Raw genomic sequence first — 57,671 nt, 5'->3', positions numbered from 1 at the left:
GCGACCGCAAAGCACTGCCAAAGCCTGTGACAGAAGAAGCCTCAGAAATATGCACCTTGGCTCCCCGCACTGAAATAGAAAAACAGCTGCATCAGCACTATATCTCGCTACTCCCAGTTGAGCAGTTGGGCGTCACAGCACGTTTTGTGGATAGCGGTGGCAATTCAGTGATTGGCATGCAGTTGGTATCGAGGCTCAACCAAGCTTTCAATATTAAATTGACCATTGGCGACATCTTTGAACATGCCTGTATTGCAGAGCTTGCCGAGTGTATAGAAGCGCTGAAACAAGCCCATGATGCCATGGTATTGGAAGCGCAAACTCCAAATGTAGAAAAAGTCAGTGATATTGTGAGCGATCGTGATTTGAGCGCTGCACTACGTGATAAATCCATGACGGAGATGGACTTGTAATGATGGATAACTTTGCAATAAAACAGTGGTTAGATGAGCTTGACCGTCAACAGATTTATGTTTATTTACAGCAGGATAAATTAAAACTTAGAACACCGCTTGGGCAGGTGCCTGAGGCTATTATGGAGAAGATAAAGGCGCACAAAACTGCGCTTATCACCTACCTTCAGGGGCAACAAAAGCAATCTACTGCGCTATCTGCTGCGCAGCAAAGAATGTGGTTTATTGATAAGTATGAAGGAGGCACCGAGGCATACAATATGGCTGGGCTCGTTAAATTATCGCAGCCATTTTTAGTCACGGACATTGAACAAGCCTTGAACCGCTTGGTAGCTAAGCACGATATTTTAAGAGCAAGATTTACCACGGTTGAAGGGAGGGTGGTTCAGCAAATTGAACCTGCAGAGGCGATGAAAATTACGGTGATGAGCGTTAATGAGGACGCGCTGCCCAATCAGCTGCCTGAGTCGATTAAACAGGCGGTGCGCTATCAGTTTGATCTTGCCAGCGAGTCGTTACTACAAGTGACGGCATTAGTGCGCAACTCTCACACCGCTTGTCGCTGGTTACTAATAAATATGCACCATATTATTAGTGATGGTTGGAGCGTGACTGTGTTTATTAACGCGCTGCTACGTGAGCTAACCGAGGAGCCTCTTGACTCTCCAGTATTACAGTATGGGGATTATGTGCACTGGGAGCAGCAATTAAGACAATCCCCAGACTATCAACAACAATTGGCTTATTGGACTGAGCAGTTAGAGGCATTTACACCGTTTGAATTACCCACCAGCTATCCCAGGAAAAAAGAGAAGCAGTACCAAGGTGGCACAGTTCGTTGTTCGTTTAACGCAGAACAAATACAACGATTAGATAAAGCTTGCCACAGCGATGGCGTAACACATTTTAGCGCCTTGCTGGGCGTGTTTTACATCTTGCTTTATCGCTACAGTGAGCAAACCGATATTACCTTAGGGGTGCCGGTTGCAAATCGTCAGCAAAGCGAGTTTGAAACTATGCTTGGCTGCTTTATTAATACCTTGCCATTGCGAATGCAGATAAACGGTGAACACTCCATAAGTGAGGCGATTAAGGCACTACAAGGTCAAGTATTGCAAGGGCTTAGTAATCAAAACGTTGCCGTGGAAGACATCATTGAAGCGCTAGAGCTACCCAAATCCGCAGCGCATTCCGCCTTGTTCCAAATATTGTTTAACTACAATGGTGTGGCCAGTAATAAGGTGTCGGTAAACAGCCAATTAGAAGCCGAGTTAATTGCTCTTGATAATGGCACTGCGAAATTTGACTTAACCCTATCTGTTGATGATACAGATGATGCCTTTGTGTGTGACTTTGTTTATGCAACAGGCCTTTATGACCATGCGCTTATCCAGCAATTTGCCGATGATTATTTGGCACTCGTCCAGTGCTACTGTGCTAAAGAAACGCTGCCGATTGATGACTTGGTGCTCAAATCAACGAGCGTATCGGCAAAGGCGGCGGATATCAATCACAACATCAGCCAGCCGGCGCTTGTGCCTCAAGCAATCAGAGATATAGCGCAAATTCAAGGTGAGGCGATTGCAGTGGTTATGCCAAATACCAATGGCGAAGCATCACGCACCCTGACGTATCAGCAGCTACAAGATCAAAGCCTACAAATTGCCAACAACTTAGATGCTCCAGCGTCAATCATTGCGCTAATAACTACGGGTGATATGAGTGACATTGTCACTATGCTTGGCGTAATGCAAAGTGGCCGCGCGTATCTACCTATTGATGGCAATATGCCCACTGCAAGAGCGCTACAAATGCTAGGGCAAGCTGAGTGTAATACGGTGGTGGTAAGTGTCGAAACGCCTCTTTGCCAAGCGCTACATGAAGCTGACATCCAGGTTATTAAATATAGTGAGCTGAACCAAAACAAAGGAGCGCCGCAGCAAACTTATTCACCAAGTTTTGATGATAGCGCGTATGTGCTGTTTACTTCTGGCTCTACTGGTGTGCCCAAAGGGGTTGAGATCAGCCATGGCGCGCTGAGCCACTATTGCAGCAGTATTGCGGCGAGATTGAGTTACAACCAAGATACGCGAGCGGGCGTGGTCACAGGACTTGCCACTGACTTATGCTTAACGGCTGTGTATCCGGTGCTTACTCATGGCGGCACTGTGGTGTTGACTCTTGCAAGCCAAGCGCCAGAGCCTGCCCAAATCGCAGCCAAGTTAGTGGCTGAGCAAGTTAACTTAATAAAATTAACCCCTTCTTTTGCCACCGTGCTGTTGCCTCAGTTTACGGAGCAAAAGCCCGCTATTTCACAGTGGGTGTTAGGTGGAGAAGTGTTAGGTGAGCAGCTTGTTGATAGCATTCGCGCGCTGACGCCCGCGGCGCGTATTTTCAACCATTATGGTCCGACGGAGGCTTGTGTTGGGGTGATTTGTCATGAAGTGACTGACAGCAAGCTAACCGGCCACAGTTACCCAATCGGTACGCCTTTGACACATGTTGCTACCTGCGTACTCAACAAACAGGGGAAGCTAACACCCGCAGGTATGCCCGGTGAGCTCTATATTGGCGGGCCGAGCCTCGCCAAAGGGTATATAAATGCGCCTTTAGAGACCGCAGCTCAGTTTACAAGTAGCTTGCAACATAGTGTCCAATGCGCGCGTTTTTATCGCAGTGGTGATAGCGTTAGGCTGAATGCGAGCGGCGAGCTTGAATTTCTCGGTAGAATTGACAAACAAGCGAAAATTCGCGGTTACCGCGTTGACCTTAATGAAATAGAAGCTGCACTGGTGGCGCTTGATGAGGTATCGCAGGCTGCAGTCGTGGTGCGCAAGCTCGGCAAACAAGATGCCTTGGTTGCTTTTGTGGTAAGTATTGATGGCAGCCAGTGCGCCGCAACTAATCTGCGCGAGGCTATCCGCCAAGGCTTGAAGCGTCGCTTGCCTGAGCCGATGATCCCAAGCTGGATAGAGCTTTGCCAGCACTTACCCACCCTGAGTAATGGCAAGATAGACCGCCAACAATTACAGTCTTTGGCATTAACTTCTCAAAGCCAAAGTAGTGAAGTAACAAGTGCGTTGCAGCGACAGTTAATCGCGCTCTATCAAACCTTAACAGGCGCACCAGAAGTGGGGCTGCACGATAGCTTTTTCAGCATCGGTGGTCACTCTTTATTGGCAATGCAATTGCTCAATGAGCTAAGAGCTCAGTTCTCAGTGGAGGTGAGCTTAAAGCAAGTATTTGCCAATCCTAGCGTATTTGAGCTAAGTGAGATGTTGGCTAACTCTCAGTCTCAAGCTTCATTACCAAGTCTACAACCTGCACCATCACAGCCCAATTATCCTTTGTCATTTGCACAGCGGCGCTTATGGTTTGTTGATCAACTGCAAGGACACAGCAACCAGTATAATCTACAGGGCATATTCCAATTAAAAGGCAAGCTGAATGCTGAGGCCTTAGAGCAAGCCTTTATGACTGTGATTAAGCAACATCCGGTCTTGGCGTTTAATTACCATCAAAATGCGCAAGGAGAGCCATATCAAAGCGTTAATCTTGATGCTCGATTTGCCTTGGCTAAGCACGACTGGACTGATAAATCCGCTGAGCAACAAGCGCATGCGTTAGAGCAGGCTATCGCAGAAGATTACGCAACCAGCTTCGATTTAAGCCGTGATTTGATGCTACGCGCCAGTCTTTATCAGCAGCAAACCACGCAGGCTACCCTTGTGATCACCTTACATCATACCGCAGCCGATGGTTGGTCTATTGCTTGTTTGAGCGAAGCGTTAGAACAGGCATACAAAGCCGCGCTCAGTGGCGACACCCCAACATTGCAAGAGGTGCATTATGTTGATTATGTAATGTGGCAACAGCAGCTGGAGCAGAGTTCGCTATGGCAACAGGAGCTCGATTATTGGCGTATGCAATTACAAGGTCTGCCCAAGGGGCATGAACTACCGCTTGATTACCGCAGAGAAGCAACAACTTCTGCGCGCGGCGCGTTAGTGATTGAGCCCATACCTGCAGCGCTGGTCAGTGCGCTTCGAGCGTATCAAACTCGCTCAGGGCAAACCTTATTTGTGTTACTGCAAACGCTATTTTCCTTGTGGTTAAGCCGCTTTTCTCAACAGCGCGACGTGGTTGTCGGGACGCCGGTATCAGGGCGTCACCTTAAAGCATTTGAAAGTATGATTGGTAACTTTATCAATACCTTAGTGCTAAGGAGCACGTGGAGTGAAGACACCTGCTTTACCCAAGCGCTACAGCAAACTCAAGGCTTACTAAACGACGCGTTGCAACACCAACATATTCCCTTCGATGTGTTAGTGGATGAGCTAGACATTGAACGCTCAAGCACTCAACATCCGCTGCATCAAATCGTGTTTCGGGTAAATAATCAGGTAAATGAAAACCTTACGCTAGAACAATTGGAAGTGACGCCTTGCCAAAGTAAAGTACGCGGTGCCAAACTAGATTTGGAAGTTGCTGTGATAGATGAGGGGGATGTACTCAGCGTTGAATGGCTTTATGACCGCAATTTATGGCAAGAAGCGAGTGTGGTTAGTTTCCATCAGCAGTTTTGTTATGTGTTATCGCAATGTCTTGCAGAGCCAAATGTCCCGCTGTCAGCATTGTCATTGTGGCCCGCTGAGCAGCAGTTAGCGCTATTAAAACAGCAGCAAAGTGTTGCAGTAGAAGTGACAGAGCAACAGCCATGGGTGACTCAGTTTAGCCAGGCGGCTCTTCAGGTTCCACTACAGACTGCGGTGCGCATGGGGGAGTTCTCTTGTAGTTATCTCACCTTAGAAAAATGCGCGAATCAACTTGCTAATAGCTTATTAGAAATGGCATTTGCTGAGCAAAGTCGCATTGCTATTTTACTGCCGTCTTCCAGTTACATGGTGGCTGCGGTGCTGGCAATATTAAAAGCGCGCCATACCTATGTGCCCATTCATCATGACATGCCAACCGATACCTTAGCCTACATCATGAATGATGCAGGCATCGTATTGACGCTGGCACTAAGTGAAGATGCCGAGCGCTTGATTGAAGCCGGTAGTGACTTTTTGTTGCTTGATGATTTGTTTGAAGCCGAGGGGAATTTTGCGTTTTACGATACCAGTTTGCTGGTAGATGAAGACGCAGCAGCATTTAACGAGGCCGAGCTTGCTTATGTTATTTATACCTCAGGTTCAACCGGGCAGCCAAAAGGGGTGCCCATTAGTCATGGCAACCTCAATAATTATCTACGTTTTGCGTCTCAGCGCTACCTGCCACAATCCGGCGGTATAACCAAAGCTGTACTTAGTACACCGCTGGCGTTTGATGCGACGGTGACCGCCTTAGTGCCTATTTTAATGCGAGGCGGAGAGCTTGAGCTGCTCCCCACGGGCGCTGAATTGTTGCCTGCATTACATGAACAGATTTTTGCCGCGACGGAAGCTAAATTATTCAAGTTAACACCAGCTCACTTACGCGCGGTATTCGCATTAAGTGACGCACAAACTTATAGCAATATTGCTCACCGATTTGTGGTTGGCGGTGAAGGGTTGAGCGCAGCTTTGGTTGATAAGCTGATGGATAAGCTCCCTAATGCTCAGTGGATAAACGAATATGGCCCAACTGAGGCAACAGTCGGCTGTAGTATCTATGCTGTAAGCCTTGAGTCGCGCCACTTGTTAGCGGGTCATGAGGAAGTGCCGATTGGTCATGCTATCGATAATATGACCCTTGCGGTAGTCGATGAGTTTGGTCAGCTGGCTTTACCTAATATGCCTGGAGAGCTTTGGCTTGCGGGAGATGGGGTGTGTGAAGGCTATATTAATCTCGCGAGTGTGACGCAAACACGCTTTGTTGAGCAAGCAGTGCCTACGTCTGGTACTTCAAGCATGCGTTGGTATCGCAGTGGCGACAAGGCAAAGTGGCAGGCGAATGCGCGCGGTGAGGCAGACTATCTTTGTTATTTGGGGCGGTTAGATGAGCAAGTCAAACTGCGCGGCTACCGTATTTCTCTTGTGGCAATCGCTCATCAAATCGACGCGTTGACACAAGTAAAAAGCTGCGCTGTGAGTGTTGATGAAGCGCAAGAAAGCCTAGTGGCTCATGTGGTCTTACATGACGAGGCTAAGCTCACACTTGTGCAGTTGCGCCAAGCTTTATCGCAGTCGCTGCCCAGTTACATGTTACCCGCTGCACTGGATATCGTTGCTGATATTCCGCTGACTGCAAACGCAAAAGTAGACAAGCAAGCATTACAGCTTGCCTATCAGGCACAGGCGAAAAGCCATGAGGTCACCGAGGTAATTGATGGATCTAAGCTCACGGACATACAGCGTTATTTACTTGAGTTATATCGCGAGCTTCTGCCGAGCCAAGTACAGAGTATTAACGACAGCTTCTTTGACTTAGGCGGGCATTCGCTGCTGGCCATTAAAGTGATAAGCCGAGTGCGCAGTGAGCAGCGGCGAGATATCACCTTACCACAACTTTTTGATGCACCGAGTATTGCAGCATTTGCTGAAGCGATAACGACAAGTTCGATGATTGCGCACAGCAATACCATTGAGCCGGTATCAAGGGCCCAAGCGTTACCTTTGTCTTTTGCTCAGCAGCGTTTGTGGTTGATCGACCAGTTACATGAGCAAAGTGTGCAATACCATATGCCAGCGAGCTATTGGTGTGAAGGTGCCTTAGATATTGACGCTTTAACACAAGCGTTAAGCGCGATTGTTGCACGTCATGAAGTACTCCGTACGGTCATCGTTCCTGCAAGTGGTGATCACGGTGCTGTGCAGCAAGTTCGTGATCAAGTAGCCTGTCCTGTGGAATTAGTCGATTTGTCTGGGCTGAATAACGCAGAGCAACAGCAGCGTTGGCAAACATTGCAGCAACAATCGCTCAGCAAGCATTTTGATTTATGCCAAGACACTATGCTGCGCGTGATCTGTGTACAGTTTAGTCACAACCAATTTGGACTTTTGTTTAACATGCACCACATTGCCAGCGATGGTTGGTCAATGGCGCTGCTGGCGAAAGAATTTGTGGCGTTTTATCGGCACTTTAGTGAAACGCCAGCGCATTCGTTGCCAGAGCAATACGCTAAGCCGCTAGCGGTGCAGTATGCAGACTTTGCCTACTGGCAGCAAAAACAGCAAGATAGCTATCAGGCGGATCTTGCCTATTGGCAAACTCAGTTGCAGCAATGTCCTGTTGTTCATGAATTACCGCTGGACTTTGAGCGACCACAAGTTCAGTCCCTTGATGGTGAGTGTATTCGTCATACTCTTACGACGTCGCAAGTTGAGGCGATAAAAGCGCATTGCCAAGCACAAGGAGTAACCTTGTATATGTGGTTGCAAAGTGCCTTTTCGCTGTTGATGCTTCGTCTTAGTCAAACGCAGGATATTGTTATTGGCTCGCCCATTGCCGGACGTGAGGTAAAAGAGTTAGAGGGATTACTGGGCTGCTTTGTGAATACTTTAGCTATTCGCACTCGCAAAGTGGGGTCGCCTTCATTTAACGATTGGCTAAGTGAACAAAAGCAGGTGATTTTAGCGGCGTTTGCCCATCAGAGTTTACCCTTTGAACAACTTGTTGATGCCATTAATCCTCCGCGCAGCTTAGCGCATTCACCCGTGTTACAAATACTCTTTGCACTACAAAATAACGAACAAAGTGACTTCGAGCTACCTCATCTTAAAATCGAGCAACAGCTTGATCTCAAGCCTGCAATGAAGTTCGACTTAGAAGTCAATGCACAAGAATTTGGCAGTGAGATTGCAGTGCAGTGGAATTATGCCAAAGCCTTGTTTAAGCACAGTAGCGTACAGGCGATGAGTGATGCTTTTGTGACGTTAATTGGCGCGGCGCTGAAAAGCCCTGAGCAAAGCGTAAATACCTTACCATTAGTTGATAGCAAAACACTCAGCGAGCTAGGGCTTACCGCGCAAGCACAGCCGCAATCTCCTTGGTTTATCAGCGATAAAATACAACATTTTGCTCAGCACCACGCGAACCATAATGCTGTACGAGATATGACAGGCAAGCGGTTAAGTTTTGGCGAATTGGAGCTACAAAGTAACAAGCTAGCGCGTTACTTGGTTGAGCAAGGCGTAACAGCAAAGTCGCAGGTCGCAATAAGCTTAGCGCCAAGTTGTGAGCAAGTTGTGGCACTGTTGGCAATCTTAAAAGTTGGGGCTGTGTATGTGCCGCTTGACCCCAATGCACCGAGTCAGCGTCAGCACTATATATTGCGTGACAGTAAAGCGACTTGCCTTATCACCACCTCAGCGCTACTTCCAAACAGCACAGATCTCAGCTGCCATGTGATGCTAATAGACACCGAGCAGGATTGGCAGAACATGCCTGTAGAGGCGCTTGCGCCATTAAGTGATATTGATGCGCCAGCTTATATGATTTATACCTCAGGCACCACAGGGCAACCCAAAGGCGTGATGATAAGCCATCGAAACTTGCACCTTTATCTTGAGCACGTGAGCCGTAGTTATGTCAAAAGCGATTTACATGAGAGTGTTGTCAGCACACCTTTAGCATTTGATGCGACAGTAACGAGCTTATGGGGCGCGCTGGTTAATGGTCTTGGCGTTGTATTGTTAAGCGATGGCGGGCAGTTAATCACAGAGCTAAGTGAATGTTTAGCGCGCGAAGAAGCGCTGTTGTTTAAGTTGACACCAGCCCATTTGCAAGGCGTGCTGGCACGATTACAACCAAGCAATGCAGCGCACCACATTGTGGTGGGGGGAGAAGCCCTATCTAGCAGCGTGGTGGCTCAAGTTGGAGCACTGGTGCCACAGGCTCATTTTTACAACGAATATGGTCCAACAGAAGCAACGGTTGGGTGCTGTGTGTATCGCTGTAGTGGCCAAGATGCGGTTGCGCTTGCACAGCAATCACAGCGCTTTGTGCCAATTGGTAACGCCATTCAAGGCACTGATTTGGTGGTATTGGATCAGCATCAACAGCCTGTGCCTATGGGCATGCCCGGTGAGCTATACATCGCAGGCGATAATGTGGCTCAGGCGTATTTTGGATTGCCTGAACTCAGCGCCAGTAAATTTGTATCATTGTCTTTGATGAATAACTCGCAGCGTTATTATCAGACGGGGGATCAAGTGCGCTGGCTGCTAGATGAACAGGGCTGCTCTTGCGTGCTGCAGTTTATTGGTCGTCGAGACAATCAAGTTAAGCTGCGTGGTTATCGCATTGAGCTTGATGAGATCGCAGCTCAGCTTGAGCAACTAGATGTAGTGCAACAAGCACATGTGTTACTTAACGAAAGTAAAGATAACTTACTGGCCTGTGTGGTGCTAACTACGTCATCGCACAGTGATGCCATCTGTGAGCTTGAACAAGCGCTACAGACTCAGGTTTTAACCTCGTTAGCAGAGGTCCTACCAAGTTACATGTTGCCTTACAAGCTGTATGCACTGGCTGCTATGCCGCTTACCAATAATGGCAAAGTAGACGCAGGAGCGCTTGCACAGCTGGTGCAATCGCAACAGGCGCAAGCGCTTACAGCACCTTTAGCTCCTATGACCGAGCTACAAACGCTACTGGCAGAAGTTTTTGCTCAAGTGCTCAATACTCAAGTCCGAGATATTAACAGTAACTTCTTTGAATTAGGGGGGCACTCTTTATCAGCAAGCCAAGCGGTTGCCTTAATTGAACAAGCGCTTGAGGTGCCCATTACCTTAAAAGTATTGTTCGAGCGGCCAAGTGTTCGTGCACTTGCAACTTGGTGTGAGATCCATCGTGCAGCCAGAGCAGCAGACGAAAACGGTCAGTCTGAGGAGATGTTTTTGTGATGAATGAACAGCAAAGACAGATAGAGGCATTGATCGCAGAAGCATTAGCAGCTGGCGTGACCTTGTATGAAAAAAACGGTGGCTTAGCATTTAAGCAAACCGCTGGGTTTCCTCCCCAGTTAAAACAGCAAGTAGTTGAATATAAATCAGAGATCATAGCTTACTTTCAGCAGCAAAGCCGTGATATGGCGAAATCTTCACCGCACATTATCACGCAGCCAAATGCGGGGAAGGACTTACCGCTAAGCTTTGCACAAGAGGGGCTTTGGTTTATAGAGCAGTTGCAAGGCAGCAAGCAGTATTATATGCCCGCCGAGTTTTTGTTACGCGGCGAGCTTAATATTCCCGCAATGCGCAGCGCTGTGCAAGATGTGGTGCAGCGCCACGAAATACTGCGCGCTAGGTTTGTAAAAAATGAACAAGATGGCCAACCCCAGCTGCAAATAACGGATGATATTAGTGCGCCGTTCGAGTGGCTTGATGCCAGTGTAGCTGCTGAGGAAACAAGGCAAGCCTACATTGCTTCGCGCATCGCAGCACATCAAAACAAGCCTTTTGACTTGGCTCATGATTGTTTGCTTCGCGTGCTGGTGGTGAGTGATGGCGATGAACATCACCTTGCATTTAATATGCACCATATCGTCTCTGATGGGGCGTCAATGGCGTTACTTGCACAAGAAATCGAAGCTGGCTATTGCAAACACATAGGCACATCTTATACGCCGCTTGCAACTATGCAGGTGCAATATAGTGATTTTAGCCAGTGGCAGCGAGCACAGCTAACGCCAGATCGCATCGAGGCACCATTGGCGCAACTAAAACAGCAATTTAGCGAATTAGCGCCGTTGCAGTCATTGCCTTGCGATTTTGTCCGTCCTGCGGTGCAGTCGTTAACAGGGAAAGTATATCGCCAAGCGCTTGATACGTCGTTATTTGCGGCGATTTCGACACAGGCGAAGTCGCTCCAACTGACCCCCTTTATGTGGCTGCTCAATACCTTTATGTTGTTTATCGCAAGGCTTACGCAATCGCAGCAGGTAGTTGTAGGCACGCCAGAGCTTGGTCGCCATCACCCCGAATTAACACCGTTAATTGGCTTGTTCGTTAATACCTTAGTGATGCAAGCAAAGCTTGAAAGTGATATGCCATTTAGCCAATGGTTGCAGCAACAAAAAGACCTCAACTTAGCGGCGTTTGAATACCGCGATATTCCTTTTGATAAAGTGGTTGAAGCCGTTGGCGCTCCACGAGATTTAAGCCACCACCCGCTAGTACAAATATTATTTACACTGGAAACCCGTGATGAGCGCGCTTTTACGCTTCCTGGGTTATCAGTTCAAGAAGTGCAAAAAAAGCAGGCGGACAGCATCCCTGTAAAATGCGACATAGAACTCAATGCCATAGTTGATAAGCAGGCCCTTTATTTACATTGGAAGTTTGATAGCCATCTTTACACAGAAGAGACCATCAAACATTGGGCGGATTGCTTTCATACGCTACTTCAAGCGTGTGTTACAGCGCCTCATACCGCCGTTGGTGAACTTGCGTTACTGAACCAAAAACAGCAACAAGCTTTAATAACGGGCGCGCAATGCCATGGGGCAACTTGGCCTAAGCAAGACACTATCACCAGCTTATTCACGCGCTATGCCGAGCGCTTTGCCACACGCACAGCTGTGCAAGATAGCACGACTGTGCTGAGTTATCGTGAGCTCAATACTCGAGTCGATGCGCTGGCGATAATGCTGTTACAACAAGGGGTCACGCCACGAACCATGTTGGTGGTGAGTGTATCACGTAGCATTGAGATGATAGTGACCTTGCTGGCAGTGCTTAGAGTGGGTGCCGCCTACGTGCCAGTAGATCCCGACTACCCGCAAGAACGCATTGAATATATTTTGGAAGACGTGCAAAGCCCATGGCTGCTTTGTGATAACGCCACGCAGGCACAGTTTAGTCAGCTTTCATACCAGCTAATTAATGTGTCACAGGCAGAGCATCAGGTCAGCCGCGAAGCCCTCAAGCAGCTTGATGTTATTCAGATTGAGCCGCAAGATTTGGCTTATATGATCTATACCTCTGGCACCACAGGGCGACCAAAAGGCGTACAAATTGAGCACCGTCATGTGGTGCGGTTACTCCATGTTGAGCCCAACTTATTCGATTTTAATGAGCAAGACATTTGGACCTTATTTCATTCCTTCTGCTTTGATTTCTCTGTGTGGGAAATGTATGGCGCGTTACTCTTTGGTGGTCGCCTTGTGGTTGTGGATAAAGTGACTGCGCAAGACACCCAAGCTTTTGCTCAGCTATTGGTTGATGCCCAGGTTACGGTCTTAAATCAAACACCAAGTGCGTTTTACGCGCTACAAGCCACGCTACTCAACGACAGTCACTTGGCGAGTGAATGTGTAGTGCGGTACGTAATTTTTGGTGGTGAAGCGCTACAGCCGAGTAAGCTACAACCTTGGGCACAGCAGTTATCAAATTGCCAGTTAATCAATATGTATGGCATTACCGAAACCACGGTACATGTTACGTTTAAAGCGCTGGAGCCTGCGGATCTGACGCTTGGCACCAGTAATATAGGTCATGCTATTCCGACCACCAGCTGCTATGTACTTGATGACAAGCAAAGGCTCTTGCCGCAAGGTGCCGTGGGCGAGTTGTACGTAGGTGGCGAGGGGGTTTGTCGGGGGTATTGGCAACGTGACGAGTTAAACGCGACACGCTTTATTCAAAACCCATTTAGTGCAGCACCCGATCAGCGGCTATATCGTTCGGGCGATCTCGTGCGCTTAATGGTTAGTGGTGAGCTGAGCTACGTTGGCCGAATTGACGACCAAGTAAAAGTTCGGGGTTATCGTATTGAATTAGGCGAAATTGAAAACCAGTTGCGCCACCATCCCGAAGTGGCTGAGGTCACTGTGCTGTTAAATCGGCAAGACCCAGAAAATGTCTGGATTTGCGCCTTTGTGGTGTTACACAAACAGGTCGAGTTCGATGACATCACGTTAGTTATGCAGCAGTTTTTAAAACAAAATTTACCCGACCATATGTTGCCTGCCAAAGTGCAAGCGGTGGCAGCTATGCCACTGACCAGCAATGGCAAAGTCGATAAAAAAGCACTACTGCAGCAACTTGATACAAGCTTTAACGAAAACACTTATGAAGCACCGATTGGCGAGCTTGAAACCCAACTTGCAAGCTATTTTTCTGAGATCTTGCAGTGCGAATCAGTTGGTCGCTATGACGACTTTTTTAGACTCGGCGGGCACTCACTACTTGCTGCAAAACTGGCAAATCATATTCGCAAAACGCTGCAAATTGAGTTACCGCTGCAAACGATTTTTACGCACCCTACGGTGCAAGGTTTAGCGACAGCACTTGAAAAGCAAGACACGCAGCTAAGTACAATTGTTGTGGTAGATAAAACCAATGGTGTGGTGCTGTCCTTTGCTCAGCAGCGTTTGTGGACATTAGATCAAATGCAGCAGGGCAGCCAGCAATATCAAATTCAAGCGTTATTGGCGTTTTCAGGAAAGCTTGATCTGAGCGCATTCGAGCAAAGTTGGCAAAAGGTGCTGTCACGGCATCAGGTATTGCACTCGACTATTACCAACACCAACGGTCAGCCTAAACAGTATCTTGTGGCTTTGCCTGAGCAGTTTGTTACGCTTATTGACGTCTCCACGCAATCACCGCTGTGGCAAAACTTGCTTTGGCAGCGCGCAGTACGAGACGACCAAGCGCAGGGTTTTGACTTTAGTAAAGATCTAATGATCCGTGTAACACTAGTTCGCTTTTCATCAGGCTACCATCGTCTTATTGTCAACATGCACCACATTGCTAGTGATGCTGGCTCCATTGAAGTATTAATGCGAGAGCTTACGCAATTTTATGCCCATTACGCCCAAGGCTGTGAACTTGCCCGTAACTTGATTGCGCCACCTGAGGTGCAATACGCGGATTATGCTCATTGGCATCGAGCACAGTGCCAAGGCGCGCAGCAAAGTGCAGACATGAAATTTTGGTCAGCGCACCTTGATGGTGCGCCACCACTGCATCAATTACCGCTCGATACGCCGCGTGTGCAGGCCATGAACAATAGCGCGCAAGCATTTGATCAGCAGCTAAGCGCAGAGACATGGCAACAGCTACAACAGCATTGCCAGCGCTTGGCAATAACCCCATTTATTTGGTTGCATAGCGCGTATGCGGTGATGCTCGCCAAGTTTAGCAAAGTGGATGATATTGTGATTGGTGCGCCATTTTCAGGGCGGCATCACCCACAAGTGGAGCAGTTGATTGGCTTTTTTGTTAATGCCTTACCGATTCGCGTGAAGCTCGATTGGCAGCAGAGTTTCAGCCAACTACTCGATATACAAAAAGAGCAGATTGAACAAGTACATCAACATCAATCTTTGCCCTTTGAGCAGCTCATTGATCATCTTGGTGTTAGCCGAGAGCTGAGTCACCAGAGTGTTTTCCAGTTGAGTTTTGCATTTAATCCCGAGCCACAGCACACACCAGAGTTTGTGGGGCTCAGCACGGAAGTTTTAACGTCAGAAAACGCGCGTGCCAAGTTTGATCTAGAGCTCAGTGCCACATTAAGTGGGCAAGGGTTGCGATTGCACTGGCTATACAACAGTGGGCTATTTGAAAAAGAAATGGTGGCTAGCATTGCAGAGTGTTTTAACCTTGTAATTGCGCAGTTACTCGCGCAACCTGATTGCGCTCTTGCGGGTATAAAACTTTGCAAGGAGCAGCCGCTAGCGGATTATGCGATTTCAGGCAAGTCAGCGCCGGAACACTTAGAGCAGTCAGTGCTTGAGCAAATTGAGCGAAATATGGCAGAGCCTGCACAAGCTGAGCGGCTCGCAGTAATTGACACAAACTCAAAGCAAACCTTGAGTTATGGTGAGCTTAATGAAAGAACCAAGGCATTGGCGGCGCTGTTATTAAGCGAAGGGCTGCAATCAGAGCAGCCTGTACTTGTTGCGATGACGGGTAGCGCAGATCTCATTGTGGCGATGTTGGCTGTGTTAAAAGCGGGTGGATGTTATGTACCTGTGGACCCTCATTACCCTCAAGCGCGAGTGAATTACATTGCCAAAGACAGCGGTGCCGCGCTGGTTTTAACAAAGTGTGAGTTTGCCGCTCGCTTTGAGTCAGCAGAGTTAGATGATAACCACATTGACGCTGACTACCGCTCCCCACATGTCATTTGTGTTGATGACGCCGACGTGCGAGCGCGTCTTGCTGCAATATCAATACCTCAGCAGTTTCCAGAAGTTAACGTGGAGCAGTTGGCTTATGTGATTTATACCTCTGGCACGACAGGTAACCCCAAAGGCGTAATGATAGCTCACCAAGGATTGGCGAATTTATGTGCTTGGCACCAGCGAGCCTTTGCGGTGGATACTCATAGTGTTGCAAGTCAAACCGCCAACCCCGCCTTTGACGCGGCAACGTGGGAGGTTTGGCCTTATTTATGTGCCGGAGCGAGTCTAGTGTGTGTAACAAAAGCGGTGCTACAGTCACCGGCCGAATTAACTACCTGCTTCAACACACATCAAGTCACACATAGTTTTATTGCAACGCCAATTGCCCAAGCGCTGCTCACCGAGCCTTTGTTTAACCCGCAAAGCTTGCGCTATTTATTGGTTGGTGGCGATAAGCTCGGTGCGCTACAAGCAAAAGAATACGAATTTACCCTAGTCAATAACTATGGACCTACCGAAGCCTCTGTAGTCGCGACCTCAGGCGTGGTTGAGTTTGACGAACAGGTGCCAGATATCGGCTTACCTGTCGACAATAGCCAGCTATTTATTTTAGATCCACAATTGCGCGCTGTGCCTCAGGGGATGATTGGGGAGTTATATATTACCGGAGCGGGACTTGCTAGAGGGTATTTACATCAACCACAGCTTAGCGCTGAGCGTTTTATTGAGCTACAAGTCTCTCCATCGCAAACGGTACGAGCCTATAAAACGGGAGATTTAGTACGCCAGCTTAGCAACGGCCGTATCGCCTATATGGGTCGTAATGATGGACAAGTAAAGCTGCGAGGTTATCGTATTGAACTGGCCGAAATTGAACAGCAAATTGGGCTGCTATCGGGCGTACAAGAATGCGCGGTTCAGATAACCACAAGTGCGTCAGGGCAGCCACAGTTGCAGGCATTTGTGGTGGCAAATATTGAGCCTAAGGAGCTTCAAACCCAGCTAAAGGAAAGGCTACCAAGTTATATGGTGCCAGAGCACTTTGTTATGCTCGAAAAGCTCCCTTTGACGCCGCATGGCAAGGTTGACCATCGTGCCTTGGCAACACTTGGTAAAACGCAACAGACTATCACAGTAACCGAGCAGAGCGCGTTGGTTCCACAGGCTAACAGCGTCGTTGCTCAGTTATTGGCGATTTATCGGCAGGTATTAAATACGCCGTCCATGACAGCTGAAGACGACTATTTTGCGTTGGGCGGCGACTCTATTTTGAGTATTCAAATCGCAAGTAAAGCCAAAGTACTCAAGTTACCAGTGAGTGCGACTGATGTGTTTACCTACCCCAGTGTTTCGGCGCTTGCTGCAAGACTTGCCCAGCAAGATATTCTGGTGCCGACGGACAGAGAAAGACTGCCATTGGTTGGTCAGCTCGATAAATTACCAATTCAGTATTGGTTTTTTGCTCAGCAATTTGCCAAACCCAGTCATTGGGATCAAAGCGTGTTGGTGAGTGTGGATAAATCCGTCACACCTGCGCAGCTTATGGAGGTTGTAAAATATCTGCTTACCCAGCACGACGCGCTACGCTTGGTGGTTGCGGATGAAAACACCCTATTTGTACGTGATAGCATTGATATTCAAAAGGTATTTACGGCGCATACACTTGAGCGTGAGGTATGGCAAGCTGAGCTGAGCGAGTTCAGTGAACAAGTGCAGCAAGGTTTTGCGTTTACTAGCACGCCACTGTTTAAAGCGGTGCTATTTGTTACACCTAACAGTGAGGCCAATAATCGCTTGCTGTTTAGTGCACATCACTTGCTAGTGGATGGCGTCTCTTGGCGGGTGTTACTTGAAGATGTGAGCCAGTTACTACAGCAGCAAATAAACAATGTGCCGGTTGAGCTTCCAGCCGCAAGCGCAAATTTGGCTGAACTTGCCGTTTTTTATCGTGAACTTGCATCTAATGAGCGCGACTTGCGCAAATGGCAGAAGGTGGCTGCGCTGGCTGAAAGTTCACACTTATTGAGCCTAAAAGATACAAGCGCGACTCCAACGATAGCTAAAGCTCGCCACACGTTATCAGCATCGCACACCCGTGCATTATTGGGATCTGCCAACACCAGTTATGGTACGACGGCGCAAGCACTGCTGCTCAGTGCACTTGCCTGGTGTGCGCAAAAGCGTGGTGCAGGCAGTGAAGTGATCATGCTAGAAGGGCATGGTCGCGAGTTGCTGACCGAGGCACTGGATAGCAGCCGAACCATTGGCTGGTTAACGGCGCTCTATCCAATGCCGTTATTTAGTAATGGCAGCCGCTTGCATGATGTCATTTGTAGTATCAAGGCAGAGCTTGAAAGGAGCGCTAAAGTTGCCAGTAGTTATGGTGCTGCGCGGTATTTACACCCAGAGCCAAACGTTCGCTCATCGCTTGAGATTGATACCCGAGACTTACTGTTTTTTAACTATTTAGGCCAGCTAGATACAGTTATTGAGCAGCAAGGCTTGTTGGGAGATGCTAATGAGTCGACAGGCACTTTGGTTGCAGAGTCAAATCTCAGTTACTTTGGAGCGCAGCTAACCGCGGCGGTCGTGGATGGTCAATTGGCGTTAACGCTGGAGTTTGACAGCCAGCGCTTAGCATCTGAAGCAGCAGAGCAATTAAGTAAAGAGATACTCGAAAGTCTAATTCAGGTCATCGAGCATTGCCAATCCCAGCCTCAACGTCATTACACAGTCAGTGACTTTGCACTTCTCAGCGGCATTTCTGAACGGCAGTTACAGCGCATATTTGGGCAGGTTGAAGGGGAAGTTGAGGATATTTACCCCCTAACGGGTTTACAGCAAGGCATGTGGTTCCACAGTCAAACGGCACGTGAGGCGCACACTCAAAGCACGCAGCCTTATATCGAGCAAGCCAGCTTATTGCTACAAGGTTGTGTGGATATCGAGGCGTTGAGTTACGCTTGGCAGCAATTAATTAAACAGCACAGCATATTACGCTCGGCCTTTATAGATGTTGCTGGCGAGCCGCTGCAAGTGGTTTATAAACATGCCGAACTACCGCTGAATCTGGTGCAGAGTGTCGCTATTGCAGATGCGCAATCGCATGTGGTGAAATCACAGGCCGAAGTGGAGCTTGCCGAGCCGCTTAAGCTCTCGCAAGCGCCTTGTATGCGGTTAAGCTTAATCGCTTTTGATGATGGCAATGTTGGAGTGGTGTGGACGTATCATCATCTTATTATGGATGGCTGGTCATTACCGATATTATTTGCTGAATTAGTGGCATTTTATCAAGCTCGTTGCCAAGGTGAGTTACGCCCCATTGTAGTAGATAATTTCCGCGATCATATCGAATATTTGCATACACATGTTGAGTGTGATGAAGCGTTTTGGCGGGAGTATTTGGGTGGAGTTACCACGCCCACATTACTCAGCGAAAAGGTACTTCACACTGAAAATAAAGCGGCTGGTGTTAAAGAACTCAGTGTGACTTTACCGCAACCGCTGCAAGATGCCGTGACTCGCTTTACAAGCGAGCAAGGACTTACCGTCAATCAGTTTATCCAAGGGCTCTGGGCGTATTGGGTAGCAAGTTGCTGCAACGAACCGTATGCCTTATTTGGTCAAACTATAGCGGGCAGACCTACAGCGCTTAGTAGAATGGCGCAGCGCGTTGGCTTGTATATTAATACGCAAGCGGTTTATGTAGAGATAGATCAAAATGCGCGTGTGAAAGATTACCTACAAGCGGTGAAGTCGCAGCTTACGGCATTGGCGCAGCACCCGCATACACCACTGACACAAGCTCATCAGTGGTCGGGTATTGACAACGATAGTCCACTATTTGATTGCTTGTATGTTTTTGAAAATTATCCGCAAGATCCGTTACAAAATAGCGCTGAGCTGCCATTCACGGCAATCACTTTGAGTGAAGTTGACGAAACACACTATCCATTGACTTTCGTGGTCGGCGTAGGGGGGGGGGTATCGCTCACGCTGAGCTATCAGCAGCAGTGTTTTGATGAGGTGTTTATCGAGCAAAGCCTTGCGGCGATGCAGCAGCTGATGTTAGCGGCGACACAACAGCCTGAGCAAACATTCGGGAAATTGTCTTGGCAGCCTCAACACGCGCAGTACAGCAAGGCACTGTCTCTGCCTACTTTTGCACTGACGCAAGCGGTGCCATATCAAACGCCAAGTTTACCTATTCAGCAATTATTTGCACAAATCGCTGCTGAATTTCCTGAGCATATTGCTATTCGTGAATATAGTAGCGTCTCTGAGGAGGCTCGCTGTTATCACTATTCACAGCTGGATAAAGACGCCAATCAGCTCGCCCATTACCTTGCATCACGATTAGAGCTAAGTACAGCCCCCGTTATTATTGGCCTGTGTCTAGAGGCGAATTACCAGCTTATTGTGGCTATGCTTGCGGTGCTCAAATTGGGCGCGGCTTATCTACCAATTGCACCAACACTACCTGAGTCTCGACGCCGTTTGCTGTTGCAAAGTGCCAATGCAGCCATGCTGGTTACTAAAATAGAATATTGGCAGGGGAGTTCGGAGCAAGTAGTGCCTCAAGTTGATGTAGATAGTATTAAGGATGCTTTGGCTGCGCAGCCCAGTCGTTGCTTTACTGCGCCATGCCAGATTGACGACCTCTGTTACGTAATTTATACCTCGGGCACCACGGGCATGCCAAAAGGGGTGATGGTGGAGCATGCCAGTGTCGTTAATTATGTGCAGACTTTAGCTACGCAATATGCGATTACGCCAAGCGACAATTACCTGCAATTTGCTAGCATGAGCTTTGATGTGTTTGCCGAAGAAGTCTTTTGTACTTTACTTCGTGGTGCAACCTTGGTGATGGCACCGACGGACGACATGTTAGATCCCAATAAACTGGCGCAATTAAGCCAAGATGCTGATTTAACACTGATGAGTTTGCCAACGGCGTATTGGCATCAACTTGCAGCAACTTCAGTCACCCTGCCAGATTCGCTGCGGATCATCACCATAGGTGGCGAGCAAATGCAGATTGCCGCGCTCACCGATTGGCAGCAGCGCTACGGCGACCGTATTCGAATAATTAATGCCTATGGCCCAACCGAAGCAACCATTTCGGCAACGCTTAATGATGTCACGCACTTCAGCGGTGCACGCGTGCCAATCGGTCAGCCTATCGCTGGTTTGTCTTTACATTTACTCGATGAACAGCTTCGAGCGGTGGCCACCGGTGTGGAAGGGGACTTATACATTGCGGGTATTGGCCTTGCCAGAGGCTATCTCAACGACGAGGAAAAGACGCAGCAAGCCTTTATTATTGAGCCAAATAGCGGCCAGCGACTTTATAAAACTGGCGATCGCACTTGCTGTTTAGCCTCAAATGAATTGTTGTATTTAGGCCGTGGTGATGACCAAGTCAAAGTGCGCGGCTACCGTATTGAGCTGGGAGAAATTGAGCGACAACTTCAGCTGCTAAACAGGGTTGCTAATTGCGCTGTGGTGGTGCGCGAAGATGGCAGTAACAACGCGCAACTGGTGGCATTTGTACAGCCTGCACAGCAGACTGAAGTTAGCGCGGCTTCACTACGGGGGCAACTTGGAGCGGCTTTACCTGCTTACATGATCCCTGAGTTGTTCCAATCAGTTAGCCATCTGCCGCTGACAACCAACGGCAAAGTCGATCGCAAACAGCTCACTGCGCTGGCCGGTTCATACACTCTATCGCAATCCCAGCACCAAGAGGCTAAGCAGGAAAGGCTCACCCCACTACAAACGCAATTAGCGCAGCAGTTTGCTCATCGCTTGCAGGTGGATGGAGTGTGCCTTGACGATAACTTCTTTAATTTAGGTGGTCATTCGCTATTAGCGCTGCGTGTAGTGGGTGATATTAATCAGCACCTACAACTCAATTTGCCGCTGTCGGCACTGTTTGAACATCCAACCGTGCGTGGCCTCAGTCAGCATATACAAGTATTAAGAGAGGGTCTTGGCGAATGCGATGGCAAACCTCAATCGCTTGAAACCTTAGTGTGTTTGCAAGAGGGCGAGCTCGGTTTTACACCTGTGGTGCTGATTGCGGGAGCGGGAGGTTGGCTAATGGCATTTCATGCGTTAGTGAATGGGCTTGATAGCCGTATCCCCGTTTATGGCTTGCAACCAGAGGCGCTTGCCGAGGAGCCTGAGACGCTAACCTCCATAGAACGCACCGCCGAGTATTATTTGAGTGTATTAGCTGGCGCAGAACTTGGTGAACAAGTGCATTTGGTCGGACATTCTTTTGGCAGCTTTATTGCCTATCAACTTGCCACTTTACTTGAGCAACAAGGTCGAAGTACTTGCTCGTTAACTGTGATTGATACGCCTGTCCCAAGCAATCCAGCGCTTAACTTGGATGAAACGCAAGTTGCACAAATGATGCTGGATAATCTGGTGGCATTTTTCCGCCTTAGTGTCTCTGATGCTGAAATCAGTGCTTATCAACAAGGTGATGCAACAGCACGCATTGCTTCTCTCAATCGCTGGATAAAACAAGCTGGATTTAATTTTAGTGATACGCATCTACGTCACTTTCAACAAGTTTTTAGTGCCCAACTGCGAGCAAATATTGAGATGCGGTCTATGCTTAGCGACATCCCAATCTGTGTTGTGAAAACGCAGCAAACGCAAGAATTTGAAGGCCGTCCTGTGAATAAAGACATGGGGTGGCAACCATTTAGTCACTCTCTCTCTTGTTATGAAGTCAAAGGAGAACATTTGTCCTGCTTGCAAGCCGAGCAAGTGGGGCAGTTGGTTAACATAATTGAGCGCAACTATGTGTTGCACTAGCGAAAGTACTTACTTTTAAGGATGGGAAAACAATGGATCACGCACTTTCTTTGGAATTGGATCCGACAACGATTGCAGCAGACCCGCGGATACATGACTTATCTGAGGTTAAACAAAGCGGCATGGCATGGGTGAAAAGTCACGTTCAAGAGGTAAATAATTGGGTTGAGCGAGATGGTTTTGCACTACTGCGTGGCTTAAATATTGTGAGCACAAATCAGTTTAGCACTATACTTGAGACCTTATTTGGTGAGCGTTTAAGCCAGTATATTTATCGTTCTTCTCCTCGTACCGCGTTGAACAACAATATTTATACCACGACTGAGTACCATGCTGATCAAGTGATCCTTCAACATAACGAGAATGCCTATTCCAATGTGTGGCCGATGCGAATGGGGTTCTTTTGTGTGATCCCAGCAACCACGGGAGGATGCACCCCCCTTGCTGATAGTCGTGAAGTCTACCGCCATATTCCAGCTGAGCTAAGAGATAAGTTTGAGCGCCTAGGCGTGCAATATGTGCGTAACTACGGTGATATTGACCTACCTTGGCAAGAAGTTTTCCAGACTGAGAGTAAGACAGATGTTGAGCACTATTGCCAACAAAATGAAATCGAGTTTACTTGGCTTGATGATAAAAGGCTACAAACTAAGCAATGGCGTCCAGCCGTTATGCGCCATCCAAAAAGTGGTGAAAAGGTATGGTTCAATCAAGCTCACTTGTTTCATTGCTCAAGCCTAGACAATCAACTCAGTGCGCAAATGCGTGACAGTATCGGCAGCGAATTTTTACCACGCAATGCTTTTTTTGGTGATGGCAGTGAGATTAGCGACCAAGACATTGCCATGATTAACCAAGTTTATCGCGACCTGACTTTTGCCTACCCATGGCAAAAAAACGATATTTTGCTATTGGACAATATGCTGTTTACCCATGGCAGAGAGGCCTATACAGGTACTCGAAAAGTGCTAGTTGGCATGGCGAAAATAGCCTCGGCTTAACTGGTTAATATTAATCTTTTCCAGTGAAAGCTGGGCAATAACACTTGTTAGTGGTTACGTGGTTGGCAATGTAAGGAATTTGAACAATGAAATGGCTAATACAACTGCGACTAAGACTGATGATGCTATTTTGCATTACCCTAGCGCTTGCATCTTGTTTGCAGAAAAAAAGTATCGCGGATAATCACACCATCATGCCTAATCAATTAGAAATGATAGCAGCGGTGGTGAAAGAGTACTGCGATGCGAACCTTTTCTTTGGCACTATTTATATTACGTCAGTTGATAAAGTAATTTACCAGCATCACTGCGGGCCACAAAATATGCAGTATGATGTCGCGAACAGTGTGAAGTCGAAGTATCGCATTGGCTCCAATACCAAAGCGTTTTCGGCCGCTATTCTAATGAATATGTTAGATGGTAAGGACTTACGGCAGGAAACCATTGGCGACCACTTGCCTTGGTATCCAGATAATCAATGCGCAGATGTGTCATTGCATCACCTACTTACCATGTCATCTGGGATCAATAACTACAGTGACAACGAAGCGGTGTACGACAACTATGGTTGGCGACCCTATTTATATGACTCAAATCTAGACCTTAACGGACCAGAAGATTTTAGTAATCGCTTTTGTACTTGTGGTGCTGAAGCTGGGCAAAGTGGTACCCCCTCGTTCACGCCCGGCAGTAAGTATGAATACAGCAACTGTAACTACTATCTTATTGGTAACATTATCGAGCAGTTAGCTGCAGGTAAACAGGGCAACATTGGTCGTGAGTATTGGTTTGCTAATATCGTTCAAGAGCAAATTCTAAACCCGCTTAACATGACTGACAGTGGCTCATATAGCGCGATAGGTGTGTATTCGAATATGACCACAGGTTATATCTACAACCAAAACCAGTATTTACCTCTAGCGAATGGCCGCCCTCCAGCTACAGGCGGGCCCGCCCCCTATGAAGATATTTTGGTTAACCCTTACAGTAATCCGCTAGTGCTTTACTCTGCCGGAGATTTATATTCGACCGTAGAGGATATGCACAAGTGGGATCAAGGGTTATATGGTACGCAGGTCTTAAGTGATGCCCAAAAACTGGCAGCTTTTGCACCCTATTCCAATACCGGCAGTAGCACAGAGTGTGAATATTATGGTTATGGTTGGTTTGTAACCTACGTCGACCCTAACCAGTATGGCAAAGTAGCAAATTGCCCCGAAAACCCAGCAGACGCTAACCTTAGAATGTATGAAAAGTTTTTACAGTATTCAGGAAGTTACCCCTATTCATGGGTGACTAGTTTTACTCGTTTACTGGAACGAGATCAAAGCATCATGGTGTTTAGCAACTATGTAAAAGAAGGGATTGAGTCAGATTGTATCGCCGATGAGATCCGCAACATTATCTTCTATAGTGATAAACACCGCACTGAGGAATGTCAGCAAGATTTAAATCAGGCATAACGCGGTGAGAGAAAACATCGAGCTCTGATGCTCGGTTAAACAAATTAATAGAACACCTGTGGTAGGTGGCAACGTTTCGCTCAGCTGTATTTGTGACACTGTGCAAATCCTTGGTTGTTCTTAGGTTTACTTCTTCATGATTAATGAAGGTAGTAAAGCCCATCTTTGAATGAGCATAGCTTGTGAAATTATGGGTGCTAGGGCAAGTGCCGTGTTGGCACTTGATGGGTTCGACAACTGTTTAAGTAAATCATAGAGGATGAATTATGGCAGTGACAAAAACAGCGAAGGACGACAAGGTAAGCGAAGCGCCAGAACAACAGGAACCACAACTTGTTGCTGATGAAGATAGAGCAGCCGTTGCTCAGCTGATTGTCGACAAATACACCAAATGGTCGTTTGGTTCTGGGTTTATTCCCTTGCCTGCGGTTGATTTAGTGGCGTTGACGGGGATCCAAATGAAGATGATAGGCGAAGTCGCGAAAGTCTATGGTCAATCATACGGAGACAATAAGTTGCGTGGCACAGTAAGCGCATTGATCGGCGGCTCTTTTCCACAAACCTTAGGGGGCGCGGGACTAAGCAGCTTTTTGAAGGCGGTTCCTGTGATTGGTACGTTAAGCGCAATCGCATTTATGCCAATAGTGTCTGCGGCATCAACACATGCAGTGGGCTCTACGTTTGTTCGACACTTTGAAAATGGCGGTACGCTGATAAACCTGAATTTAGCAAGTATGAAAGGGGATATCGCAGATATTGCAGCTAAGTATCGTGCAAATAAGGGAAATGCGGACGCAACCGCTGCAGCGGATAAAGCCACAGTATAACGATACTGGCTGAAATAAACCGGCAGGCAACTGCTGGTTTATTTTCCGTTTGTCGTCAATCACAACTTGGAGCAACTTATGTTAATTGCGTTGTATTTAGTGTTATGTGTTTTAACTGGGTATTGGGGGCGTCACACCTTTGCGGGGCCGGTAGGATTCTTTCTCATCTCATTGATGTTCACGCCTGTTATAGGGTTGATTATTTTACTCGTTGGGCAAAGGCGCAAACCATTAGCCGAGCAAGATGAAGAATAGCCATTTCTGTTGTCACGGCTTTAACTAGATATCAATATAACCAGATGTTTTAAAGCGATATTCTTTTGTTTTTGACCTGTGGTTTTTATTTTTAGGGACTATGCTTAATTGCATGCGCGGGCAGTAGCCCAATAACAATAAAAGATAATAATAATGGTATTGTACGAATTAATTCGCCGACATATTCAGATAAAAAAACGGACCTTTTTTGCACTTGGGTGTATTTCTGGTTTGGCTAATGCGCTGGTGCTTGCACTTATCAACAACGTAGCAGCCAATATTTCTGACATAAATAAAGAAAACCACATACTCTATTATCTTGTGTTGTTTTCACTCACTATTGCGATTTATGGTTTGACTCAGCAACGCTTAATGACCAAGGCTGCACAAATGGTTGAGCGTGCCATAGATAAACTGAGGGTCGATTTATTTGAAAGCATTCGCCACACTGAGTTATCAACACTGGAAAAAGTTGGTAAGGAACGGATTTTCAATACGATAAGTAAAGAACTCCAAACCATATCTCAATCGGCGCAGCTTTTTGTGATCATCGGTCAGTCTATTAGTTTAGTATTCTTCACATCGCTTTATATCGCTTGGCATTCATTTGTAGCCTTTATGGTTATCTCAACACTTATCATGGTGGGTGCCAGTATACACCGCTTAAGAGCGAATGAGATTCAGCGCAACATGCGGATCTCCTTTGACAGTGAAAACCAGCTTATTCAGCGCTTATCTGATTTGCTTGATGGCTTTAAAGAAGTAAAGCTGAGTGAGCCAAGAGCAGAAGACTTAGAGCGGGAATATCGTCGCGATTCTAATCGTGCTAGGCGAGCGAAGACAAAAACACAAACTCTGTTTGCGACAGACTTTATTTTGTCACAAATAACGTTTTTTACCGCAACCGGTGCAATGGTTTTTATTGTTCCTATGCTATCCGATGTCTATACAGATGTCGTGATCAAAGTCACTACTGCATCGTTATTTTTAATCGGTCCAATTACCAGCATTGTTGGTGGGATCCCAGTATTCACAACCGCAACCGAGGCGGCGCAAAATGTCTTGGCACTAGAGCGTGATCTTAAAACGATAGCAGACCAACAGCATACCGAGAGGCTGAAATCTACCGAAAACCTCACATCATTTAAAGCCATTGCTATGCAAGGCGCGTTTTATCAGCACCAGAAGAAATCCAGTGACCGCCCTTTTTCCGTAGGGCCTGTTGATATTACATTCGAGCAAGGGAAAACCACTTTTATTACCGGTGGAAATGGTAGTGGCAAAACCACATTTATTCGTATGCTGACAGGTTTATATGCGCTTCAAGGCGGACAAATTTTATTAAATGGTCAAGCTGTGACTGATGATAATCGGCTCGCATATCGAAGTTTATTCACCGCTGTCTTTGCCGATTTTCATTTGTTCCAGCAGCTCTATGGTATTCGTGATTTGAGTGCTCAAGAAATAGACGAGTGGTTAGACTTTCTGGAGATGCGTGCCAAAGTCAGTATTCAAGAAGGGGCGTTTAGTACCATTGACTTGTCATCAGGGCAGCGAAAGCGATTGGCGCTACTGAGCACTATTTTAGAAAATAGGCCTATTTACATTTTTGATGAGTGGGCGGCAGATCAAGACCCTATCTTTAGACGCAAATTCTACGAACAAGTGTTACCACGCTTAAAGGCACGTGGTAACACGGTTATCGCCATCACTCACGATGATGCTTACTTCCACTTAGCTGATACACACTTAAAAATGGAAGAAGGACAACTATTTACCCATCAAGATAGTGAAAGTAATGGAGTGCTATCATGAATGTTACTATCCCTGAAGATTTTGGTTTATATGCTGTTGGTGGTGTCGTACTGGCACTTATTCTTTCAAACTTGTTTATGCGGGCGTTAAAGTGCTATAAACCCAAATGGCATAAACGCATATTGTCTTGGCGCTTTCGTGCTGGTGTGACGTTACTAATTTTGCTTTTTATCGCCGTTGTTTTGGTCAAAGTTGTCTTTATAAAAATAGATTCAGGGCAGGTGGGAGTGATATGGAAGCGCTTTGGCGGCACGTATGTTGAGCACCCGTTTTATGAAGGGACAGTTTTGGTATACCCCTGGGATACGTTGACGATTTACTCCAGCCGCTTCCAAACGACCACCACAGAGATCCATGCTATTACCTCTGAGGGACTGAGGATAAAAATGGAAATAACGGTGCGTTACCGCCCCGTCGTGGAGCATATTCCTTATTTACACAAGTTAGTTGGGGAAGACTATCTAGATGAAATTGTGATCCCAGAAGTTGCATCTGCGGTGCGCATGATTGTTTCTGACTATACCGCCGAGGAAGTATACGCAAATCAACGCTTAAAGATTCAAGATAAGCTGTTAAGCACAGTCCTGAGAGAGGTTCAGTTGCAAGAAAAAACCATACTAAAGCAAGAAAAGAGCGAGATGCAGGGGCATAATTTGGTAAATCTAGACGACATGCTAATTCGCCATGTAGATATTCCAGAAGGGGTGCATAATGCAATTATAGCGAAAGTAAACCAAATGCACTTGTATCAAGAGTACGAAATGCGCTTGGATGTTGCTGAAAAAGAAGCAGAGCGAAAGAAAGTTGAAGCCATGGGGATAGCTGATTTTCAAGAGAAGGTGAGTGGGGGGATCTCTGAAACTTACCTAAGATGGCGCGGCATAGAAGCAACCATTGAATTAGCCAAATCGAACAATGCAAAAGTGGTGGTTATTGGTAGTGGAAAAGATGGGTTACCACTGATTTTAAACACTGAAAATGGGGAAAGTGCTTTACCTGCTTCGGTGCAGCCAGTGGCAGGGGATCCGCAAAACCAAGAACCACAAACCCCCAATGCCATTACTAAACCAAAATAATACCAATTTTCTTAATTAGGTGGTCTATTTTGAGGCGAGAAAACCTTGTCGATAACCCCGCTACCGCGTCCTGTTATCGCCAAGGTACCTACATCCACGTAGGTAAGGCTAAAAATTTGCTATTTAGTTGTTCTAAATAAGAAATTTTTAACGCTATTAGCGTCAGATTTACTCCTTCAAATTGAGCAAGCATTAAGTCAAATTGGTAAAAGAGACCAAAGTGAGCCTCACTGCAATACGGTCGCTCATAGCCTATCCTAGCCCTAAGTTAGTTACATTTTGATTCTCACGCACTACACTGTGTTGCGTGAGAAAAGGCAAGGATAATAAAAAATGCAAATTGATTTACACCATGGTATGACATGGGTTGTTGCCCGTGCTGCGGGATTCACTGAACAAGAAGCTGAAATTATTGCTCACGCGTCGCAATATGTAGACGATGCAACAAATTACGGTCATATCGAGTTTGATAACGGGGCGGCCTATGAGCGTATCGCTACCGCACATAAAATGCTTGATTATAAAAACCTCGACAGCCTGAAGAATATGAAAGTGTGGGTGCCTTTTCATTTTTTACCAGGCAATGGAGGGTTGCCCGCTGGACAAAACCCCTCCGGCAGTTTTATTCAAAAACTGGTCTGTAAACCGCATTCATATGTAGCAAAAGACATGATTACTGAATGTATCGCAGATAAGGCAAGGCCATATGGATTACATCGCCTAGGTATTACCTCTCATGTATTCATCGATACATGGGGCCATCAAGGGTTTGCTGGAATACAACATAAAGTCAATAAAGTTAATGAAATAAAAGACTTAAATGGCGAAGCGGAAGAAACATGGAGCGAGCGTATCAGTGAATATTTTTCAGATATTTTTCAAGATGATATTCCAAGCCTTGGACATGGGCAGGCACTGTCTCACCCAGATCAGCCGCATCAAGTGTGGAGCTATATCAACGGTTTGGATGAGAAAGTAGTAAGAGATAACCCAAGCGATTTTCTGGTTGCTGCTGATGAGCTGTGCAAAGTCTATCAAGCTTATCGGGGAAAAGAGATAACAGGCTTGGGTGAGTCAGTAAAGCAAGAAATAGCACAGTGCTTTATTGAATTTAATATGGATGATGGTGAAGTGCGCCACCAATTGTGGCTTGATGCAATCAAAACCGATAGATTTGGCCTAGGTGCATACACACTTACTTATATTGCCAAAGGCGAAGGGTCGTGGAAGCATCAAGCGCTAGGCACGACACGTGCTAAAGGTGATGACGATAGCTATCCATTTCGCCGTGAATTTTTAACTTCTAATTGGAAGTATTTTCATGATGCGGCTAAAAAGCATCGTCTCTGTGTAATTGATGATATTTTGCCTAGATATGGGATTTGTGTCAGCTAAGCTTCAGTAAAGTAAGTGCAGCTAGGCTGCACTATTCTTGTGTTTAAAATAGCTCGGAAGAAAGTTCACGGGATTGTGAGTTTTGGTTAATATGCCAAGTTTCGACGAGGCGAGTTGTACCACCTGAGTTTTTACAAATTAATTCTGTCACCAGTACTTTATAAAAACCACTGTATTTAGCCTCACCCGCAACATTTAAGACATCACTATAAAACCCACCTTGATGTCTTTCATTGAAAAATGTTGGGTTACCACCGACATAATTGGCCTTTCGGCACTGGCCTTGGTGCGAGTTGTTATTAATATTAATCAAGCCGGTATATTGAACATCTGCAAAATACCCAGGACCATTACTCGGCGTTTGCCAATCAGCCACTTTGATTTCACTGTGCCATGCAACGGCGGGAGCCTTAGGTATCTTGTGGTAGACTATCGCCTCTTCACCTGAAGGTAATATGCAGCTGAGTTTAAGCGACTTTTCTGTTAGCTTATGCTCCGCAGGAATAGGGCCAGAAATAAAGGGCGTGTTGAATGTCAGAGGAGCAATCAAATTGCCAGTTTGTGTATTAACCACTTCAAATTGATGGCACTCATCCACTGTTAAGCCACCTATGAGTGCATTAAAGTACTCTGTTGTACCTGCACGAGCTGAGATAAAATCAACAGGTGCGCCCTGATACTGCGAATGATCTCCCGCGCCATCTTGATCATAAAATACCTGAGTAGCAAAAACAGAAGTGGAACTACAAGCCAATACCATCGCAAGTAGTCGAGTGTTGAATGTAACCATAGTTTCTCCTTTACAGTTTATTTTTTATTCAGTTCCAATATAAGGTAAATGTAATTACATACAACTTTTTGATTTTTCGGGTTTTAGCAACTATCTAATTACTGCAACTGCAATCTGGAACGATATGTGAAGTGAGTATGAAGGCTTAGAACTTCACTAACGCTAGATGAGTGGAGTTCAAGTGGGTAGAGATTTGAGTTATTAGAGAGGAAGTGGACAGTATGTTGATGTGGGAAATCATTTCTATTCGCCAACATTGGGTAAAAAGCTTTATGCGCTTATGACTCTTCCAGTGGTAAATTATGAGATGTGAAAGAATCTACTATTTTCTAGCCTCATTTTGGTGTTGTTGAAAAGCTGAATATTGTTGCGGGCTAATCATAATTTACCGTTTTAAATTGCAGACTAAACATTCACTTTTTGCAAAAACTATTTTTGATTTGCAGAATGTAGAGCTACCAACGCCTGTTTTTGAGCTTTTTTAATCATGCCGGCCGGAGTTTATACATAGTGAGGTGACCAGCACTATGTGAAAAATGCTGTATTTAACCTCACCCATCATCTTCATTACAAAATCCACACGTAATGTGACTTATAGTCCGTAGACACATTGTCTACATTGGTAAATTATCCCTTTAGCATTAGAGGGTTATCATGAACGAAGAAAAAATTCTCCAGCTATTTGGACTACATATTAAAAGCTTGAGGCTAAAGCTAGGCCTTAGTCAAGAGGAGCTAGCTTCTCTGTGTGAGCTTGATAGAACATATATTAGCGGAATAGAGCGGGGCAAAAGAAATATCAGTCTGTTAAACATTTTAAAGCTTGCTGATTCTTTGCAGTCTTCAGCGTCAGAGCTCATGAATTTTAAGAGTAAGGATAATAATGACAAGCCCATATAGTCACTTTGTGGATGAATTAGCAGAAAAGCACGGTGTCAGTAAAACTGGATTATTAAAAAAGTTTCTTGAGTTTAAGACTCGAGCTGTAAAAGGGAATAGCAAATCTAGAAGAAATTGGGCCGCGGTTTATACGATATCCGTGATTTGTGAGGACTATGTGGCTGGACAAAAGAATGGCTCATCTTCCACATCTCTGCTGCGTAGGATTAGACAGAAGCCCTATGGAAGTAAACTTCAAAATCACCATCTGGATAACAGATTAAATGGCGAATTTAAGAAAAAATACCGAACAGATTTAGAAATCATGGACATAGATGGCTCTAACCGGAAAGTATCGGAAGCTATTTTGGGTGAAGCTGGAGATAAACCTGAAGCCGTGGCTAAATTTGCGGTAGATGTGGTTGCTACATATGCGTCAATTATCGCGAAAATCGAGATTGCATTTTTAACTGAAATTTCATCCGCTAATACTCAGCAAGATATACTAAAAACAATAGTTAAGGCTTTCAATGCCACCTCAGATGCAAGAGTTTTTGAAATTGTTTCTTTCGCTATCTTACATTTGTCTTTCAAGAAAATTAAAGCTTCATTCTCCACAAGCTCCGGTGAAATTGAGACTAGCCCATTAATGCTTTATAAAACCGGAAGAACTAACGCTAATGATGGAGGTATCGACTTTGTACTCAAGCCAATAGGAAAGTTTTTTCAAGTTACAGAAGGTATCGATTTCAAAAAGTACTTTTTAGATTTTGATAAGGTGAACCGGTTTCCTCTGAGTTTTGTGGTGAAGACAAGCTTAAGTGTAGATGAAGTACAGAGCCAAATTAGGCTTAAGGCCAGCCGGGAAATGGATGAGCTAAAAGTGGAGCTTTATATGTCTTTATTTGAGGATATATATACCTTAAATGAGCTAAGTGATTACCTCCAAGAACTTTCTACAGATAACAATTCAATTGAGCAGCTGAAACAAATTATTATCAACTGCTATAAGCTCGAGTTTAGTTTATCTGATTAAAGGGTTTTGCTGTGGCGAGGCACTTGTGTCAGCTTCTTTCTGCCTATTTTTTTTGGATAAATTATTGGTCTTTCTTTTTTTCTCTTTTGCTAGTTCTTGCTCAGAATAATGGGATGGAAGCTCGAGTCTTCTAATTCCCATTTTCACGTATTCTTCATTGATCTCGATACCAATAAATTTACGATTGAAGCGCTTTGCAACAGCGCCCGTGGTAAAGCTTCCTGAAAACGGATCAAGGACGTAATCCCCTTCGTTTGAAGATGCTTTTACAATACGCTCAAGCAGTGATTCTGGTTTTTGGGTTGGATGATTTTCATACTCATCCATCTTGAACCTAACTCTCGGGAACTCCCAAACATTACCAGGAACTTTTTTTGTATTGTAAGGCTGAGGAGGGTTTTTTCGATAATCTATTAGCTGCCTTTTAGCGCCTGTTTTCGCCTCAACTAATATATCTTCATGATTGAAAGTATAGTTTTTAGGGTGTTTAGTAAGCATTAATATCGGCTCATACATAGATCCAAAGTATGTCTTTGCTTGAACACCAGAGCTATCATAGCTCCAAATCACTCTGCTTTTTATAGTGAATAGTTTCCGACAGTAAATATCCAAAAAGGGCATATTTTCGGTACTATTCATTAAATAGAATGTTCCATTTGGCTTGAGTACTCTAAAGCAATCATCAATCCATTCGTAACACCATGCAAGAAAATCTTCTTCAGTCCACTTTTCCTTTAAACCATCGAAATCTTTGCCTATGTTATACGGTGGATCTGCGAAAATTAAGTTCACTGATTCGTCAGGAATAGCTTTTAAACCCAGCAGGACATCACCGTGAATAATCTTTTGATTTTCATCTGAAAAAGTTTGATTTATAACATCAAATCGAGCGGCCATTAGAATACTCAAAGGAACATAAAAGCGTGACGCATAGTCTACATTTTAATATATTACATAACAACTGAATTGAATATGGTACATAACGCTAAGGCGTTACCAAGTATAAAAACAGAAAGTGCTATTGATAGTAAACTTAGGGGGTGAAATGGTGGCCCCACCTGGACTCGAACCAGGGACCTACCGATTATGAGTCGGGTGCTCTAACCAACTGAGCTATAGGGCCATTTTGTATTTTAAGTGCTCATTAAATTCATCTATGAAGCAATATCTTGTCGGCTTCCTGCCTCCATCTCATCAAGCTGCGAAGCGGTGCTTCGGTCTCGATTCGCCCAACTGAGCTATAGGGCCATTTTGTGTTTTTGCGCGTAACATTCGTCCATGAAGCTTGATTCCGGTCTCGGATTCAACACTCAGGGTCGCTACGCTAATATCCCTTCGCTTCCTCGACGTAAACTTTCTTTGAAAGTTTACCCAACTGAGCTATAGGGCCATTTTGCTTTGTGGTTTAAAAGTAAATCACTGAAAGCGCAGGCAGTATAAAAATTTTTAACAGGCTTGTCACTATTAAAACGAGAAAAAATCGAGATGAATGTACTGATTGCTTAATTATGAAGCAAAGTGGAGCGTAAAGTAGCTTTTGCAGTAGAGATAGAATGAATTTTAGCGTCAGAAAGTTCGTGCTTTTCTCGCTCGCCGAGGAGCGATGGCCGTAAAAATGATTGGCTTAGTTTGGCTTTTTCAAATGTAATGTCGATAGGAACGAACAAGCTTGTTCCTATTAGTATTCTTAAATTTATATTTTTAAGTGGTTACGCAGCCGCTACCGTATTTCGAAGAAATTTCACTGATTTTTGTAGGGAGTAAGGTGTAAATGGGGTGTTACTGTAACGCAGATAAAAGAAGCCGACGCAGTGTCGGCCTCTTTTAGGAGAACGAATTAGGTTATTGGTGCATGCCTAGTTTTTTCTCTAGGTAGTGGATATTCGTACCACCGTTTTGGAAGTTCTCGTCTGATAGAATCTTCTTGTGCAGCGGGGTATTGGTTTTAATCCCGTCAATCACTAGCTCATTCAGTGCGTTTTTAGCGCGAGCAATTGCAACATCACGGTTTTCACCATAAGTGATTAACTTACCGATCATTGAGTCGTAATGTGGTGGTACCGTATAATCCGCGTAGATATGACTGTCCCAGCGGATCCCAAGGCCACCAGCTGGGTGGAAGCGCGTGATCTTACCTGGTGAAGGAATAAAACTGTCAGGGTCTTCAGCGTTAATACGGCACTCAATTGCATGACCTCGGATCACCACGTCATCTTGTGTAATAGAAAGTGGTTGGCCAGCAGCAATCTTAAGTTGCTCCTTAATTAAGTCTACGCCAGTGACCATTTCTGTTACTGGGTGCTCAACCTGAATACGGGTGTTCATTTCAATGAAGTAGAACTCACCGTTTTCGTATAAGAATTCAAATGTACCAGCACCGCGATAACCGATTTCGATACATGCACGAGTACAGCGATCACCAATGTATTTACGCATTTCAGCTGTGATCCCTGGCGCAGGTGCTTCTTCCACTACTTTTTGGTGACGACGCTGCATTGAACAGTCACGCTCACCTAAATGGATTGCATTGCCTTGACCGTCAGCTAGTACTTGTACTTCGATGTGGCGCGGGTTTTCTAGGAATTTTTCCATGTAAACCATGCCATTGCCAAAGAATTGCTTGGCTTCTTGTTGCGTCAACGCAATTGAGTCAACCAGTTCTTTTTCACTACGCACGACACGCATACCACGACCACCACCGCCACCTGCGGCTTTGATGATAACGGGGTAACCAATACGCTTGGCAATCTGCATATTGCGATCGTTATCTTCGGTTAACGGGCCATCAGAACCAGGAACACAAGGAACACCCGCTTTTCTCATTGCTTCAATAGCAGAAACTTTATCACCCATTAAGCGAATCGTGTCGCCTTTTGGACCGATAAAAATAAAGCCGCTTTGCTCAACTTGGTCGGCAAAATCTGCATTTTCAGAAAGAAAACCGTAACCTGGGTGAATGGCAACGGCGTCAGTTACTTCTGCAGCTGCAATAATACGCGGAATATCAAGGTAGCTTTCACTTGCTGCTGGTTTGCCGATACAAATGGTTTCATCCGCAAGAAGAACGTGTTTTAGGTCACGATCGGCTGTTGAGTGTACAGCAACCGTCTTAATACCTAGCTCCTTGCAGGCACGCAATACACGAAGGGCAATTTCACCTCGGTTTGCAATGACTACTTTATCTAACATAACGTTGACCTTCTGCGTGATTATTCGATGATGAATAGCGGTTGGTCGAATTCTACTGGCTCACCGTTTTCAATTAAGATTGCTTTAACCACACCAGCTTTGTCTGATTCGATTTGGTTCATCATCTTCATTGCTTCAACGATACAAAGTGTGTCGCCAACATTTACTTTTGAACCTACTTCTACGTATGCTGCTGCTGTTGGAGATGAAGCTGAATAGAAAGTACCAACCATAGGTGACTTAACTTGGTGACCAGCTGGAGCTGCACTTTCTGGCGCTGCCGCTTCAGCAGCAGGTGCTGCAACAGGAGCTGCAGGTGCTGGTGCCGCAGGTGCTGCCATGTACTGTTGAGGTTGAGCGTAAACTGGTGCATTACTGTGGCGATTAATACGTACTGATTCTTCACCTTCTGTAATTTCTAGTTCTGCAATACCTGATTCTTCTACTAGTTCGATAAGTTTTTTGATCTTGCGAATATCCATACAATGACCCGCCTGTTAGTTAATTTGAGTTATTTTGTTTTCGCAGTTGCGCCAGTGCAGCATCAAGTGCTGCGCGATAGCCCAACGCGCCTAATCCACATATCACGCCTTCCGCCACGTCAGAAAAATAAGACTTGCGGCGAAATGGTTCTCTTTTGTGTACATTTGTGATGTGCACTTCATAAAAGGGAATGTCTACACTGAGTAAGGCATCTCTAAGCGCAATGCTAGTATGTGTGAATGCGGCAGGATTGATAATAATCGCATCGCATTGCCCATACTGTGCATGAATGGCCTCAATAAGCTCTGCTTCACTGTTACTTTGAATGTGTGACAACTCTACTTGCTGATTTTGTGCATAGTCAGTGAGCGCATCGACAATCTCATTGAGTGTCTGCGTACCATAGGTGCTGGTTTCACGACGACCTAACATATTTAAATTAGGTCCGTTTACTAATAAAATCTTTAATTTTGCAGACATTTTACGTGAACTTCCTTTAAGTAAAGCGTTAGACAAAAAATTGTACTGTATGGCTTGTTAACTTATGCCTAATTTCAGCAAATAGCAAATATTTCTCTATTTCGTCGAGTATTATAGAGAGTTCGCGGTAAATAGCAGCAAAATACTGGTCTAATGAGAAGGGTAAGGGAGCAAGATAGCTTGCTCCCAAAATGGCTACTTTGCGTCCTGCTTAGCCTTGTCTAGGTGAGCTGCAAAGTCTTTTGCATCTAAAAAGCCGGTGACGCGATGTGCTGGCATCTCGTTGCCTTGGCTATCAAAAATTAAAATGGTGGGTAAGCCAAATACCGTAAACGCTTCCATGATCTCTTGGGTATTATCATTGGCTTTGGTTAAGTCGAGTTTTAATAACTCGTAGTCTTTAAACTGTGCTTGTACCTCGGGAGTTGGGAAGGTGTACTTCTCGAACTCTTTACAGGCCACACACCAGTCAGCATATAAATCCACAATAGGCACTTTACCTTTAGCATTAGCCTCTGCAATGGCTACTTCAAGCGCGGCTAAGTCTGGCAGTAATTTAAACTTTTTTTCTGCCGATGCGGCTTCAGTTTGAGTGGTTATTGCATTAACTACTGGCTTAGGTGCTGGAAAAAAGCTGCTTTTTAAGGCAAATAAGCCAACGATAAATAAAGTGATAGCAAAACCCCACAGAGTGGTTTTACCTTTACTCGTTTGCAATTGGCTTTGCCAGTAATGTAAGTAAAGTGCTGTTGCAACGGCAAGGCCACCAGCCAGAGCAATGATCACGGTAGCATCAAGGATGCGCTCGAGCAGGATGAGTGGTACAAATAGCATCACAAAACCAAATAGCGTCTTGACCTGATCCATCCAGCCTCCAGCTTTTGGTAGTAACTTACCACCAGAAGTGCCTAGCAATAATAGCGGTAAGCCCATGCCCAAACTAAGTGCATAGAGCGTTAGCGCACCGACAACATAATCGCCACTTTGCGCGACAAACAGGAGAGCACCAGACAAAGGCGCGGTGGTACAAGGCGATGCAATAAGGCCCGATAAGACACCCATTACAAACACACCCCAATAATTGCCGCCTTTTTGTTTGTTACTGAGCTGGGTGAGTTTATCCATCATGCTGCTTGGTAGGCGGATCTCGTATAGCCCAAACATTGATAGCGCGAGTGCAACGAACAAGATACTAAAGCTGATAAGTACCGCAGGATGCTGCAAGTAGCCTTGAATTTGGCCACCAAAGTAAGCAACAACAAGGCCAAGTGCGGCATAGGTAACGGCCATGCCTTGTACATAAACAAAAGATAAACTGAACGCTTTTTTAGTTGAAAGCCCCTGTTGACCTGCGATTAAGCTCGACAAAATAGGGAACATGGGGAACACACAGGGAGTAAAAGCAAGCCCAATACCAAGACCAAAGAACGTCAAAATATTTGCAAGCAAGCTGCGCTGCATTAATTGCTCAGTAAAAGACAAATTGTCGTCATCCACAGGACGGCTTGTGTTTTGAATCTCAGCGCCTGTCTCTGGAGCTTTGTTTGATGTGGCTTTTGGCTGTTCTCCTGCAATCGTGCTTAACGGTACTTCAACAATTTCTGGTGGGTAACAAAGCCCAGCTTCTGCGCAGCCTTGATAGCGGATTTTTACAACCGCTCCAGGTTGAATATTATCGAGTTTAGAAATAACAGATAAATGATTGAAAAAGACTTCAGTGCGGCCAAAAAACTCATCCTCAATCATCACGCCTTTTTCTAACTCTGGCACTTTGATGTCGGCTTGTTTGGCGATGATTTGCAGATTTTTCTTATACAAGTAATAGCCATCAGCGATGTCCCAACCGACAAACAATGTTTTTTCTTGTTGGTCAAAATCAAACTTAAATGCTTCGTTTACAGGTAAAAAGGTTTGTTGCTTTGGCGCTAACAAGCTGTCTAGCACAGCATTATTTGCCTGTGCTGGAAGCCATATTAACAGCGAAAAAAGAACTACTAAGAGTCGCATTACAATAGTACCTCGTCCATCCATTTAAAATAAGCTAGGTTGCCACTAGTAACATCCACAACTTGAATTTCAGGGACATCATAGCTGTGAAGATCACGAATAGCAGCCATCACTTGCTCTAGTTTTTCGGATTTTGTCTTAATTAACAGCTTGGTTTCTCGCGCGTGCTCCACCTGACCTTCCCAAACATAAATAGATTCTATTTCTGGGATTAGGTTCACACACGCTGCGAGTTTTTGCTCTACAAGTTGCGCTGCAATTTTACGTGCTTCGGTAACGGATCCGCATGTAGATAAGACGAGTTTATATCTTATACCCATAGCTATTTCCATTTTAGGGTTGGTAATGGCATCTTAGCGGATAGCGCCTCTTTTCTAAAGCGTCTAACTTGCATCGCTTGAATTAAGACCTTGGCACCCATATTTATCTTTCGTAGATTTGGAGAAAGTATGTTTAGATTCTTATTTATTTTATTTATTGCCATTCCGATTATTGAAATTGCGTTGCTGATCCAGGTCAGCGAGGTAATAGGCGGCTTTGCGACGATTGCCCTTGTGATAGCAACCGCCATTCTAGGTGCGAGACTTGTCAAACAGCAAGGCTTGGGAGCCTACGTTAATGTTCAACAGCAGATGTCCCGAGGACAGTTGCCTGCTCAAGATTTGTTTACCGGTTTGTGTGTGATCATCGCTGGTGTTTTGTTAATGACGCCTGGGATCATGACTGACGTACTAGGGTTTTTACTGCTAACGCCCGCAGTTAGAAAAAAGCTGGCGCAGTCACTGTTGGCCCATGCCACCGTAAAAGTGCAAACAGGTATGCACTCAGGTCAGTCACCGTTTGCTAATCAATCACGCGAAGAACGTGCGGATCAGCAGGAAGAAATTAGAGATCCATTTAAAAATCAATCGGGTAGAAATTCTTCAACAACGATTGAAGGTGAATACGAAAGAAAAGACTAAAATTTTTTAGTTTTTTCTCTTGGGTTTTAATTTGCCCATCCCCATAAATGAAAGCAATTAAAATTGCGTGTGTTAACCACAACCTGTGGATGTAACACCGCCTTAAAAAAGCATTATTTCTGTCATTGTTCAGAAACTGTTAGGAGAACTATATAAATGAACATTCGTCCTTTACATGATCGCGTCATTGTTAAGCGTCTTGAAGAAGAAACAAAGTCAGCTGGCGGCATTGTGTTAACCGGTTCTGCGGCTGAAAAGTCTTCACGTGGTGAAGTGGTTGCAGTAGGCAACGGCCGCGTGTTGGACAATGGTGAAACTAAAGCATTACAAGTAAAAGCAGGCGACACAGTGTTGTTCGGCTCTTACATCGAAAAGACTGAAAAGATCGAAGGTCAAGAGTACTTGATCATGCGTGAAGATAACATCTTAGGCATCGTAGAATAATTAATACTTTTTAGTTTAATCGACAACAGAATTTAAGAGGAATTTATAACATGGCAGCTAAAGAAGTTCGTTTTGCAGGTGACGCTCGTACAAAAATGCTTAAAGGCGTAAACGTACTAGCAGACGCAGTAAAAGTAACACTAGGTCCAAAAGGCCGTAACGTTGTTTTAGAAAAATCATTCGGCGCACCAACTATCACCAAAGACGGTGTATCTGTTGCAAAAGAGATTGAGCTTGAAGACAAGTTCGAAAACATGGGCGCACAGATGGTTAAAGAAGTTGCGTCTAAAGCAAATGACGCAGCGGGTGACGGTACAACTACTGCGACTGTTCTTGCTCAAGCTATCGTGAATGAGGGTCTTAAGTCAGTTGCTGCTGGTATGAACCCAATGGACCTTAAGCGTGGTATCGACAAAGCAGTTATCGCTGCAGTTGAAGAGTTAAAAACGCTTTCAGTACCTTGTTCAGACGCAAAAGCGATTGCACAGGTTGGTACTATTTCAGCTAACTCTGACAAAGAGATTGGTGACATCATTGCTGAAGCAATGGAAAAAGTAGGTCGTGAGTCTGGTGTTATCACTGTAGAAGAAGGCCAATCACTACAGAATGAATTAGATGTAGTTGAAGGTATGCAGTTTGACCGTGGTTACCTATCACCATATTTCATCAACAACGCTGAAAAAGGCCAAGTTGAGCTAGATAACCCACATATCTTGCTAGTAGACAAGAAGGTTTCAAACATTCGTGAACTTCTGCCTACACTAGAAGCAGTTGCTAAAACAAGCAAGCCGCTACTAATCATTGCAGAAGACCTTGAAGGTGAAGCGCTGGCAACTCTGGTTGTAAACAACATGCGTGGTATCGTGAAAGTTGCTGCTGTTAAAGCGCCTGGCTTTGGTGACCGCCGTAAAGCGATGCTACAAGACATCGCAATCCTAACTGGTGGCACGGTTATCTCTGAGGAGATTGGTCTTGAGCTTGAGAAAGCTACGGTTGAAGACTTAGGTACAGCTAAGCGCGTGGTTATCACTAAAGATGATACAACTATCATCGACGGTGCCGGCGAGCAAGAAGCTATCGATGGTCGTGTATCACAGATCAAAGCACAAATCGAAGAAGCAACTTCTGACTACGACAAAGAGAAGCTACAAGAGCGCATGGCAAAACTTGCTGGCGGTGTTGCAGTAATCAAAGTTGGCGCAGCAACTGAAGTTGAAATGAAAGAAAAGAAAGACCGCGTAGAAGATGCACTACACGCAACTCGCGCAGCGGTTGAAGAAGGCGTAGTACCTGGTGGTGGTGTTGCACTAGTTCGTGTAGCAAGCAAGATTGAGTCGCTAACTGGTGACAACGAAGACCAGAACCACGGTATTAAAGTGGCACTTCGTGCGATGGAAGCACCACTTCGTCAAATCGTTTCAAACGCAGGTGACGAAGCATCAGTTGTTGTTAATGCAGTTAAAGGCGGTGAAGGTAACTACGGTTACAACGCAGCAACTGGCGAGTACAGCGACATGATTGAAATGGGTATCCTAGACCCAACTAAAGTAACACGTTCTGCACTACAGTTCGCAGCATCAGTAGCTGGTCTTATGATCACAACTGAAGCCATGGTTGCTGAAATCCCGAAAGAAGAGCCAGCTGCTCCAGATATGGGCGGTATGGGCGGCATGGGTGGTATGGGCGGCATGATGTGATAAACATCACCTCCTAAGCATCTCGCTTCAAAACCCAGCTTCGGCTGGGTTTTTGCTTTTGAGCAATACAAGATATGTATTTAATACCAATCAAACTTAATACTTGCTCAATTTGAAGAAGTAAATCTGACGCTAAAAATTTCTTATTTAGAGCAACTAAACAGCAAAATTTTTGCCTTGCCTACAGGACGTAGGTACCTCGGCGTGAGCAGGGCGAGGAAGCGGTGTTATCGACAAGGTTTTCACGTCTTAAAATAGACTACTTAATTAAGATGATTAGCATAACTTTACTCGACAAACCTGAGAACATTTACCAATAACGTCGGTCTTACTATTATATTGATGAAAATGTAGCTAATTGTCACACTGCGTAAAAGGGTGTGATCCTGCTTTACTTCGTATTGATAAAGAGTAAGGTGGTGATAGAGCTTGAAGGAGATCTAAAGATGAAATTACCAATGACATTAGTTGCCCTGTGTCTGACACCATTATTTGTAAATGCAGGTGAAGTTTCGGTGACTTGGAAAGACTTTAAAGAGTACCGTGATGTGCGCCCAGGCAATGAAACACGTGGGTCCTTTTATGAGCGTGTGGAGAAGCAATTTACCAAGCATATGGAGGAGTTAGCTGAGCAGTTGCCGGAAGGTTATAAACTAGCAGTTAGCTTCGATGAAATAGACCTAGCTGGTGATGTACATTATGGAATATCAGATATTCGTGTGATAAAGCCGATCCATTTTCCGCGTTTAGAAATTAGCTACCAGCTAACGGATCAAGCAGGTAAAACTATTGCACAAGAAAACGCAGTAAAATTAAAAGACATGTCGTTTATGGATAGAATCAAACGCGGCCTAGATGAATCTTTTTATTATGAGAAGCGTTTGTTGACAGAATGGTTTGAAGACGACCTGATGAAAAAAGTGAGTTTATAAACGAACTTTAGGCGCTCTTTTTAGATAAGGTTGCACGCAGCGTTTTGGCTGCGTGTTTACGTATAGTGTTATTTAAACGTCGCGAGTAGCTGCAATAGAGATTGGAGCTTTTTAACTACCAACGCCAGTTTTTGCTCGTCAATTTCTTCAGTTTTAGATAGACCTTCAACATCGGCTGCAACATCCAAAACATATGGCTTAAAGCGCTTAGCTTCAAACGTAAATCCCGCTTCTTCTGTAAATAGTGCTTTAAACTTACCGTGGCCTTGCTGTTGCAAGTCATCAAGCTTTTTATCCGCATCTAGTGCTTGGCGGTATACGATCTTGAGGTTTTCATTGAGTTTTTCGATAACGGCTTGCATGGTCAGTCCTAATCGCCCTACTAAAAGCGCTTATTTTAAGGGTTTCATTTACAAATGTCAGGTGTAAATCTACTCTTTTAAAGGTAGTAAAAAGGGATTGGAAATTTATCTCAAAATTTACCCTAAAGGTTTAGCTTTGTATGCCGATACCTTATCTGATCCATCAAAAAGTTAGGTAATCACTTATGAATATTTCCGGAAGTAACCTACCTGCTATGTCTGGAGCGAGTCAAAGTGGCGAAGTATACAGCGCTGCATTGGCAAAAAAGCAACAGAAAGCAGATGGACAAGCCGCGCTTGCTTTAATTGAATCTGCGGGTAACAGTGCTGCTGCACAAACACCTGCTAAATCAGTAACTGCAACGTTAGGCAACAACATCAACACATACGCTTAATTGCTATGGGTTGATGGCACGTTGTCTTCGGTTGTCCGATAGCTATGTGCAAAAGCAATCGGTGCTAGGGTCATTAGCACCGATTTTTTGCGCTCTTAACCGAGTAAATCTAGGTCAACCGGCGTTTTACTTGGCTGACCGCCAATCTCTCGCACTAATTTAGGCACTAAAAATCCTGGCAACGTTTCTAAAAGCTCAGCCATAAGGGTTTTGGCTTCTGCTTCTTCAACATCGAAGTGGCTAGCCCCTTCTACTTTATCAAGCAAATGCAAATAATAAGGCAGTATATCCGTATCGAATAAGGCTTCACTCAATTGGGCTTGAGTTGCAGCATCGTTGTTAATTCCCTTGAGCAGTACAGCTTGGTTCAGTAAAGTCACATTTGCTTGTTTTAGCTGTTTCATTGCGGCTTTAAAGTGTTCGTCAATTTCATTCGGGTGGTTGATATGGTTAACCAAAATCACCTTTAAATGACTCTGTGCTAAACGTTGGCATAATGCCTCGGTTATTCTCGTTGGGATCACCACTGGAAGGCGGCTATGAATACGCAAACGTTTGATTTGTGGTATCGTCTCTAATTGTTCTAACACCCAAGCTATCATGTCGTCTTTGGCCATCAGCGGATCACCGCCGCTTAAGATCACCTCATTGATTTCAGGGTGGGTGCTTAAGTAATCAAACACTGGGGCTAAGGTGCGTTTATTGACCTGATTATCTTGGTAAGGAAAGTGGCGTCGAAAGCAGTAACGGCAGTTGACCGCACAGCCGGTTTTGAGCATGAGTAATACTCGAGAACGATACTTATGTAGCAGCCCTGGCACTGGAGCGTCCTGTTCTTCGAGTGGATCTTTACTAAATCCCGCTTCAGTTAAGTATTCCTGATGTACCGGCAGCACTTGTAATAGCAAAGGATCGTAACGATCTCCGTGGCGCATTTTATCAATAAATGGGCGTGGTACTCGCATAGGAAACAAGCGCTTAGCTGCAAAGTCTCGTGCATCAAAATGGTCTTGTAACCCTAGGATGTTAAGTAGCTCCTGTGGGTCAGTGACAACATTTGCTAATTCTTTTTGCCAGTTAGTCTGCAAATTTACTTCATTTATTTGTATCATTAGCAGGTTAATTACTCGAATATACGTAGATTAGAGGATACGATGGCGAATTATAGCACCAACGAGTTCAAGGGCGGTCTAAAAATTATGATCGATGGCGAGCCTTGTTCTATCTTAGAAAATGAAATGGTCAAGCCTGGAAAAGGACAAGCGTTTAACCGCGTTAAGATCCGCAAGCTTATCTCAGGTAAAGTATTAGAAAAAACATTTAAGTCTGGTGATTCAGTTGAAGGTGCAGACGTTATAGACACAGATCTTGCTTACCTATATACAGATGGTGAGTTCTGGCACTTTATGAATAACGACACGTTTGAACAAATCGCTGCGGATGAAAAAGCGGTAGGCGAGAACGTAAAATGGCTCGTTGAAAATGACGTTTGTACTATTACGCTTTGGAACGGCAACCCAATTGCTGTAACGCCGCCAAATTTTGTTGAGCTTGAGATCACCGAAACGGATCCTGGCCTGAAAGGTGATACCGCAGGTACTGGTGGTAAGCCCGCTACATTGAGCACAGGAGCTGTTGTACGTGTTCCTTTGTTTGTTCAAATTGGTGAAGTGATTAAAGTTGACACGCGCAGTGGCGAATACGTTAGCCGCGTAAAATAAATACCACATCAACCTAAGTTGTTACACCATTTGTTTTAATGCTTTCTTAGTTTGAAAGAGTGATAAGCTGCAAAGAGTTGCCTTAATGGTAATAAAATGCGCTAGCTGCGCTATCAACAAGGCTTTTTGGCCTTTAAGTAAAGCGCTATATAAGACAAATAGGCATTGATAAATCCCAGCATTAAGCTGGGATTTTTTTGGAGTAGAAATAATGGTAAATGATTGGCAGCCGAGCGCAAGCATAGAAACGCTAAGACATAGAGCCGCGATTTTAGCGAAAATACGGCAGTTTTTCGCAGCCCGAGAGGTAATGGAGGTAGAAACCCCAAGCCTCTCGCAGGCCTCAGTAACCGATCCCCATTTAGATACTTTCCATACACGTTTTGTTGGCCCAAATCATAGCCAAGGGTTGCCACTGTACTTACAAACTTCTCCAGAGTATGCCATGAAAAGGTTATTGGCAGCTGGAAGTGGCTCTATTTTTCAGCTTGGTAAAGCATTTCGTAATGAAGAGTCTGGCCGTCATCATAATCCAGAGTTCACTATGCTTGAGTATTATCAGGTGGGCTATGATGAATTTGAGCTAATGTCTGAATTAGATGAATTGATGCAGTATTTACTAGACTGTCCTGCAAGTGAGTCAATCAGCTATCAGCAGGCGTTTATTACCTATCTTGGGTTTGACCCACTAGCTATCTCTTTAAACGACTTAAAAAAGCATGCCGAGCAGCGTGGTTATGGTGATATAGCCGCGATTGAAAATAACCCAGATACATTGCTACAGTTGTTGTTCTGTATGGAGATTGAGCCGCAAATTGGCCAACGTGTTCCGTGTTTTGTATATAATTTTCCGGCATCACAAGCCGCGCTTGCCAAGCTCAACCCGAAAGATAATCGAGTTGCTGGGCGCTTTGAGCTGTATTATCAAAATATGGAACTGGCAAATGGTTTTAATGAGTTAACCGACGCAGCCGAGCAGCGTGCCCGTTTTATGCAAGATAATCAGCTAAGGGCAGAAATGGGGCTTGATGCTGTGCCTGTCGATGAGCGTCTACTCGGAGCTCTTGATGCTGGCATTCCTGATTGTGCCGGCGTTGCGGTGGGCATAGATAGATTGGTTATGCTCGCACTAAACAAAACGACCATAAGTGAAGTAATCAGTTTTGATGTTTCGCGGGCTTAACGCACCGCGAAACAGCTGGGGTAAGAGCAAATAGTGATCCTAAGTTTAGGCTATTTATGTGAAACAAACCGTTTCAGCTCTTTTTGGGTTGTTTCTGTAAGTTTTTGGGCGCTTTGACATTCAGCCAATGCACTATCTATTTGCGATTTTGAGTGCTGCCCCAATTCAACAATTTGCTGCACAGCTTGATGGGTGTGCTTTTGTGTCTCTTCCAGTTGGTGCACTGCGCTGACAATTTCTTCCAATTGTGCTTGATTGCGTTCAAAATCATCACTCATTGAGATAAAACCATTGGATGTCTCACTAATGGCTTTCTCGGCAGAAACCGAGTGTGAAATAAGTTGCTCTGATTCTTGATTGGTTTCGCCAACAAGTACGTTCATCTTATTGATAAAGTCACTAATTTGGCGTGTGGCGTCATTTACTTTGACGGAGAGTGCTCTTACCTCATCGGCAACCACGGCAAACCCTCGACCTGCTTCTCCTGCTCGGGCAGCTTCAATCGCGGCGTTGAGCGCAAGTAAATTAGTCTGATCTGAAAACTCTTCAACCATTTTTAGGATACTGCGGATATTTTCGCTGTTCTCTTTTAGCCCCAGCACCGTCGATGAAAAGTTACCAAGCAGTGTGGTGATTTGTTTTACTTCAGCTACCAATTTAGTGACGGTTTGTGATGAGCCTCTAACGAAGTGCAGGCTCTCTGTATTGGCCTGATATACTTGATCCGTATTGTGAACAATGCTTTGTAAGCTATGGCTAACCTGATCAGAGGCTGCAATGATGGTATCGCCCTGACTTAACTGCTGCTGACCGTAGCTTGCGGTACTTTGCATTGATGCTGTGACATCATGGTTGCTTTGGGTTGCAGCAGCAGCACTTTGATAGGTCTTTTCTAATAGTTCGCTTAAATGAGTGGTAAAAGAATTGTATTGTTCGCTGAGATCTCTAAATTCGTCAAAGGTAAACTGAGGCAATTTGGCATCTAAATTACCATCTTGGCGGTTAATTCGCTCTAATGACTCTTTCATTGCTTGTACTGGGCGGACAATTAAAAAGCGCATGTAGAACACAGTAAAACCAAATGCTGCAATAATCACAATAGCTAGCAGCCAGAATGCGGCCAGACTGGCGTCGGCGCTCACCAGCTCAGAATATAGCCAAATCAAGCTAATGATTTGAAAAAGCAGTAAAAATCCTAGGTTACCAACTATTTTACGAGTGAGTGTGAAGAAAAAGGTTTCTTCGATAAAATTATAAATGCGCATATATAAACTCATATTGGGCTCATCATTGTGCCACTTTATTTGTCTCAGTATAGATGAGCTAAATGGAATAACAATGCTAAAGCGATCAACTAGTTACTCTTTTGGAGTGGCATAAGCACCATTCCGTTGTAAATACATTTTTGTCTGGCATGGGTAATTGGTAAAAATACCATCTACACCATAATCAATCATCATATCTATGTCTTGTTGTTTATCGACCGTATAGGCGAATACCTTAAGGCCTCTAGACTTTGCATCCAACACATACTCATGGTTGATAAAATTCTTGTCCATATGAATGCTGTAAGCATGCAGTGATCCGGCAAATTGCGCATAGTGGATTGGAATAGAAGCGGTCAGTGCGCCAATTCTCACCCAGGGCAACTTTTGCTTCAACCATAGCAGTTGATGATGATCGAATGATGAAATGAGCAATTGCTCACGGTTGATAATACCCTGTTGAATATGCGCTTCAATGTAGGAAACAAATTTATCCAAACCAAAAGTATGCTTAAGCTCTAAATTAATATCGGTTCGCGTACCAATGGTAGTAAACACTTGTTGCAAAGTGGGAATTTTTTGTCCTTTACCCGCGTCCAGCGTTGCTAAGTAAGCTTGGCTTTGTTCATTCACTCTGCCGACGCCATTCGTGGTTCTATCAAGCCAAGTATCATGAATAATCGCGTAATCATCTGCGCAGCTTTGCACATCTAACTCTATACCATCAACACCAACATCCAACGCTGCCTCTATAGCAGCAAGCGTATTTTCGGGATAACTGCCACTGGCTCCACGATGCGCTAAGACTTGAATCATGCTTTTTTCCTTGTAATAGACCAAGTTTCAAAACAGGCTGCACTAACGACTAACAAGCCACCAAATAATGTTGTTAGCGTTAGTGTCTCGTGTAACAGAATATAAGCTAACAGTGTTCCATACAATGGCTGTAAACAAGAAATTAATCCGGCTGTGGTAGCAGATAAATGCCTCAAACTTGAGGCAAATAAAGCATGAGGAATAGCCGTAAATACAACCCCTGCTAGCAGAATGAGTGAAATGTTTTGCGGCGAAACGTGCTGTGGTGGCACGTCAACAAACGCAATGAGTAGCAAACAAGCTACCAGCGTTTGATATAGCATAGTGTGTGGTCCGCTATAGTGTGAAAAAAATTGTTTTTGTAATAGGTTGCGTAGTGCAAATAGCACGCCTGAGAATACCCCAGTAATAATACCCAATGTTACTTGATTACCAAGGCTAGCTTCAGGCACCAGTAAATATATCCCCAGCAATACTGTTGATGCACTGATAATATCTTTGAGTTGTATTTGTTTGCGATTAAATAATGGCTCTAAAAATACAGTGATCACCGGGTAAGTAAAAAATGCGATGATCCCGATAGCAATGCCAGCCATTTGCATACCGGCAAAATAAGTAACCCAATGCAGCCCAACAATTGCGCCGAGCATAATAGCGACTAGATAATCTCGTTGATTGTGTAGTTTTATAGGCTGGCGTTGCAGTTTTAATAAAATAAGTAACACAATGAAAGCAATAGCTGCGCGATAAACAGTAATATCAAGTGCTGATAGTGAAATCAATTTTGAAAATAATGCTGTTCCACCAAACAATAAAACGGCACTATGGAGCGACAGTAAAGCGGATTGTTTCGGTTGCATAAAAAATTATTTTGACTTTTTTTAGCAGTCTACAAGATTGCGAACACTTGTCACTCCACATCGAACAATAATAGTAAAACAACATAAAATAATGAGCAGGAGAACGTGGTGGCCATTACCACAGATCACACTTTAGTAGAAAAGCGGCGCTCCTTTTGGGATGCTGGTCCATTGATATTCTCAATTTTTTATTTCTTTCCTTTGGCTTTTAGTTGGACACAAGAAGGGAGCGTTAACCTTGTCGCGCAGCTGTTGATTTATCTCGGATTTGTCTGGCTGTATTGGCAGAGTATTGCCAAAACCGGCATTGCTTTAATTACCCTTTTGTCACTGATGACGTTACTGTGTATTGTTGGCAGTTTGGCGACAACCGGTACTAGCTCGTTATTTGGTTTTGTTGCTTTTTTTTGCGGTTTTAGTTTACAGGGTAAATACAAAGTTTATGGATTTTTGGGGCTACTCATATCGATCTTGTTTACCTCCCATTTTATCATACCAGCGCATACGATTTATTTTTTAATGCCTGCCATTTGTGTTTCATTGGGGCTATTTATCTTTGGCTGGGTAACGCATAGAGAGCGAGTGCATCGTCAGTTGCAGCGTCAAAGTGAGCAAGAGATAAAACGCCTAGGCGCCGTTGCTGAGCGAGAACGAATTGCACGAGATTTACATGATTTACTCGGGCATTCATTGAGTTCGATTGCATTAAAAGCTGAGCTTGCCAGTAAGTTTGCTGCTGCACAGTCGTATGAGCAAGCGCAATCTGAGGCCCTTCAGGTCGCTGAGCTTGCACGAGAAGCACTGAGCGAAGTACGCCAGGCAGTTACGGGTTATCATCAACTGGCATTAGACGCACAACTTCATATTATGGCCTCGCGGCTGAAAGATAAGGGAATTGCTGTGTCGCTAAATCTAAGTGCGGTGGAAATAGATAAAGAAAAAGAAGCGAGCTTGTGTTTTTTTGCCAAAGAGGTATGTACCAATATTATCCGCCATAGCGATGCCGACAAAGTGAGTGTGCAACTGCAACAAACGCAACAGAGTATATCAGTTGAAATTAAAGACAATGGTTCAGTGAAGAGTATTAAAGAAGGGAATGGATTAATGGGGATCCGAGCGCGTTTAAAGGAGTGTGGTGGTCAGTTGGTTTATCACACAGAGCAAGGTGCATATTTTAAAGCTGTTATTGAGGTAAGTTCATGATCCGCGTGTTTATTGTTGAAGATCAAGCATTAGTTAGAGGTGCTATCGTTGCACTATTGAGTTTAGATCAGGATATTGAAGTAATAGGAGATGCTGAAAATGGTCAGGTTGCCAAAGAAAAACTCAAGTCTTTAAGCCCAGATGTTGTGCTGACCGATATAGAGATGCCTCATATTACAGGACTTGAGCTTGCCCAGCACTTGCAACAAACACAGCCTAACTGCAAAGTGGTCATCATGACAACCTTTTCCAAAGCAGGCTACATTCGCCGCGCAATTACACTAGGAGTGAATGGCTTTGTTTTGAAAGAAGCGCCAAGTGAGTACCTACTATCAACATTAAAAAAAGTGATGAATGGGCAAAAGGTCATTGATCCTGAGCTGGCTTTATATGCACTCGAAGATGCTGATCCTTTGACAGATAAAGAACGCAAAGCATTACGATTAGCAGGAGAGGGCTTAAAAACGACGGAAATTGCAGCTCAATTATTCTTAAGTGACGGAACCGTAAGAAATTATCTTTCGGATGCTATCGCCAAATTACATGCGACAAATCGAATTGATGCAGCAAGGATCGCGAAGCAAAAAGGGTGGCTGTAAGGTATTGTAATAGCATATATTCACTTAATACTTCAAAATAATGTTAAGCAGTACTATACTGCGCTACTTCACAAAGTAATGATAATGTATTAATTTTGAGTGTTGTTGATGGATCCGAAATTCCTTATTCAAGTAACCGCAATTACCACGGTGGTTTGCACTGTATTTATGGCGGTAAACTGGTTTATTAATAAGGCTCTCCCTGGCACTCGAGATTGGCTGTGTTTTATTGCATTGACGGGGGTTGGATGTGGGCTGCTGGCAGCCTATACATTACCCGTCACATTTTCTATTTTTATTCCCAATTTAGCCATAGCAATAGGTTTATTCTATCTTACTCGGGGTGTGGACGCCTTTTTTGCAGTTCAGAGTAATTATATGCCTTGGTATGTGCTTGGGGCTATCGGAATTCCTAGTTTTAGTTATTTCTTATACGTAGACTTTAATTTTATTGCACGGGTCATACTCAATTATTTGGTGTGGGCAATGGCAATGATTTATTGTTTAAGAGCGCTAAATCAAGGCCAAAAGTTGTTATCAAAAGACTTTACTGTGGCACATTGGGCATTTGGTTTATCTTGTTTTAGCCTGCTGTTGGTATTTACCTTCAGGGCTGTCATGTTAGGTAGCTACTCAGTAACAGATAGCTTAGTGTCAGCAAATTGGGTTAATCAATTCTTCTCCGTGTCAGTAAGCACTATGCCATTGTTGCTATGCTTTTCACTTTGTCTGTTGTGTAGTAGCCGCCGTGAAAAAGAATTGCAAAGCTTGAAAACGGCTGCTGAACAGTCAGCTCAAATCAAAGGCCAGTTTTTAACCCTGCTAAGTCATGAATTAAGAACACCGTTAAATGCCATTGTTGGGCACGCAGAATCACTTAAAAAGGTTCCGCGTGAGCCTGCTCGTCATGCTGAACTGTGTGATGTGATAGTTCATGCTGCGATGTCGATGTCTGATTTAGCCAATCAAGTGCTGCTACAGGCAAAGGGCGAGTATGCAGCACAAAACCGCGTGCCTTTCTCCCTTTATAGTCTTGCTCAAGAGCTAGTACGTTTATTGCAGCCCCTCGCATTAGCAAAGGGCCTGAGTTTGAAGGTGGAAGTCAAAGGTGTATACCCGCAAGATGTGCATATTGTAGAGCAAGATACGTTAGCGCTGATACTAAGAAACTTGCTTTCAAATGCGATAAAATATACCGACAAAGGGTGTATTACGTTAACCCTGGAAGGCGCAGCTAGAGAAGACGATAAGCAAGCGATTCGGTTTGCTATTCGCGATACAGGAAAAGGCTTAACTGAGGCGCAAATAGAAAGAATTTTTGAACCCTTCGTCACTCTCGACAGCGAACAATCTATCTCACATAGTGCCGGGATTGGTTTGGCGCTATGTAAACAACTATTAAATGGGCTAGCAGCTAACTTGGACGTAAAAAGTCAGTTAGGACAAGGAACTGAGTTTAGCTTTGAATTAACTTGCCAATGTAGTAACACGCCAATACAGCAAGGTCAGCTGAGTGCGGAAAAACTGCCATTGAATGTGTTGGTTGTTGAGGATAATGCAATAAATGTTGAGGTGATCAGCAATTACCTAAATGATATGGTTACGCAGTTTTCTCTAGTTAAAAGCTTGGCAGAGGCTGAAGTTACTCTACTTGCACATCATTTTGATATTGTTTTATTAGATATGCATTTACCTGATGGGCATGGCCTTGAGTGGTTCAAAACTCGATTTACTGAAATTGGTTTTACGAAAAAAGTCAAAGTAATCGCGTTGACAGGTGATGGCGACCCTGAATTGAAAAGGCGATGCTTACAAGCTGGTATGCAGGATTGTTTAACAAAGCCGGTGATGCCAAGTCGTCTCTATGCGGTATTAGAAAGCTCAACGATCAAACAAGTTTCCTCCATTGAGCGCAAAGTGTTGATTGACCGGCCTAAATTTTTAGAGCTTGTACACAGTGAAGCATCGGGAGTTTTAGCAACCAAACTGATGTACCTTGCAGATAGGTTTGAATATGAAATTGCCCAGATAAAGGGGTTAATTGAGCTAGATATTCAGGACTTGGCAGCAGAAAAGCTGCATTATATCGAGGCCGAAGCGCAGAACTTTGGCATGATAAACTTAGTCGAACATATTCAAAGCTTACAGTCTCAATTACTACAAACTGGTTCGACAATAGACTGGGATACACTCGCCGCTGTGGCTCGTCAGTCTGTTGAGCGTCTATTAGAGTTACATGCACAGCTGGTCACCCCACAGAGTCATTCAAATCAGGCAGTGAATTTATCAGCATAATAGGCTTCATCTGGTGTTATGTAGGTTATTTATTTTGTATGTTTTCATGCAAATAGCACTGTAGTTAAAGTATAAGCTTTTGATATTATTAAACATAGGCAAGGTTGGTTTTTGCATGAAAATGGGGGATATAACTTCACTCACTTTTCGGATGACTTAACCGATTTAAGCTATGACTCAAAAGGTTGGTTTTTAAATATCGTTGGTAAATTTTAGCCAAAGGCTTGAATTGATAATTATCATCAAGCCGATATATGAACTTATTTTGAATTCGTATACTGTGTTCACTGATAATTAATGCGAGTGCTGTTATTTTGGGTTAAAATAACAGCATAGCTTATTTAACAAGACAGTAATGCCAAAACAGGATCCCTATCTCGATAGAGAACAGCAAAAATACGACAACCCCGTACCCAGTCGCGAATTTATCTTAGAACACATTAAAAGCGCGGCCAAACCTCCTTCTTTCTCTCAACTGTGTTTCGACTTAAAAGTGCTAGACGAAGAGCGTCAAATCGCACTTAAACGCCGCTTGCGCGCAATGGAACGAGATGGTCAGTTACACTTCAATAAATTCAAGTGTTACGCCATTCCAAGCGATGATGGCTTAGTGAAAGGTCGTGTTGTTGGGCATCGTGACGGTTTTGGCTTTTTAGAAGTGGAAGGTGAACCCAAAGATTGGTTTATCACTAAATATCAGATGGAGCGAGTGCTACATGGCGATTGGGTGCTAGCTAAAGCTGGTAGCCGAGGGTCGGGTGGTAAGGTTGAGGCACGCATTGTCCGCGTACTTGAAAAAGAGCGTGCGCCAGTCGTCGGTCGGTATTTTGTTGAGTTTGGCATGGCAGTTGTGGTGCCAGAAGATCCGCGTATTACGCAAGATATTATCATAGTACCAGGTCAAGAAAATGGTGCTCGTCATAATCAAATGGTACAGGTAGAGATCACTCAAAGCCCCAGCAAACAAATGAATGCAATGGGTAAAGTACTTGAGGTGCTCGGCGATCATATGGCGCCAGGTATGGAAATTGAGGTGGCACTTCGTAATCATGACATTCCTCATGAGTGGCCAAGTGAAGTAGAAGCACAAGTAGCAAATCTTGGTGAGTTTGTTGAAGAATCAGCGAAACAGGGCCGTGTTGACCTGCGTGATTTACCGTTAGTGACCATTGATGGCGAAGATGCCCGGGACTTTGATGACGCCGTGTATTGTGAACGTAAAAAGTCAGGTGGCTGGCGCTTATGGGTGGCCATTGCTGATGTTTCTCACTATGTAGGTAAAGGCACTGCGCTTGACAAAGAAGCGATAGAGCGTGGAAATTCTGTGTATTTCCCTGAGCAAGTTGTGCCTATGCTTCCAAAGGTGCTGTCCAACGGCTTGTGCTCGCTAAACCCAAAAGTTGACCGTTTGTGTATGGTCGCTGAAATGACAGTGTCTGAAGCAGGTCGTTTATCGGGCTACCGCTTTTACGAAGCAGTGATGAACTCTCACGCCCGTTTAACGTACACCAAAGTTCATGCGATTTTACAAGGCGATGAAAAACTGAGGGCTGATTATCAGCCACTTGTGCCTCATCTCACAGAGCTTCATAACATGTATATGGCGCTTAAAGCGGCAAGGCAGGAGCGTGGTGCAATTGAGTTTGAAACCCTAGAAACACGTTTTGTTTTTAACGCGCATCGTAAGATTGACTCCATTGTGCCTGTTGTTAGAAACGACGCCCATAAGTTGATTGAAGAATGTATGATCTTGGCGAATGTGTCTGCGGCAAAGCTATTGGAAAAACACGAAGCCCATAGTTTGTACCGTGTTCATGATGAGCCAGATCCTGAAAGGTTGAGCCAGTTTAGACAATTCTTGCAAGACTTGGGTATTGAAAGCCAATTACCTAACGATCCGTCGCCAGAGGAGTTGACGCAAGCGCTTGAGTCATTGGGAGATCGCCCTGAAAAAGAATTGATCCAAACCATGTTACTGCGCTCAATGAAGCAAGCAGTATATCAGCCAGAAAATATTGGTCACTTTGGTTTGGCATTAAAGGCCTATGCCCACTTTACTTCACCGATCCGTCGTTACCCAGATTTAGTCGTGCATCGTGCGATCAAAGGCATCTTGCAGCAACAAGAGCAACCCGTGAGTGGCGCTTATATTTATAACGAAGATGAAGTAAAACAACTCGGTGAGCAGTGCTCAATGACAGAGCGCCGCGCTGATGACGCGACCCGTGAAGTTGCTGATTGGCTTAAATGTGAGTTTATGCAAGACCATGTTGGTGATGAGTTTACTGGTGTGATCTCGTCAGTTACCAACTTTGGCTTATTTGTCAGGCTGGACGATTTGCAGATTGACGGTATGATCCATGTCAGCAATTTGGGTCATGAATACTTCCATTTTGATGCAGCTAAGCAGTGCTTGATTGGAGAGCATAGCCGTACTGTGTTTAGGTTGGGCGATAAGCTTAATGTCGTGGTTGCTTCGGTGAGCTTAGATGACCGCCGGATCAATTTAGCATTAGCCGAAGAAGGTCAACAAGACAGATACGCAAGACGAAGAAAGTCAGCTAAGGGTGCTGCTGGTAGTGTTCGTGCACAACTTAAAGCAGGCAAGATCCCTGAGACTAAACGCCGTGATGAGACTGACTCGGTAAATGGCAAAGATAAAGGGGCTGGAAAGTCTAAAAAGCGGAAGAAGACAACGCCAAAAGGTGAGCTTAAAAAAGCGAAAAAAGCCGGTACGCTGAAATCGAAAAAGAAATCGAGCAGCAAAAAAACGAAAGGGGCGAAAAGCAAAGCAAAACGTCCTGGTAAAAATGAAAGAAATCGCAGTAAAAAAGCACAATAAATCTAAAGCGGGAGCTTTAACGTGAGTAACGAATTAATTTTTGGCTTTCATTCAATCGAAGCCATTTTGAATAACGCGCCGGAGCGCTTTTTAGAAATTTATGCACTAAAGGGACGTGAAGATAAGCGCTTAAATCAAGTGGTCAATGAGGCGCGTAAATTTGGTATTTCGGTGCAATTTATGCAGCGTAAAGCGCTTGATAACAAAGCAAATGGTGAGCAACATCAGGGCATTATTGCCAATGTTAAAGCGGCGCGGGCTTTCAATGAAAAAGATCTTGATGACATCATTCAACGAGAAACCACACCGTTTTTCTTGGTGTTGGATGGGGTGACAGATCCTCACAACTTAGGAGCTTGCTTACGTAGTGCGGATGCAGCTGGTGTACATGGTGTGATTGTACCTAAAGATAAGTCAGCAAAACTGAATGGCACGGCAAGAAAAGTGGCATGTGGTGCAGCCGAAACGGTTCCGCTCATTCAAGTGACGAACCTTGCTCGTACGTTGCGTGATATTAAAGAGGCAGGAGTGTGGGTAGTTGGTACCGCTGGAGAAACTGATACCGCTGTGTTTGATGCCAACCTAACAGGGCCTATGGCCATCGTTATGGGGGCGGAAGGAGATGGTATGCGCCGCCTAACACGTGAGCACTGTGATGAGCTGGTAAAGATCCCTATGGTCGGTAGCGTATCTAGCTTAAATGTGTCGGTTGCCACTGGTGTATGTTTGTTTGAAGTATTGAGACAGCGCTCGGCACTTTAATTATTTGATAAGCGCTGTTTAGAGCAGCGCATCTTTAAAGCGGTAAAAGCTCGCAAGGTAAACTTGCTCCTACACAAATTCGCTTTGGTAGGAGCCGATTTACTCGGCGAGCTTTTTTATAGCGCGCAAGGTAAGTATATTCCCACACAAATTATCTTTGGTAGGAGCCGATTTACTCGGCGAACTTTTTAATAGCGCGCAAGGTAGGCAAGTTCTCACACAAATTAACTTTGGTAGGAGCCGATTTACTCGGCGAGCTTTTTTATAGCGCGCAAGGTAAGTGTATTCCCACACAAATTATCTTTGGTAGGAGCCGATTTACTCGGCGAACTTTTTATAGC

At 44.7% G+C, this 57,671-nt stretch carries 36 protein-coding genes and 1 tRNA gene (1 of these 37 running past the window's edge); 24 read left to right on the top strand and 13 right to left on the bottom strand.

Annotated elements, in window-relative coordinates; genetic code table 11:
* From HUZ36_RS06705 to HUZ36_RS06660, 10 genes are all read left to right on the top strand, one after another.
* Positions 1-413: the end of a non-ribosomal peptide synthetase/type I polyketide synthase gene (locus HUZ36_RS06705; RefSeq protein WP_176032421.1), read on the top strand. Its footprint begins 9,514 nt before the window's first position; 413 of the gene's 9,927 nt are visible here — the last part of the coding sequence; its start codon lies beyond the left edge, outside the window; the stop codon is at positions 411-413.
* Positions 413-10,240 (top strand): non-ribosomal peptide synthetase, encoded by a 9,828-nt coding sequence (locus HUZ36_RS06700; protein WP_176032420.1) that lies wholly within the window; start codon positions 413-415, stop codon positions 10,238-10,240. The genes HUZ36_RS06705 and HUZ36_RS06700 overlap by 1 nt, the downstream gene beginning before the upstream one ends.
* A complete protein-coding gene (locus HUZ36_RS06695; RefSeq protein WP_176032458.1) occupies positions 10,240-22,296 on the top strand; it encodes a non-ribosomal peptide synthetase in 12,057 nt (4,018 codons plus the stop codon). Before HUZ36_RS06700 ends, HUZ36_RS06695 begins: the two co-directional genes overlap by 1 nt.
* 32 nt (positions 22,297-22,328) lie before the next feature.
* Positions 22,329-23,297 carry a TauD/TfdA family dioxygenase gene (locus tag HUZ36_RS06690; protein ID WP_176032419.1) on the top strand — a complete coding sequence of 323 codons (969 nt, stop codon included), beginning with the start codon at positions 22,329-22,331 and terminating at the stop codon, positions 23,295-23,297.
* A gap of 86 nt (positions 23,298-23,383) precedes the next feature.
* Positions 23,384-24,760: a serine hydrolase domain-containing protein gene (locus HUZ36_RS06685; RefSeq protein WP_176032418.1), complete on the top strand. Its 1,377-nt coding sequence runs from the start codon at positions 23,384-23,386 to the stop codon at positions 24,758-24,760.
* A 266-nt stretch (positions 24,761-25,026) separates the two neighbouring features.
* Positions 25,027-25,587, top strand: a complete 561-nt coding sequence (locus tag HUZ36_RS06680; protein WP_176032417.1) for a YcjF family protein — start codon at positions 25,027-25,029, stop codon at positions 25,585-25,587.
* Positions 25,588-25,665: 78 nt separating this feature from the next.
* Positions 25,666-25,842 carry a hypothetical protein gene (locus tag HUZ36_RS06675; RefSeq protein WP_167508250.1) on the top strand — a complete coding sequence of 59 codons (177 nt, stop codon included), beginning with the start codon at positions 25,666-25,668 and terminating at the stop codon, positions 25,840-25,842.
* Between the two features lie 153 nt (positions 25,843-25,995).
* Entirely contained in the window at positions 25,996-27,657 is a 1,662-nt protein-coding gene (locus tag HUZ36_RS06670) for a cyclic peptide export ABC transporter (protein ID WP_176032416.1), read from the top strand.
* A complete protein-coding gene (locus tag HUZ36_RS06665) occupies positions 27,654-28,733 on the top strand; it encodes a prohibitin family protein (RefSeq protein ID WP_176032415.1) in 1,080 nt (359 codons plus the stop codon). Before HUZ36_RS06670 ends, HUZ36_RS06665 begins: the two co-directional genes overlap by 4 nt.
* Before the next feature lie 333 nt (positions 28,734-29,066).
* The gene (locus HUZ36_RS06660) at positions 29,067-30,128 is read left to right on the top strand and encodes a DUF6765 family protein (protein ID WP_176032414.1); all 1,062 of its coding nucleotides are present in this window, start codon (positions 29,067-29,069) and stop codon (positions 30,126-30,128) included.
* A gap of 43 nt (positions 30,129-30,171) precedes the next feature.
* On the opposite strand, the gene HUZ36_RS06655 is transcribed toward HUZ36_RS06660, so the two are convergent.
* Entirely contained in the window at positions 30,172-30,918 is a 747-nt protein-coding gene (locus HUZ36_RS06655) for a hypothetical protein (protein WP_176032413.1), read from the bottom strand.
* 654 nt (positions 30,919-31,572) lie between these two features.
* Here HUZ36_RS06655 and HUZ36_RS06650 point away from each other — a divergent pair.
* Positions 31,573-31,818 (top strand): helix-turn-helix domain-containing protein, encoded by a 246-nt coding sequence (locus HUZ36_RS06650; RefSeq protein ID WP_128730151.1) that lies wholly within the window; start codon positions 31,573-31,575, stop codon positions 31,816-31,818.
* On the top strand, positions 31,802-32,833 hold the full coding sequence (locus HUZ36_RS06645; protein ID WP_147389015.1) for a type II restriction endonuclease: 1,032 nt from the start codon (positions 31,802-31,804) through the stop codon (positions 32,831-32,833). The genes HUZ36_RS06650 and HUZ36_RS06645 overlap by 17 nt, the downstream gene beginning before the upstream one ends.
* Here HUZ36_RS06645 and yhdJ read toward each other — a convergent pair.
* The 7 genes from yhdJ to cutA all read right to left on the bottom strand — a co-directional run bounded on the left by yhdJ (position 32,822) and on the right by cutA (position 39,312).
* Positions 32,822-33,730, bottom strand: coding sequence for an adenine-specific DNA-methyltransferase (gene yhdJ / locus HUZ36_RS06640; RefSeq protein ID WP_147389016.1), 909 nt, complete (start codon positions 33,728-33,730; stop codon positions 32,822-32,824). The two genes, HUZ36_RS06645 and yhdJ, sit on opposite strands and share 12 nt — an antisense overlap.
* Before the next feature lie 149 nt (positions 33,731-33,879).
* Positions 33,880-33,956: transfer RNA gene (locus HUZ36_RS06635), tRNA-Ile, on the bottom strand.
* A 719-nt stretch (positions 33,957-34,675) separates the two neighbouring features.
* Complete coding sequence (gene accC / locus HUZ36_RS06630; protein WP_125251013.1) at positions 34,676-36,022, bottom strand: acetyl-CoA carboxylase biotin carboxylase subunit; 1,347 nt, start codon at positions 36,020-36,022, stop codon at positions 34,676-34,678.
* Between the two features lie 20 nt (positions 36,023-36,042).
* A complete protein-coding gene (accB, locus tag HUZ36_RS06625; protein WP_147389017.1) occupies positions 36,043-36,504 on the bottom strand; it encodes an acetyl-CoA carboxylase biotin carboxyl carrier protein in 462 nt (153 codons plus the stop codon).
* Positions 36,505-36,523: 19 nt separating this feature from the next.
* Positions 36,524-36,985 carry a type II 3-dehydroquinate dehydratase gene (gene aroQ, locus HUZ36_RS06620; protein ID WP_147389018.1) on the bottom strand — a complete coding sequence of 154 codons (462 nt, stop codon included), beginning with the start codon at positions 36,983-36,985 and terminating at the stop codon, positions 36,524-36,526.
* 195 nt (positions 36,986-37,180) lie between these two features.
* Positions 37,181-38,992: a protein-disulfide reductase DsbD gene (locus HUZ36_RS06615; RefSeq protein ID WP_176032412.1), complete on the bottom strand. Its 1,812-nt coding sequence runs from the start codon at positions 38,990-38,992 to the stop codon at positions 37,181-37,183.
* Positions 38,992-39,312 carry a divalent-cation tolerance protein CutA gene (cutA, locus tag HUZ36_RS06610; protein ID WP_125251017.1) on the bottom strand — a complete coding sequence of 107 codons (321 nt, stop codon included), beginning with the start codon at positions 39,310-39,312 and terminating at the stop codon, positions 38,992-38,994. Before cutA ends, HUZ36_RS06615 begins: the two co-directional genes overlap by 1 nt.
* A gap of 129 nt (positions 39,313-39,441) precedes the next feature.
* Here cutA and HUZ36_RS06605 point away from each other — a divergent pair, with 129 nt between their 5' ends.
* The 4 genes from HUZ36_RS06605 to HUZ36_RS06590 all read left to right on the top strand — a co-directional run bounded on the left by HUZ36_RS06605 (position 39,442) and on the right by HUZ36_RS06590 (position 43,027).
* Positions 39,442-39,954, top strand: a complete 513-nt coding sequence (locus tag HUZ36_RS06605; protein WP_176032411.1) for an FxsA family protein — start codon at positions 39,442-39,444, stop codon at positions 39,952-39,954.
* A gap of 156 nt (positions 39,955-40,110) precedes the next feature.
* Positions 40,111-40,398, top strand: a complete 288-nt coding sequence (locus tag HUZ36_RS06600; RefSeq protein WP_010368755.1) for a co-chaperone GroES — start codon at positions 40,111-40,113, stop codon at positions 40,396-40,398.
* Positions 40,399-40,448: 50 nt separating this feature from the next.
* A complete protein-coding gene (gene groL / locus HUZ36_RS06595; protein WP_125251019.1) occupies positions 40,449-42,095 on the top strand; it encodes a chaperonin GroEL in 1,647 nt (548 codons plus the stop codon).
* Between the two features lie 419 nt (positions 42,096-42,514).
* Positions 42,515-43,027: a DUF3016 domain-containing protein gene (locus HUZ36_RS06590; protein WP_128732686.1), complete on the top strand. Its 513-nt coding sequence runs from the start codon at positions 42,515-42,517 to the stop codon at positions 43,025-43,027.
* A 68-nt stretch (positions 43,028-43,095) separates the two neighbouring features.
* On the opposite strand, the gene HUZ36_RS06585 is transcribed toward HUZ36_RS06590, so the two are convergent.
* Entirely contained in the window at positions 43,096-43,389 is a 294-nt protein-coding gene (locus tag HUZ36_RS06585) for a prephenate dehydrogenase (RefSeq protein WP_125251022.1), read from the bottom strand.
* 185 nt (positions 43,390-43,574) lie between these two features.
* Here HUZ36_RS06585 and HUZ36_RS06580 point away from each other — a divergent pair, with 185 nt between their 5' ends.
* A complete protein-coding gene (locus tag HUZ36_RS06580) occupies positions 43,575-43,784 on the top strand; it encodes a hypothetical protein (protein ID WP_125251023.1) in 210 nt (69 codons plus the stop codon).
* A 95-nt stretch (positions 43,785-43,879) separates the two neighbouring features.
* Here the strand turns inward: HUZ36_RS06580 and epmB are convergent, their stop codons facing one another.
* Positions 43,880-44,896 carry an EF-P beta-lysylation protein EpmB gene (gene epmB / locus HUZ36_RS06575; RefSeq protein WP_176032410.1) on the bottom strand — a complete coding sequence of 339 codons (1,017 nt, stop codon included), beginning with the start codon at positions 44,894-44,896 and terminating at the stop codon, positions 43,880-43,882.
* 42 nt (positions 44,897-44,938) lie between these two features.
* Between epmB and efp the strand changes: the two genes are divergently transcribed.
* Together efp and epmA are read left to right on the top strand one after the other, a co-directional pair.
* Positions 44,939-45,505, top strand: a complete 567-nt coding sequence (gene efp / locus HUZ36_RS06570; RefSeq protein WP_125251025.1) for an elongation factor P — start codon at positions 44,939-44,941, stop codon at positions 45,503-45,505.
* Between the two features lie 208 nt (positions 45,506-45,713).
* The gene (gene epmA / locus HUZ36_RS06565) at positions 45,714-46,688 is read left to right on the top strand and encodes an elongation factor P--(R)-beta-lysine ligase (protein WP_176032457.1); all 975 of its coding nucleotides are present in this window, start codon (positions 45,714-45,716) and stop codon (positions 46,686-46,688) included.
* Between the two features lie 50 nt (positions 46,689-46,738).
* Here the strand turns inward: epmA and HUZ36_RS06560 are convergent, their stop codons facing one another.
* The 3 genes from HUZ36_RS06560 to HUZ36_RS06550 all read right to left on the bottom strand — a co-directional run bounded on the left by HUZ36_RS06560 (position 46,739) and on the right by HUZ36_RS06550 (position 49,629).
* The gene (locus HUZ36_RS06560) at positions 46,739-47,965 is read right to left on the bottom strand and encodes a methyl-accepting chemotaxis protein (RefSeq protein WP_176032409.1); all 1,227 of its coding nucleotides are present in this window, start codon (positions 47,963-47,965) and stop codon (positions 46,739-46,741) included.
* 81 nt (positions 47,966-48,046) lie between these two features.
* The gene (locus HUZ36_RS06555) at positions 48,047-48,769 is read right to left on the bottom strand and encodes a glycerophosphodiester phosphodiesterase (protein WP_128731126.1); all 723 of its coding nucleotides are present in this window, start codon (positions 48,767-48,769) and stop codon (positions 48,047-48,049) included.
* Complete coding sequence (locus HUZ36_RS06550) at positions 48,766-49,629, bottom strand: DMT family transporter (RefSeq protein ID WP_128731125.1); 864 nt, start codon at positions 49,627-49,629, stop codon at positions 48,766-48,768. The genes HUZ36_RS06555 and HUZ36_RS06550 overlap by 4 nt, the downstream gene beginning before the upstream one ends.
* A gap of 108 nt (positions 49,630-49,737) precedes the next feature.
* Between HUZ36_RS06550 and HUZ36_RS21945 the strand changes: the two genes are divergently transcribed.
* The 5 genes from HUZ36_RS21945 to rlmB all read left to right on the top strand — a co-directional run bounded on the left by HUZ36_RS21945 (position 49,738) and on the right by rlmB (position 57,330).
* The gene (locus tag HUZ36_RS21945) at positions 49,738-50,832 is read left to right on the top strand and encodes a sensor histidine kinase (RefSeq protein WP_176032408.1); all 1,095 of its coding nucleotides are present in this window, start codon (positions 49,738-49,740) and stop codon (positions 50,830-50,832) included.
* Positions 50,829-51,431, top strand: coding sequence for a response regulator transcription factor (locus HUZ36_RS06540; protein WP_176032407.1), 603 nt, complete (start codon positions 50,829-50,831; stop codon positions 51,429-51,431). The genes HUZ36_RS21945 and HUZ36_RS06540 overlap by 4 nt, the downstream gene beginning before the upstream one ends.
* Before the next feature lie 108 nt (positions 51,432-51,539).
* Positions 51,540-53,726: an ATP-binding protein gene (locus tag HUZ36_RS06535; protein WP_176032406.1), complete on the top strand. Its 2,187-nt coding sequence runs from the start codon at positions 51,540-51,542 to the stop codon at positions 53,724-53,726.
* A 355-nt stretch (positions 53,727-54,081) separates the two neighbouring features.
* Positions 54,082-56,568, top strand: a complete 2,487-nt coding sequence (gene rnr / locus HUZ36_RS06530; RefSeq protein WP_176032405.1) for a ribonuclease R — start codon at positions 54,082-54,084, stop codon at positions 56,566-56,568.
* Between the two features lie 21 nt (positions 56,569-56,589).
* Complete coding sequence (gene rlmB / locus HUZ36_RS06525) at positions 56,590-57,330, top strand: 23S rRNA (guanosine(2251)-2'-O)-methyltransferase RlmB (protein WP_176032404.1); 741 nt, start codon at positions 56,590-56,592, stop codon at positions 57,328-57,330.
* Positions 57,331-57,671: the final 341 nt, after the last annotated feature.

The sequence above is a fragment of the Pseudoalteromonas sp. McH1-7 genome (genome assembly GCF_013366255.1).
Taxonomy (GTDB): domain Bacteria; phylum Pseudomonadota; class Gammaproteobacteria; order Enterobacterales; family Alteromonadaceae; genus Pseudoalteromonas; species Pseudoalteromonas peptidolytica.
This window is presented reverse-complemented; position numbering and strand designations above follow the sequence as displayed.

Bases quoted from the DNA above. Each gene is read 5' to 3' on its own strand.
- HUZ36_RS06700 (WP_176032420.1), top strand. From the start codon at position 413: ATGATGGATAACTTTGCAATAAAACAGTGGTTAGATGAGCTTGACCGT.
- HUZ36_RS06695 (WP_176032458.1), top strand. From the start codon at position 10,240: ATGAATGAACAGCAAAGACAGATAGAGGCATTGATCGCAGAAGCATTA.
- HUZ36_RS06690 (WP_176032419.1), top strand. From the start codon at position 22,329: ATGGATCACGCACTTTCTTTGGAATTGGATCCGACAACGATTGCAGCA.
- HUZ36_RS06685 (WP_176032418.1), top strand. From the start codon at position 23,384: ATGAAATGGCTAATACAACTGCGACTAAGACTGATGATGCTATTTTGC.
- HUZ36_RS06680 (WP_176032417.1), top strand. From the start codon at position 25,027: ATGGCAGTGACAAAAACAGCGAAGGACGACAAGGTAAGCGAAGCGCCA.
- HUZ36_RS06675 (WP_167508250.1), top strand. From the start codon at position 25,666: ATGTTAATTGCGTTGTATTTAGTGTTATGTGTTTTAACTGGGTATTGG.
- HUZ36_RS06670 (WP_176032416.1), top strand. From the start codon at position 25,996: ATGGTATTGTACGAATTAATTCGCCGACATATTCAGATAAAAAAACGG.
- HUZ36_RS06665 (WP_176032415.1), top strand. From the start codon at position 27,654: ATGAATGTTACTATCCCTGAAGATTTTGGTTTATATGCTGTTGGTGGT.
- HUZ36_RS06660 (WP_176032414.1), top strand. From the start codon at position 29,067: ATGCAAATTGATTTACACCATGGTATGACATGGGTTGTTGCCCGTGCT.
- HUZ36_RS06655 (WP_176032413.1), bottom strand. From the start codon at position 30,918: ATGGTTACATTCAACACTCGACTACTTGCGATGGTATTGGCTTGTAGT.
- HUZ36_RS06650 (WP_128730151.1), top strand. From the start codon at position 31,573: ATGAACGAAGAAAAAATTCTCCAGCTATTTGGACTACATATTAAAAGC.
- HUZ36_RS06645 (WP_147389015.1), top strand. From the start codon at position 31,802: ATGACAAGCCCATATAGTCACTTTGTGGATGAATTAGCAGAAAAGCAC.
- yhdJ (WP_147389016.1), bottom strand. From the start codon at position 33,730: ATGGCCGCTCGATTTGATGTTATAAATCAAACTTTTTCAGATGAAAAT.
- accC (WP_125251013.1), bottom strand. From the start codon at position 36,022: ATGTTAGATAAAGTAGTCATTGCAAACCGAGGTGAAATTGCCCTTCGT.
- accB (WP_147389017.1), bottom strand. From the start codon at position 36,504: ATGGATATTCGCAAGATCAAAAAACTTATCGAACTAGTAGAAGAATCA.
- aroQ (WP_147389018.1), bottom strand. From the start codon at position 36,985: ATGTCTGCAAAATTAAAGATTTTATTAGTAAACGGACCTAATTTAAAT.
- HUZ36_RS06615 (WP_176032412.1), bottom strand. From the start codon at position 38,992: ATGCGACTCTTAGTAGTTCTTTTTTCGCTGTTAATATGGCTTCCAGCA.
- cutA (WP_125251017.1), bottom strand. From the start codon at position 39,312: ATGGGTATAAGATATAAACTCGTCTTATCTACATGCGGATCCGTTACC.
- HUZ36_RS06605 (WP_176032411.1), top strand. From the start codon at position 39,442: ATGTTTAGATTCTTATTTATTTTATTTATTGCCATTCCGATTATTGAA.
- HUZ36_RS06600 (WP_010368755.1), top strand. From the start codon at position 40,111: ATGAACATTCGTCCTTTACATGATCGCGTCATTGTTAAGCGTCTTGAA.
- groL (WP_125251019.1), top strand. From the start codon at position 40,449: ATGGCAGCTAAAGAAGTTCGTTTTGCAGGTGACGCTCGTACAAAAATG.
- HUZ36_RS06585 (WP_125251022.1), bottom strand. From the start codon at position 43,389: ATGCAAGCCGTTATCGAAAAACTCAATGAAAACCTCAAGATCGTATAC.
- HUZ36_RS06580 (WP_125251023.1), top strand. From the start codon at position 43,575: ATGAATATTTCCGGAAGTAACCTACCTGCTATGTCTGGAGCGAGTCAA.
- epmB (WP_176032410.1), bottom strand. From the start codon at position 44,896: ATGATACAAATAAATGAAGTAAATTTGCAGACTAACTGGCAAAAAGAA.
- efp (WP_125251025.1), top strand. From the start codon at position 44,939: ATGGCGAATTATAGCACCAACGAGTTCAAGGGCGGTCTAAAAATTATG.
- HUZ36_RS06560 (WP_176032409.1), bottom strand. From the start codon at position 47,965: ATGAGTTTATATATGCGCATTTATAATTTTATCGAAGAAACCTTTTTC.
- HUZ36_RS06555 (WP_128731126.1), bottom strand. From the start codon at position 48,769: ATGATTCAAGTCTTAGCGCATCGTGGAGCCAGTGGCAGTTATCCCGAA.
- HUZ36_RS06550 (WP_128731125.1), bottom strand. From the start codon at position 49,629: ATGCAACCGAAACAATCCGCTTTACTGTCGCTCCATAGTGCCGTTTTA.
- HUZ36_RS06540 (WP_176032407.1), top strand. From the start codon at position 50,829: ATGATCCGCGTGTTTATTGTTGAAGATCAAGCATTAGTTAGAGGTGCT.
- HUZ36_RS06535 (WP_176032406.1), top strand. From the start codon at position 51,540: ATGGATCCGAAATTCCTTATTCAAGTAACCGCAATTACCACGGTGGTT.
- rnr (WP_176032405.1), top strand. From the start codon at position 54,082: ATGCCAAAACAGGATCCCTATCTCGATAGAGAACAGCAAAAATACGAC.